Source organism: Streptomyces sp. NPDC093018 (assembly GCF_040684035.1).
GTDB lineage: Bacteria > Actinomycetota > Actinomycetes > Streptomycetales > Streptomycetaceae > Streptomyces > Streptomyces murinus.
The window spans coordinates 1-57299 of record NZ_JBFBFF010000006.1 but is presented as its reverse complement, the minus strand read 5'-3'; the positions used below and the strand labels follow the sequence as shown (position 1 = coordinate 57299).

At 73.0% G+C, this 57299-nt stretch carries 45 protein-coding genes (1 of these 45 running past the window's edge); 19 read left to right on the top strand and 26 right to left on the bottom strand.

From position 1 onward, the window contains the following. Together egtC and egtD are read left to right on the top strand one after the other, a co-directional pair. Positions 1–556, top strand: partial view of an ergothioneine biosynthesis protein EgtC gene (gene egtC, locus AB0N90_RS16185; RefSeq protein ID WP_365196854.1) — the 3' portion only. 224 nt of this gene lie to the left of the window's left edge; the window shows 556 of its 780 coding nt (coding positions 225–780); its start codon lies beyond the left edge, outside the window; the stop codon is at positions 554–556. Beyond that, complete coding sequence (egtD, locus tag AB0N90_RS16180) at positions 553–1515, top strand: L-histidine N(alpha)-methyltransferase (RefSeq protein WP_365196851.1); 963 nt, start codon at positions 553–555, stop codon at positions 1513–1515. Before egtC ends, egtD begins: the two co-directional genes overlap by 4 nt. A gap of 51 nt (positions 1516–1566) precedes the next feature. Here the strand turns inward: egtD and AB0N90_RS16175 are convergent, their stop codons facing one another. Next, complete coding sequence (locus tag AB0N90_RS16175; protein ID WP_365196849.1) at positions 1567–2823, bottom strand: extracellular solute-binding protein; 1257 nt, start codon at positions 2821–2823, stop codon at positions 1567–1569. Positions 2824–3049: 226 nt separating this feature from the next. Here AB0N90_RS16175 and AB0N90_RS16170 point away from each other — a divergent pair, with 226 nt between their 5' ends. Then, a complete protein-coding gene (locus AB0N90_RS16170; protein ID WP_085567894.1) occupies positions 3050–3265 on the top strand; it encodes a dodecin in 216 nt (71 codons plus the stop codon). A gap of 10 nt (positions 3266–3275) precedes the next feature. Here the strand turns inward: AB0N90_RS16170 and AB0N90_RS16165 are convergent, their stop codons facing one another. Then, on the bottom strand, positions 3276–3767 hold the full coding sequence (locus tag AB0N90_RS16165; protein ID WP_365196846.1) for a hypothetical protein: 492 nt from the start codon (positions 3765–3767) through the stop codon (positions 3276–3278). 74 nt (positions 3768–3841) lie between these two features. Between AB0N90_RS16165 and AB0N90_RS16160 the strand changes: the two genes are divergently transcribed. The 3 genes from AB0N90_RS16160 to AB0N90_RS16150 all read left to right on the top strand — a co-directional run bounded on the left by AB0N90_RS16160 (position 3842) and on the right by AB0N90_RS16150 (position 7494). Continuing rightward, on the top strand, positions 3842–4849 hold the full coding sequence (locus tag AB0N90_RS16160) for an LLM class flavin-dependent oxidoreductase (protein WP_365196845.1): 1008 nt from the start codon (positions 3842–3844) through the stop codon (positions 4847–4849). Positions 4850–4936: 87 nt separating this feature from the next. Continuing rightward, positions 4937–5131, top strand: coding sequence for an antitoxin (locus AB0N90_RS16155; protein ID WP_085567891.1), 195 nt, complete (start codon positions 4937–4939; stop codon positions 5129–5131). Positions 5132–5160: 29 nt separating this feature from the next. Continuing rightward, complete coding sequence (locus AB0N90_RS16150; RefSeq protein WP_365196842.1) at positions 5161–7494, top strand: excinuclease ABC subunit UvrA; 2334 nt, start codon at positions 5161–5163, stop codon at positions 7492–7494. Positions 7495–7553: 59 nt separating this feature from the next. Here AB0N90_RS16150 and AB0N90_RS16145 read toward each other — a convergent pair whose 3' ends face one another. From AB0N90_RS16145 to AB0N90_RS16125, 5 genes are all read right to left on the bottom strand, one after another. Next, positions 7554–8369: a lysophospholipid acyltransferase family protein gene (locus AB0N90_RS16145; RefSeq protein ID WP_365196840.1), complete on the bottom strand. Its 816-nt coding sequence runs from the start codon at positions 8367–8369 to the stop codon at positions 7554–7556. Then, positions 8369–9139 (bottom strand): GNAT family N-acyltransferase, encoded by a 771-nt coding sequence (locus AB0N90_RS16140; protein WP_365196837.1) that lies wholly within the window; start codon positions 9137–9139, stop codon positions 8369–8371. The genes AB0N90_RS16145 and AB0N90_RS16140 overlap by 1 nt, the downstream gene beginning before the upstream one ends. A 347-nt stretch (positions 9140–9486) precedes the next feature. Then, on the bottom strand, positions 9487–10236 hold the full coding sequence (locus AB0N90_RS16135; protein ID WP_365196835.1) for a succinate dehydrogenase/fumarate reductase iron-sulfur subunit: 750 nt from the start codon (positions 10234–10236) through the stop codon (positions 9487–9489). Continuing rightward, positions 10233–12182 (bottom strand): fumarate reductase/succinate dehydrogenase flavoprotein subunit, encoded by a 1950-nt coding sequence (locus AB0N90_RS16130; RefSeq protein WP_365196832.1) that lies wholly within the window; start codon positions 12180–12182, stop codon positions 10233–10235. Before AB0N90_RS16130 ends, AB0N90_RS16135 begins: the two co-directional genes overlap by 4 nt. Before the next feature lies 1 nt (position 12183). Then, positions 12184–12855, bottom strand: a complete 672-nt coding sequence (locus tag AB0N90_RS16125; protein WP_365197365.1) for a succinate dehydrogenase — start codon at positions 12853–12855, stop codon at positions 12184–12186. 120 nt (positions 12856–12975) lie between these two features. On the opposite strand from AB0N90_RS16125, the gene AB0N90_RS16120 reads away from it, so the two are divergent. Beyond that, a complete protein-coding gene (locus tag AB0N90_RS16120; protein WP_365196829.1) occupies positions 12976–13860 on the top strand; it encodes a LysR family transcriptional regulator in 885 nt (294 codons plus the stop codon). A gap of 123 nt (positions 13861–13983) precedes the next feature. Here AB0N90_RS16120 and AB0N90_RS16115 read toward each other — a convergent pair whose 3' ends face one another. Both AB0N90_RS16115 and AB0N90_RS16110 read right to left on the bottom strand, forming a co-directional pair. Then, a complete protein-coding gene (locus tag AB0N90_RS16115; RefSeq protein WP_365196826.1) occupies positions 13984–16125 on the bottom strand; it encodes an EAL domain-containing protein in 2142 nt (713 codons plus the stop codon). Continuing rightward, a complete protein-coding gene (locus AB0N90_RS16110) occupies positions 16122–16934 on the bottom strand; it encodes an SAM-dependent methyltransferase (RefSeq protein WP_365196823.1) in 813 nt (270 codons plus the stop codon). Before AB0N90_RS16110 ends, AB0N90_RS16115 begins: the two co-directional genes overlap by 4 nt. A gap of 412 nt (positions 16935–17346) precedes the next feature. Here AB0N90_RS16110 and AB0N90_RS16105 point away from each other — a divergent pair, with 412 nt between their 5' ends. Both AB0N90_RS16105 and AB0N90_RS16100 read left to right on the top strand, forming a co-directional pair. Beyond that, positions 17347–18105 carry a hypothetical protein gene (locus tag AB0N90_RS16105; protein ID WP_365196822.1) on the top strand — a complete coding sequence of 253 codons (759 nt, stop codon included), beginning with the start codon at positions 17347–17349 and terminating at the stop codon, positions 18103–18105. Between the two features lie 32 nt (positions 18106–18137). Then, positions 18138–18902: a hypothetical protein gene (locus AB0N90_RS16100; RefSeq protein ID WP_361673355.1), complete on the top strand. Its 765-nt coding sequence runs from the start codon at positions 18138–18140 to the stop codon at positions 18900–18902. Positions 18903–18990: 88 nt separating this feature from the next. Here AB0N90_RS16100 and AB0N90_RS16095 read toward each other — a convergent pair whose 3' ends face one another. After that, a complete protein-coding gene (locus tag AB0N90_RS16095; protein WP_365196819.1) occupies positions 18991–19941 on the bottom strand; it encodes a hypothetical protein in 951 nt (316 codons plus the stop codon). Between the two features lie 334 nt (positions 19942–20275). Between AB0N90_RS16095 and AB0N90_RS16090 the strand changes: the two genes are divergently transcribed. Further along, on the top strand, positions 20276–20968 hold the full coding sequence (locus AB0N90_RS16090) for a class F sortase (protein WP_361673729.1): 693 nt from the start codon (positions 20276–20278) through the stop codon (positions 20966–20968). A gap of 33 nt (positions 20969–21001) precedes the next feature. Here AB0N90_RS16090 and AB0N90_RS16085 read toward each other — a convergent pair whose 3' ends face one another. Further along, on the bottom strand, positions 21002–21850 hold the full coding sequence (locus tag AB0N90_RS16085; RefSeq protein ID WP_365196817.1) for a polysaccharide deacetylase family protein: 849 nt from the start codon (positions 21848–21850) through the stop codon (positions 21002–21004). 303 nt (positions 21851–22153) lie between these two features. Beyond that, the gene (gene lysX / locus AB0N90_RS16080; protein ID WP_365196814.1) at positions 22154–25423 is read right to left on the bottom strand and encodes a bifunctional lysylphosphatidylglycerol synthetase/lysine--tRNA ligase LysX; all 3270 of its coding nucleotides are present in this window, start codon (positions 25421–25423) and stop codon (positions 22154–22156) included. A 103-nt stretch (positions 25424–25526) separates the two neighbouring features. Here lysX and AB0N90_RS16075 point away from each other — a divergent pair, with 103 nt between their 5' ends. Further along, the gene (locus AB0N90_RS16075; RefSeq protein ID WP_361673366.1) at positions 25527–25997 is read left to right on the top strand and encodes a universal stress protein; all 471 of its coding nucleotides are present in this window, start codon (positions 25527–25529) and stop codon (positions 25995–25997) included. On the opposite strand, the gene AB0N90_RS16070 is transcribed toward AB0N90_RS16075, so the two are convergent. Continuing rightward, the gene (locus AB0N90_RS16070; RefSeq protein WP_365196811.1) at positions 25933–27183 is read right to left on the bottom strand and encodes an MFS transporter; all 1251 of its coding nucleotides are present in this window, start codon (positions 27181–27183) and stop codon (positions 25933–25935) included. The two genes, AB0N90_RS16075 and AB0N90_RS16070, sit on opposite strands and share 65 nt — an antisense overlap. A 121-nt stretch (positions 27184–27304) precedes the next feature. Here AB0N90_RS16070 and AB0N90_RS16065 point away from each other — a divergent pair, with 121 nt between their 5' ends. Together AB0N90_RS16065 and AB0N90_RS16060 are read left to right on the top strand one after the other, a co-directional pair. Then, positions 27305–28252 carry a LysR family transcriptional regulator gene (locus AB0N90_RS16065; RefSeq protein WP_365196809.1) on the top strand — a complete coding sequence of 316 codons (948 nt, stop codon included), beginning with the start codon at positions 27305–27307 and terminating at the stop codon, positions 28250–28252. 51 nt (positions 28253–28303) lie between these two features. Further along, positions 28304–29725, top strand: coding sequence for an amino acid permease (locus tag AB0N90_RS16060; protein WP_365196806.1), 1422 nt, complete (start codon positions 28304–28306; stop codon positions 29723–29725). Here the strand turns inward: AB0N90_RS16060 and AB0N90_RS16055 are convergent, their stop codons facing one another. After that, complete coding sequence (locus AB0N90_RS16055) at positions 29726–30853, bottom strand: CapA family protein (RefSeq protein WP_365196804.1); 1128 nt, start codon at positions 30851–30853, stop codon at positions 29726–29728. 417 nt (positions 30854–31270) lie between these two features. Between AB0N90_RS16055 and AB0N90_RS16050 the strand changes: the two genes are divergently transcribed. Continuing rightward, positions 31271–31786, top strand: a complete 516-nt coding sequence (locus AB0N90_RS16050; protein WP_161219936.1) for a hypothetical protein — start codon at positions 31271–31273, stop codon at positions 31784–31786. A gap of 347 nt (positions 31787–32133) precedes the next feature. On the opposite strand, the gene AB0N90_RS16045 is transcribed toward AB0N90_RS16050, so the two are convergent. The 3 genes from AB0N90_RS16045 to AB0N90_RS16035 form a co-directional block, all read right to left on the bottom strand. After that, the gene (locus tag AB0N90_RS16045) at positions 32134–32997 is read right to left on the bottom strand and encodes a DNA-formamidopyrimidine glycosylase family protein (RefSeq protein WP_365196801.1); all 864 of its coding nucleotides are present in this window, start codon (positions 32995–32997) and stop codon (positions 32134–32136) included. 78 nt (positions 32998–33075) lie between these two features. Continuing rightward, positions 33076–35145: a SpoIIE family protein phosphatase gene (locus AB0N90_RS16040; RefSeq protein ID WP_365196798.1), complete on the bottom strand. Its 2070-nt coding sequence runs from the start codon at positions 35143–35145 to the stop codon at positions 33076–33078. 65 nt (positions 35146–35210) lie between these two features. Continuing rightward, on the bottom strand, positions 35211–37451 hold the full coding sequence (locus tag AB0N90_RS16035; RefSeq protein WP_365196795.1) for a DUF6777 domain-containing protein: 2241 nt from the start codon (positions 37449–37451) through the stop codon (positions 35211–35213). A gap of 101 nt (positions 37452–37552) precedes the next feature. Here AB0N90_RS16035 and AB0N90_RS16030 point away from each other — a divergent pair, with 101 nt between their 5' ends. Beyond that, positions 37553–38965 (top strand): lipase maturation factor family protein, encoded by a 1413-nt coding sequence (locus tag AB0N90_RS16030; protein WP_365196793.1) that lies wholly within the window; start codon positions 37553–37555, stop codon positions 38963–38965. Positions 38966–39227: 262 nt separating this feature from the next. Here AB0N90_RS16030 and AB0N90_RS16025 read toward each other — a convergent pair whose 3' ends face one another. After that, on the bottom strand, positions 39228–42242 hold the full coding sequence (locus AB0N90_RS16025) for a glycoside hydrolase family 38 C-terminal domain-containing protein (protein WP_365196790.1): 3015 nt from the start codon (positions 42240–42242) through the stop codon (positions 39228–39230). 245 nt (positions 42243–42487) lie between these two features. Here AB0N90_RS16025 and AB0N90_RS16020 point away from each other — a divergent pair, with 245 nt between their 5' ends. After that, positions 42488–43846, top strand: coding sequence for an amidase (locus AB0N90_RS16020; RefSeq protein ID WP_365196788.1), 1359 nt, complete (start codon positions 42488–42490; stop codon positions 43844–43846). A gap of 44 nt (positions 43847–43890) precedes the next feature. On the opposite strand, the gene AB0N90_RS16015 is transcribed toward AB0N90_RS16020, so the two are convergent. From AB0N90_RS16015 to AB0N90_RS16005, 3 genes are all read right to left on the bottom strand, one after another. Then, positions 43891–44544: a tetratricopeptide repeat protein gene (locus AB0N90_RS16015; protein ID WP_365196785.1), complete on the bottom strand. Its 654-nt coding sequence runs from the start codon at positions 44542–44544 to the stop codon at positions 43891–43893. An 80-nt stretch (positions 44545–44624) separates the two neighbouring features. Beyond that, the gene (locus AB0N90_RS16010) at positions 44625–45110 is read right to left on the bottom strand and encodes a GNAT family N-acetyltransferase (RefSeq protein ID WP_365196783.1); all 486 of its coding nucleotides are present in this window, start codon (positions 45108–45110) and stop codon (positions 44625–44627) included. A gap of 53 nt (positions 45111–45163) precedes the next feature. Then, positions 45164–45337 carry a hypothetical protein gene (locus AB0N90_RS16005; protein WP_256639817.1) on the bottom strand — a complete coding sequence of 58 codons (174 nt, stop codon included), beginning with the start codon at positions 45335–45337 and terminating at the stop codon, positions 45164–45166. 462 nt (positions 45338–45799) lie between these two features. Between AB0N90_RS16005 and AB0N90_RS16000 the strand changes: the two genes are divergently transcribed. Further along, the gene (locus tag AB0N90_RS16000; protein WP_365196780.1) at positions 45800–46195 is read left to right on the top strand and encodes a hypothetical protein; all 396 of its coding nucleotides are present in this window, start codon (positions 45800–45802) and stop codon (positions 46193–46195) included. A gap of 39 nt (positions 46196–46234) precedes the next feature. On the opposite strand, the gene AB0N90_RS15995 is transcribed toward AB0N90_RS16000, so the two are convergent. The 4 genes from AB0N90_RS15995 to AB0N90_RS15980 all read right to left on the bottom strand — a co-directional run bounded on the left by AB0N90_RS15995 (position 46235) and on the right by AB0N90_RS15980 (position 53073). Further along, the gene (locus AB0N90_RS15995) at positions 46235–47749 is read right to left on the bottom strand and encodes an SDR family NAD(P)-dependent oxidoreductase (protein ID WP_365197362.1); all 1515 of its coding nucleotides are present in this window, start codon (positions 47747–47749) and stop codon (positions 46235–46237) included. A gap of 577 nt (positions 47750–48326) precedes the next feature. Then, positions 48327–49658 (bottom strand): wax ester/triacylglycerol synthase family O-acyltransferase, encoded by a 1332-nt coding sequence (locus AB0N90_RS15990; RefSeq protein WP_365196777.1) that lies wholly within the window; start codon positions 49656–49658, stop codon positions 48327–48329. Between the two features lie 144 nt (positions 49659–49802). After that, positions 49803–52124 (bottom strand): GH92 family glycosyl hydrolase, encoded by a 2322-nt coding sequence (locus tag AB0N90_RS15985; protein WP_365196775.1) that lies wholly within the window; start codon positions 52122–52124, stop codon positions 49803–49805. A gap of 163 nt (positions 52125–52287) precedes the next feature. Then, on the bottom strand, positions 52288–53073 hold the full coding sequence (locus AB0N90_RS15980; protein WP_365196773.1) for a (2Fe-2S)-binding protein: 786 nt from the start codon (positions 53071–53073) through the stop codon (positions 52288–52290). Positions 53074–53317: 244 nt separating this feature from the next. Here AB0N90_RS15980 and AB0N90_RS15975 point away from each other — a divergent pair, with 244 nt between their 5' ends. Beyond that, positions 53318–54448 (top strand): DMT family transporter, encoded by a 1131-nt coding sequence (locus AB0N90_RS15975; protein WP_365196771.1) that lies wholly within the window; start codon positions 53318–53320, stop codon positions 54446–54448. Here the strand turns inward: AB0N90_RS15975 and AB0N90_RS15970 are convergent. Further along, positions 54438–55460: a LysM peptidoglycan-binding domain-containing M23 family metallopeptidase gene (locus tag AB0N90_RS15970; RefSeq protein WP_365196768.1), complete on the bottom strand. Its 1023-nt coding sequence runs from the start codon at positions 55458–55460 to the stop codon at positions 54438–54440. The two genes, AB0N90_RS15975 and AB0N90_RS15970, sit on opposite strands and share 11 nt — an antisense overlap. A gap of 270 nt (positions 55461–55730) precedes the next feature. Between AB0N90_RS15970 and gndA the strand changes: the two genes are divergently transcribed. Beyond that, complete coding sequence (gndA, locus tag AB0N90_RS15965) at positions 55731–57170, top strand: NADP-dependent phosphogluconate dehydrogenase (RefSeq protein WP_365196765.1); 1440 nt, start codon at positions 55731–55733, stop codon at positions 57168–57170. The last annotated feature ends 129 nt before the right edge of the window (positions 57171–57299 follow it).

Here is a 57299-nt window from a genome sequence, read left to right as displayed (position 1 = left end):
GGCCCGGGTGGTGCGCTCCGGCGCGGTGCTCGCCGCCGTGCGGGACGCCACCCTCGCGGGGGCGGACGCGGAGGCCGCGGCGGCGCCGTTCGCCGCGGGGCGCTGGCTGTTCAGCCACAACGGGGCGGTCGCGGGCTGGCCGGACGCGGCGGCGCCGCTGGTGCCCACGCTGCCCCCGGTCGATCTGCTGTCGCTGCCCGCGCGCACCGACTCGGCGTTCGTCTGGGCGCTGGTGCTGCACCGGCTGCGCACCGGGGCGGGCCCGGAGCGGGCCCTGGCCCAGGCGGTGCGGGAGGTCGCGCGGGCCGCCCCCGCCTCCCGGCTGAACCTGCTGCTGACGGATGGCACCAGCATCGCCGCCACCGCCTGGGGCGACAGCCTCTGGTACCGCACGGAGGCCGGACGGGGCACGGTCGTCGCCTCCGAGCCCTACGACGACGACCCGCTGTGGCAAGAGGTACCCGACCGCACCGTGCTCACCGCGGACAGCACCGGTGTGCTGCTCGCCCCGGCGGCGCGACCGGCCGCCGTACCACCTAAGGAGCCCTGCACGTGAGCCCTCTGCACGTCACCCGCACCCTCCCCGAGGACGCGACGGAGGCCGCGCTGCGCGCCGATGTCGAACACGGCCTGACCGACGATCCCAAGTGGCTGCCGCCGAAGTGGTTCTACGACGCCCGGGGCAGCGAACTCTTCGACAAGATCACCGAGTTGCCCGAGTACTACCCCACCCGTGCCGAGCGGGAGATCCTGGCCGCCCGGTCCGGTGAGATCGCCGCGGCGAGCGGGGCCAGGACGCTGATCGAGCTGGGCTCGGGCTCCTCGGAGAAGACCCGCTATCTGCTCGACGCCCTGACCTCGCTGGCCGCGTACGTCCCGGTCGACGTCAGCGAGAGCGCCCTCACCCAGGCCGGGCGGGCGCTCGTCGCGGAGCGCCCGGACCTCGATGTGCACGCGCTGATCGCCGACTTCACCGCGCCGCTCGACCTGCCCCCGACGCCGGGCCCCCGGCTGGTGGCGTTCCTCGGCGGCACCATCGGCAATCTGCTGCCCGCCGAGCGCGCCGCGTTCCTCGCCTCGGTACGCGCCCTGCTGGAACCAGGCGACGGCCTGCTGCTCGGCACCGACCTCGTCAAGGACGAGCAGGTGCTGGTGCGGGCGTACGACGACGCGTCCGGGGTGACGGCCGCGTTCGACAGGAACGTGCTGAACGTCGTCAACCGCGAGCTGGGCGCCGACTTCGACCCGGACGCCTTCGAGCACGTGGCGCTGTGGGACGCCCGCCGGGAGTGGATCGAGATGCGTCTGCGCTCGCGGACGGCGCAGACCGTGAAGGTGCCCGCGCTGGGCCTCGCGGTCGAGTTCGCGGCGGGCGAGGAGCTGCGCACCGAGGTGTCGGCGAAGTTCCGCGAGGAGGGGGTGAGCCGGGAACTGGCCGCCGCCGGGCTGGGGTTGACCCATTGGTGGACCGATGCGCAGGACCGGTTCGCGCTGTCGCTGAGCGTGGCGCGGTGAGGCGAGGCGAGGTGGCGGCCCGGCGAGCGAGGGCATGGCACGGTGAGCTGCTCAGAGGTTCGGGGTGAGCTTCTCGGTGATCTTCTGTGACGCCCGGCGGGCCTCCGTCGCCGGGTCGGCCCCGTTCAGCACCCGGGTCATGTACTGCTTGATCGGGTTGTCGGCCTCGACGTCCGCCCACTGAGGGGTGTTGGGGGTCGCCCTGCCGTGCGCCGCGCCCGCGGCCATGGCGGCGACCCCCTCCTCGCCGGAGACGGCGGCGGCCAATGTGGTCTTGTTGGGCACGTAGTTCATGGTGCGGGCGAGTTCGGTGTCCCACTTGGCGCCGGTGAGCGCCCCGACCACGGCGGTCGCCGCGAACTGGTCCTTGGTGTTCTGCGGGACGACGAGGTCGGAGCCGCCGGTGAACACGGCGCCGGGCCGGGCGGCGGTGGGTCCGGGCACTGGGAAGTAGCCCAGTTTCCCCTTGAGTTCCGGGTTCTGCTTGACGATCGCCTGGGCGAGTCCCGGTACGGCGACGATCTGCGCCACCTTGCCGCCGGCGAACACCCCGGCCTGGGGCGGGTGTTCCTCGTCGGCGCCCCTGGGTCCGTCGCCCAGCGACTGGAGCTGCCGGTAGAAGTCCATGCCGCGCAGCGCGGCGGGGGTGTCCAGGGCGCCCTTCCACTGGTAGTCGCCGACCTTGCGGGCGAGGTCGCCGCCCTCGTCCCAGATGAAGCCGGAGAGCGTGTACCAGTCCTGTCCGGCGAGGTAGATCCCCTGGTTCGGGCCGGAGTCGAGCTTCTCGGTGTCGGCGAGCCATTCGGCGCGGGTGCGCGGCGGCCGGGCGATGCCGGCCTGCGCGAACAGGTCCTTGCGGTAGATGACGACGCGGTTGGCGGCGTACCAGGGGATGCCGTACTGCGAGCTGCCGTCCTTGCCGGGTTCGGCGAGGCCGGGCAGCCACTTGTCCTTGCCCCAGTCGCGCATCGACTCCAGGGTCAGGTCGGCGAGTCGCCCACCGTCGGCGTACAGCGGCACCTGGGTGTTGCCGACCTCGATCACGTCGGGCGCGTCGCCGGAGGTCTCCGCGAGTGCCTTGCGGACCTTGGCCACGATGCCGGTCCAGTCCTGGACGCGGATGTCCAGGCGCAGATCCGGATGGGTGTGTTCAAAGTCCTTGGTGAAGCGGTCGAGGAAGTCCGCCGAGGCGCTGTCCTTCATCAGCCACACGGTGACGGTCTCGCGCTGATGGGTGCCGGGGAGCATCCCGCAGCCGCTGACGAGGCAGCCGGTGACACAGCCGAGGGCGAGCAGACGACGTCTCACGAGGGGTCCTGTTCTGTCTGGCATGGCGCATGCGCACAGGGGTGAAGACCCGACGTGGGGGGACGAGCGCACAGGCTCGTACGGGTGTGGCTGGATTTTGGTATGGACCAATGCCGAGGTCAAGGGGTATCGGTGATTACGCGAGGTCACGGTCGCTACGCCGTGCGGAGCGGGCCGGGATGCGGCACCGTGGAGTACGACGTGTCCCCGGCCCAAGGAGCCCCCGATGACGGACCACACCTACCGGGTCACCGAGATCGTCGGCACCTCGCACGAGGGCCTCGACCAGGCCATCCGCAACGGCATCGCCCGCGCCGGCCAGACGCTGCGCAACCTGGACTGGTTCGAGGTGACGCAGGTCCGCGGCCAGATCGAGGACGGGCGGATCGAGCACTACCAGGTGGGCCTGAAGGTGGGCTTCCGCATCGAGGACGGCGACTGACCGCACCGCCTCAGGTACGGCCCTCCTTCTCCTGGGCCTCGCGCAGCGCGGCGGAGTCCTCGGCCCAGCGGGCCCGCACCACGGTGAATCCGGCGCGCTCGGCGTCGTCGCACACCACCGCGTCGTCGTCCACGAGGAAGCGCACCTCGCGGCTCCGGGCGAGCCGGCGCAGGGTCGCGAGCTTGGTGAACCGGGCGGGTCTGCGGTCCGCGTCGCCCCTCATGTACAGGTCTCCCGCGGGCAGTTCGTGCGCGGCGAGCCAGTCCAGGGTGTCGCGCCGGTACCGATCCGGACGGCCGGTCAGATAGACGATCTCGCAGTCCCGCGCGCTGCGCCGGGCCAGCTCGACACCCTCGGCGAGCGGCGGATCCGCGGGCGCGGCACCGAAGAACCCGTCCCAGTCCTTGGGCCGCCGCTCAAGGAAGTGCTGCCGGTGGGCGGTGTCCGCCAGGGTGTTGTCGAGGTCGAACACGGCGATCGGCCGCGCGTTGTCGTCGTTCACACCAAGACCTTAGCCACCTGCGGGAATCCGTGGGCGATCAGCGCGTTGAACCGTACGTGAGCAGTGGACCGTACATGAGCAGTTCAGTGATCGCCCGGACCCGGTTCTCCGTCCTCGACCGTTCGCGCGTCCGGCAGGGGCACGCGCCCGCCGAGGCGCTGCGGGACACCGTGGCGCTGGCGCGGGAGGCGGAGGCGCTCGGCTACCACCGGTTCTGGGTGTCCGAGCACCACGGTGTGCCCGGTGTCGCGGGTTCCGCGCCGACCGTGCTGGCCGCCGCCGTGGCCGCCGCCACCCGCACGATCCGGGTGGGCACCGGCGGGGTGATGCTGCCCAACCACCGGCCGCTGGTCGTCGCCGAGCAGTTCGGGGTGCTGGAGTCGCTGTTCCCGGGGCGGATCGACATGGGTCTCGGGCGTTCGGTGGGCTTCACCGACGGGGTGCGCCGGGCGCTCGGCCGGGACAAGGAGGACGCGGAGGACTTCGGGGCCCAGCTCGACGAGCTGCTCGGCTGGTTCTCCGGGGCGTCCCCTACGGGAGTGCGCGCCCGGCCCGCGGACGGTCTGCGGGTGCCGCCGTTCGTGCTGGCCCTGGGCGAGGGCGCGGCGATCGCGGCGCGGGCCGGACTGCCCCTGGTCATCGGGGACCTGCGCGGCCGGGAGCGGCTGCTGCGCGGTGTCGAGCGCTACCGCGCCGGATTCCGCCCCTCCGTCTGGGCGGCCGAGCCGTATGTGGTGATCTCCGGGACGGTCGCGGTCGCCGGCACCGAGGAGGCGGCGCGGCGGCTGCTGGTCCCCGAGGCGTGGTCGATGGCGTACGCCCGCACGCACGGCACCTTCCCACCGCTCGCCCCGGCCGAGGAGACCGAGGCCCGTGCGCTGACGCCGCGGGAACGCGAGGCGTACGACACCCAGCTCGCCGGGCAGCTCGCGGGCACGCCGGACCAGGTCGCGCACGAGCTGGAGGCGGCGCTGAAGGAGACCGGCGCGGCCGAGGTCCTGGTCACCACCAGCGGCTACGACCGTACGGCGCTGCTGGACTCCTACCGGGCGCTGGCCGCGCTCTTCGCTCCCGCGCCCTGACCCCGGGGCGGCGCGCCCCGAGATGCGAGGCGGGCCCGCGCCGGTGACCCTGGGAGGGCAAGGACGTAAGCGAGGAGGAGGACCGCCATGTCCTTCATGGACAAGCTCAAGGGCATGATCAAGGGCCACGAAAGCCAGGCCGACAAGGGCATCGACAAGGGTGGCGACTACATCGACCAGCGCACCGGCGACAAGTACCAGAAGCAGGTCGACACCGCCCAGGACAAGGCGCGGGACGAGTTCGGCACCCGGCAGGACCCGGGCAACCCTCCGCGAACCTAGCGGGCGGGGGCGGATAGGGTGTGTCTTCCATGCACCACAGCCCCCATGATCCCTACGTCCGCGTCCGCGGCGCCCGTGAGCACAATCTCCGGGGCGTCGACGTGGACGTCCCGCGTGACGTACTGGCCGTGTTCACCGGGGTGTCCGGCTCGGGGAAGTCGTCCCTGGCGTTCGGCACCATCTACGCCGAGGCCCAGCGCCGTTACTTCGAGTCGGTCGCGCCGTACGCACGCCGGCTGATCCACCAGGTCGGCGCGCCCAAGGTGGGTGAGATCACCGGGCTGCCGCCCGCGGTCTCGCTCCAGCAGCGCCGAGCGGCCCCCACCTCGCGCTCCTCGGTGGGCACGGTCACCAATCTCTCCAACTCCCTGCGGATGCTGTTCTCGCGTGCCGGGGAGTACCCGCCGGGCGCGGCGCGCCTGGATTCCGACGCGTTCTCGCCGAACACGGCGGCGGGCGCCTGCCCCCGGTGCCACGGTCTGGGGCAGGTGCACGACACCAGCGAGGAGTTGCTGGTGCCGGATGACTCGCTGTCGGTGCGCGAGGGCGCGATCGCCGCGTGGCCGGGCGCCTGGCAGGGCAAGAACCTGCGGGACGTCCTGGACGCGCTCGGCTACGACGTGGACGTCCCCTGGCGTGAGCTGCCCGCCGAACAGCGGCACTGGATCCTGTTCACGGACGAGCAGCCGGTCGTCACGGTGCATCCGGTGCGGGACGCGGACCGTATCCAACGCCCGTACCAGGGCACGTACATGAGCGCCCGCCGCTATGTGCTCAAGACGTTCGCCGACACCAAGTCGCCGACCCTGCGTACCAAGGCGGAGCGCTTTTTGACCAGCGCGCCCTGTGCGGGGTGCGGGGGCAGCCGGCTGCGGCCCGAGGCGCTGGCGGTGACCGTCGGCGGCCGCACCATCGCCGAGCTGGCGTCGCTGCCCCTGACGTCCCTCGCCCGGCTGCTGGACGGCGACTCGGAGACGGCGCGTGTGCTCACCGAGGATCTGAAGTCGCGGATCGCGCCGGTGGTCGAACTCGGCCTCGGCTATCTGAGCCTGGACCGCTCCACCCCCACCCTCTCGGCGGGCGAGCTGCAACGGCTGCGGCTGGCCACCCAGTTGCGGTCCGGACTGTTCGGTGTGGTGTACGTGCTGGACGAGCCGTCCGCGGGACTGCACCCGGCGGACACCGAGGCGCTGCTCACCGTGCTGGCCCGGCTGAAGGCGGCGGGGAACTCGGTGTTCGTGGTGGAGCACCATCTGGAGGTGGTGCGCGGCGCGGACTGGCTGGTGGACGTGGGGCCCGGCGCGGGCGAGCACGGCGGCCGGGTGCTGTACAGCGGGCCGCCCGCCGAACTGGCCTCGGTCGAGGAGTCGGCGACGGCCGCGTTCCTCTTCGACGAGGCGCCGGGTCCGCCGCGTGAAGTCCGGGAGCCGCGCGGCTGGTTGAAGGTCGGCCCGGTCACCCGGCACAACCTGCGCGAGGTGACGGCCGCGTTCCCGCTGGGCGCGTTCACCGCCGTCACCGGAGTCTCCGGATCCGGGAAGTCCACGCTGATCGGGGAGTTGACGCAGGAGCTGGCGGGCGTCGACCGGCTGGTGCGGGTCGACCAGAAGCCGATCGGCCGTACCCCGCGCTCCAATCTGGCCACGTACACCGGGCTGTTCGACGTGGTGCGCAAGGTGTTCGCGGCGACGGACGAGGCGCGGACGCGCGGGTACGGTGTGGGGCGGTTCTCCTTCAATGTCGCCGGGGGCCGCTGCGAGACCTGCCAGGGCGAGGGGTTCGTCAGCGTCGAGCTGCTGTTCCTGCCGAGCACGTACGCGCCCTGCCCGGACTGCGGCGGCGCCCGCTACAACCCCGACACGCTCAAGGTGACGTACCGGGGGCGGAACATCGCCGAGGTGCTGGACCTCACGGTGGAGGCGGCGGCGGAGTTCTTCGCGGACGTCCCGGCCGCCGCCCGGAGCCTCGGCACCCTGCTCGACGTGGGCCTCGGCTACTTGAGCCTCGGCCAGCCCGCGACCGAGCTGTCCGGCGGCGAGGCGCAGCGGATCAAGCTGGCGAGCGAGCTGCAGCGCGGTCGCCGCGGCCACACCCTGTATCTGCTGGACGAGCCGACCACCGGGCTGCACCCGGCCGACGTCGAGGTCCTGATGGACCGGCTGCACGGCCTGGTCGACGACGGGCACACGGTCGTCGTGGTCGAGCACGACATGACGGTGGTCGCCGCCGCCGACTGGGTCGTCGACCTCGGCCCGGGCGGCGGCGACCAGGGCGGCCGCATCGTCGCCGCGGGGCCGCCGCAGCGGGTGGCCCGGACGGAGGGCAGCGCGACGGCGCCGTATCTGGCCCGGGTGCTGCCGTAGGGGACACCCCCTGGGGGCTGCCCCCTCCCGGTCATCCCCTCCCGGTCATCCCCTCCTGGTCATCCCCGGTCGTTGACCAGGGCCGCGTGGGCCCAAGTCGGGGCGGGGGTGATCGGCTGGGCCGCGGTGGCGAGGGCGCGGCGGTCGGAGTGGGTGTCGGGCGGGATCAGCGGGCGCACCTGGACCTCGGCGACCAGCCCCCTGGTGCGGGCCACCCGCCACAGGGAGGCGAGCAGGGTGTCCTCGCCGACGAAGGCCGCGGCGGTGCCCGTACCGCCGTCCTTGAGCCGGTACCGCAGACAGACCGGCTGCACGGGCACGCCCGCGTCCAGCGCCGCCTGGAAGACGGCCCGGTGGAAGCGGCCGTGGGCGCGCCCGCACCAGGTGCTGCCCTCCGGGAACGCGGCCACCGCGGAACCGGTGCGCAGGGCGTCGGCGATCACCGCGACCGTGCCGGGCAGCGCCCGCAGCCGGTCCCGTTCGATGAACAGGGTCCCGCCCCGGGCGGCCAGCGCGCCCGCCACCGGCCATCGCCGTATCTCCGTCTTGCCGAGCATCCTGGCCGGCCGTACGGCGGTCAGCAGCGGGATGTCCAGCCAGGACACATGGTTGGCGACCAGCAGCAGCCCGCCGTCCGGCGCGACCGCGCCGGTGATGCTCGCCCGTACCCCGACGGCCCGTACGACCGCCCGGCACCAGCGCCCGATCCACTCGGCGGGGATCCGCCGCCCGAGCGGGGACAGGGCGATCCCGGCCAGCACCAAGGCGGCGACGGCGGCCAGCCGCAGCACGGCCCGGGGTGCGGGGACGGTGCCGGGCGCCGGTTCCACACAGGCGTCCGGGGTGCAGGGCGCGGTGGGCAGCCAGACGCTCATCAGGCCGGCACGAGGGAGAGGAAGTGCCGCAGATAGCGTGGGTTGACCCGGCGCATCGACAGCAGCACGTACAGGTCGGCGACCCCGAAGTCCGCATCGTGCGCGGGCTCCCCGCACACCCAGGCGCCGAGGCGGAGGTAGCCGCGCAGCAGGGCGGGCAGTTCGGTGCGTCCGGCGGGGGCCTCGGCGTTCGGGGTCCAGGGCGTGCGCGGTCGTACCCGGAACTCCTCGGGCGCCAGGTGCTTGGCGCGCACCCGGTCCCAGGTGGCGGTGGCGAGGGCGCCGCCGTCGGCGAGCGGGACCGAGCAGCAGCCGGCCAGCCACTCATGGCCGCGGTCGGTCATGTAGCGGGCTATGCCGGCCCAGATCAGGCCGATGACCGCGCCGTCGCGGTGCTCGGGGTGCACACAGGAGCGGCCGACCTCGACCAGGCCGGGCCGGATGGCATCGAGCGCGTCGATCGTGAACTCGCCCTCGGAGTACAGCCGTCCGGCGGCCGCGGCCCGCTCGGGCGGCAGCAGCCGGTAGGTGCCGACGACCTGCCCGGTCACGGTGTCGCGGACCAGCAGATGGTCGCAGTGGGCGTCGAAGGCGTCGATGTCGTGGCCCGGTCGCGGGGTGGCGAGTACGGCGCCCATCTCCCCGGCGAAGACGTCGTACCGCAGCCGCTGCGCGGCCCGCACATCGTCCTCGTCGCGGGCGAGCGCGACGGTGTAGCGGGCGGGTGCGGCAGGCTGCGGGGGACGGTCGAGGGTGGAAACGCCGGTCATGGCTCTCTCCTGGTCACGGGGCCGGTTCGGCGGCAGCGGCGGCGGACCGGTGGTCCACGGCCCGCCGTTCCTGTTCTTCCGACGCCGGTTGGCCGGCGCGTGACGGGTGCCGGGAGAGCGGATGTGGGGATGCTGAACGGCCGGGGCCGCCGGACGGCTGCTCGCCCGGCGACTCCTTGGTCACGCATCCGGCGAGCAGCCGTGCGGCCTCCTCGGCGGAGGGGGCCGGCCAGGGAGGTGGCCCCGCCGCCGGTCGGCGAAAAACACGAGACGGGGCCGGGTGAGCACCACCCTCCCGGCCCCGCCCGCTCGCCCCTGTCGGCGAACGGCTGTGTGTGCGAGCGGCGTTACCGCTTGCCCGCCTTGCGGGTGGCCCGCAGCCACTCCCGGTTCATGCCGGTGATGGACATCAGCGGAATGCCCTTGGGGCAGGCGGTGGCGCACTCCCCCGTCAGCGTGCAGCCGCCGAAGCCCTCCTCGTCCATCTGCGCCACCAAGTCGAGCACCCGGGTCTCCCGCTCGGGCGCGCCCTGCGGCAGCACATTCAGATGGTTGATCTTGGCCGAGGTGAACAGCATCGCCGCGCCGTTGGGGCACGCCGCCACGCAGGCCCCGCAGCCGATGCACTCGGCATGCTCGAACGCGAAGTCGGCGTCGGCCTTCGGCACCGGCGTGGCATGCGCCTCGGGCGCGGATCCGGTGGGCGCGGTGACATAGCCGCCGGCCTGGATGATCCGGTCGAACGCGGACCGGTCGACCACGAGGTCCTTGATCACCGGGAACGCGGCGGCCCGCCAGGGCTCGATGTCGATCGTGTCGCCGTCCTCGAAGGACCGCATGTGCAGCTGGCAGGTGGTGGTCCGCTCGGGTCCGTGCGCATCGCCGTTGATCACCAGGGAACAGGCACCGCAGATGCCCTCGCGGCAGTCGTGGTCGAAGGCGACCGGGTCCTCGCCGGAGAGGATGAGCCGCTCGTTGAGGAGGTCCAGCATCTCCAGGAAGGACATGTCGGACGAGATGCCGTCCACCTCGTAGGTGGACATCGTGCCGTCGGCGTCGGCGTTCTGCTGCCGCCAGACGCGCAGGGTGAGCTTCATGCGTAGCTCCGCTGAGTGGGGTGGACGTACTCGAAGACCAGGTCTTCCTTGTGCAGGACGGGAGCGGAGCCCGTACCGGCGAACTCCCAGGCGGCCGCGTAGGCGAACTCCTCGTCCCTGCGGGCGGCTTCGCCGTCCGGGGTCTGGGACTCCTCACGGAAGTGGCCACCGCAGGACTCGGCGCGGTGCAGTGCGTCGAGGCACATGAGTTCGGCGAGTTCGAGGTAGTCGACGATGCGGTTGGCCTTCTCCAGCGACTGGTTGAACTCCTCGCCGGTACCGGGGACCTTGATGCGCCGCCAGAACTCCTCGCGGATCTGCGGGATGCGCTCCAGGGCCTTGCGCAGCCCCTCGTCGGTGCGGGCCATGCCGCAGAACTCCCACATGATCTCGCCGAGTTCACGGTGGAAGGAGTCCGGGGTGCGGTCGCCGTCGACGGCGAGCAGCAGGTTCAGCCGGTCCTCGGTCTCCGCCAGCACCTCCTGTACGGCGGGGTGTTCGGGGGTGACCGGGTCCTGGTGGGGGTTGCGGGCCAGGTAGTCGTTGATGGTGGCCGGGAGCACGAAGTAGCCGTCGGCCAGGCCCTGCATCAGGGCGGAGGCGCCGAGCCGGTTCGCGCCGTGGTCGGAGAAGTTGGCCTCGCCGACGGCGAACAGGCCGGGGACGGTGGTCTGGAGGTCGTAGTCGACCCACAGTCCGCCCATCGTGTAGTGCACGGCCGGGTAGATCCGCATCGGCACCTCGTACGGATCCTCGTCGGTGATCCGCTGGTACATGTCGAAGAGGTTGCCGTACTTGGCCTCCACCGCTTTCCGGCCCATCCGCTGGATCGCGTCGGCGAAGTCCAGGTAGACGCCCTGGCCGCCGGGGCCGACCCCTCGGCCCTCGTCGCAGACGTTCTTCGCGGCGCGGGAGGCGATGTCGCGCGGGACCAGGTTGCCGAAGGAGGGGTAGATGCGCTCCAGGTAGTAGTCGCGCTCGTCCTCGGGGATCCGGTTCGGCGGGCGGTCGTCGCCCTTGGCCCTGGGCACCCAGATCCGGCCGTCGTTGCGCAGCGACTCGCTCATCAGGGTGAGCTTGGACTGGTGGTCGCCGGTGCGCGGGATGCACGTCGGGTGGATCTGGGTGAAGCAGGGGTTGGCGAAGTAGGCGCCGCGCCGGTGCGCCCGCCAGATCGCGGTCGCGTTGGAGTTCATGGCGTTCGTCGACAGGTAGAAGACATTGCCGTAGCCGCCGGAGGCGAGGACGACCGCGTCCGCGAAGTAGGTGTCGATACGGCCCGTGACCAGGTCCCGGGCCACGATGCCGCGCGCCCGCCCGTCCACCACGATCAGGTCCAGCATCTCGGTGCGCGGATGCATCTCCACGTTCCCGGCGGCGATCTGCCGCGACAGCGCCTGGTAGGCGCCGAGGAGCAGCTGCTGGCCGGTCTGGCCGCGGGCGTAGAAGGTGCGGGAGACCTGGACGCCGCCGAAGGAGCGGGTGTCGAGCAGGCCGCCGTACTCACGGGCGAAGGGCACGCCCTGGGCCACGCACTGGTCGATGATCTCCACCGAGATCTGCGCCAGGCGGGCGACGTTGGACTCGCGGGCCCGGAAGTCGCCGCCCTTGACGGTGTCGTAGAACAGCCGGTGGATCGAGTCGCCGTCGTTGCGGTAGTTCTTCGCCGCGTTGATGCCGCCCTGCGCGGCGATGGAGTGGGCGCGGCGCGGGGAGTCCTGGTAGCAGAACTGGACGACGTGGTAGCCCTGTTCGGCCAGGGTGGCGCCCGCGGAGCCGCCGGCGAGTCCGGTGCCGACCACGATGACGGTGTGCTTGCGCCGGTTGGCCGGGTTGACCAGTTTGGCCTCGAAGCGGCGGGTGTCCCAGCGCTCGTGGATCGGGCCCCCGGGGGCCTTGGTGTCGGCGACGGGTTCGCCGGTCGAGTAGTTCACGTAGTCGGTCATGTCAGCTCACCACTCCGGTCATGACGCCCACGGGTACGGCGATGAAACCGGCCGTGAGCAGCAGCGCGAGTACGTTCGCGGTGGTCTTCAGGGCGCGGTCGCGGGCGCGGCTGCCGACGCCGAGGGTCTGCGCGGCGCTCCAGAAGCCGTGCCGGACGTGCAGGCCGAGCGCGAGCATCGCGACGATGTAGATCACGTCGCCGTACCAGGTGGAGAAGGTGTCCACGACGTTCTGGTACGGATGGCCGGGCTGGAAGCCGCCGGAGTGCACGGTGCCGGTGGTCAGGTCCAGGATGTGCCAGACGATGAACAGGCCGAGGATGATCCCGCCCCAGCGCATGGTGCGCGTGGCGTAGCTCGCCCGGGGCCTGCTGTGGACGTACTTGCTGGGCCGTGCCCTGATGTCGCGGCGGCTGAGCTGGTACGCGGACGTGGCGTGGGCGACCACGGCGACGACGAGGACGATCCGGACGATCCAGAGCGTCCACTCGTAGTGCATGAAGGGTTCGCCGACGGTGCGCAGCCAGTGGGCGTAGTGGTTGTACTCACCCGCCCCGAAGTAGATCTTCAGGTTTCCGATCATGTGCACCACCAGGTAGAGCAGCATGATCAGACCGCTGACGGCCATCACCGTCTTCTTGCCGACGGAGGAGTCCCACATCGTGCGCGCCATGGACGGCCGTCGGTCCGTCCGCGTTGCCAGAGCCATGGAACAGCACGCTAGGGCCGAACGTCCCGATCGGTCCAAGACATGGTGCGGCTCGTTTCCATAGGCTGGGGCTATCGTTGCTGTATGCAGCTACAGCAGCTCCAGTATTTCGTGGCCGTCGCCAAGACCCGGCACTTCACCCATGCCGCCGAGCTGGTGCATGTGGCCCAGCCGTCGCTGTCGCAGCAGATCAAGGCGCTGGAGCGGGAGCTGGGCGCGGATCTGTTCCTGCGCGCGCGGGGCAACATCACGCTCACCGACGCGGGCGAGGCGCTGCTGCCGCTGGCCCGGCGGATCCTCGCCGACGCGGACACCGCCCGGCAGGAGGTGCAGGAGCTGGTGCAGCTGCGCCGCGGCCGGGTGCGGCTCGGGGCGACGCCGAGCCTGTGCACGGGACTGCTGCCGGATGTGCTGCGCGCCTTCCACGACCGCTATCCGGGCATCCGGCTCATGATCGAGGAGGGCGGCTCCCACGACCTGGTGCGGGAGCTGGCCCGGGGCGCGCTGGACCTCGCGCTGATCGTGCTGCCGCTGCCGACGCCGTCGCCCGCGCTGACCACGCGGGAGGTGCTGCGCGAGGACCTGGTCGTCGTCTCCTCCCCGGAATCGCCGGCGCCCGGCCGGGGCGGGCGGATCGTGCACATCACCGACCTGGAGCGGGAGCGCCTGGTGATGTTCCGGCACGGGTACGACCTGCGGGAGCTGACCGTCGCGGCGTGTCGCTCCGCCGGGTTCGAGCCGGAGTTCGCGGTCGAGGGGGGTGAGATGGACGCGGTGCTGGGGTTCGTGCGGGCGGGGCTCGGGGTGGCGGTCGTACCCCGGATGGTCGCGACCAGGGCGGGGCTGGACCTGCGGGTCACTCCGCTCGCCCGGCCGGGGTTGGACCGGGTGATCGCGTTGGCGCATCGCAGCGATGTGGCTCCGCCGCGGGCTGCGCGGGAGCTGCAGCGGATGTTGTTGGAGCGGTGAGGGGGCTTTTGCACGGAAACGCGTCTGCCGTATTGATCGCCGTTGCCGAGTGCGGGTGCGTGGTGGCTGGTCGCGCAGTTCCCCGCGCCCCTGTGGGGGGCTGCGCCCCCCACACCCCCGCGATCACCCCTTCGCGTCCGCCAACGCCAGGTCATGCAGCCGCTCCGGGGGGCCTGGGCGGGCGTAGTACCAGCCCTGGGCCGTGTCGCAGCCCAGGACGCGGAGTTGTTCGGCCTGGGCGCCGGTCTCCACGCCCTCGACGGTGACGGCGAGGTCGAGGCTGTGGGCGAGGGTGACGATGCCCTCGACGATCTTCAGGTCCACGGGGTCGGCGGGGAACTGCTGCATGCCCTGGGTGAAGGACCGATCCAGTTTGAGGACGCTGACCGGCAGGCGGCGCAGGTTGGCCAGGTTCGAGTAGCCGGTACCGAAGTCGTCCAGGGCGATGTCCACGCCCATCTCGGCGAGTCTGCGCAGGGGTTTGAGCAGATCGTCGTCGGCGCCGATGAGCGCGGACTCGGTGACCTCCAGGCACAGCGCGTCGGGGGTGACCCCCGCGCGTTCGAGGATGTCCACCGTGTCCTGGACCAGGCCCGGGTGGCTGAGCTGGCACGGGGACAGGTTGACGTTGATCCGCAGCGGCCCAGCGTCCTGGCCGCCGTGCCGCACCCGCCACGCGCGGGCCTGCCGGATCGACTCCTCCAGGACCCAGCGGCCGAGCGGGACGATCAGCCCGGTGTGCTCGGCGAGCGGGATGAAGCGGTCGGGTCCGAGCACTCCGTGCTGCGGGTGCAGCCAGCGCACCAGCGCCTCCGCGCCGCGCACGCTGCCGTCGCCGAGGTGCACCAGCGGCTGGTACTCGATGAAGAACTCGCCGCGTTCCAGGGCGGTGGGCAGGGCCGTGGTCAGGCCGTGCCGGGTGATGGCGCGGGCGTCCGCCTCCGGGTCGGCCAGCTCGGAGCGGTTGCCGCCCGCCGACTTGGCCCGGTACATGGTGATGTCCGCGCTGCGCAGCACCTCGGCGGCCGTACGCTCGCTCGCCGGGCCCTCCACGATGCCGAGGCTGCCGCGCACCAGCAGGTCCCGGCCGTCGATGCTGATCGGGGTGACCAGCGCGTTCATGATGCGCTCGGCCAGCTCGTCCACGGTGCGGTCGGTGCCGGGGCCGGTGGTCAGCGCCACGAACTCGTCGCCGCCGAGCCGGGCGACCATCTCGCCGGGCGCGGTCGCACAGGACTGGAGGCGGTCGGCGACCTCCACCAGGAGCCGGTCGCCGGCCGCGTGGCCGAGGCTGTCGTTGATGGTCTTGAAGCCGTCCAGGTCGAGGTAGCACAGCCCGAAGCGCTGGCCGTCCCCGGCGGCGAGGACCTTCTCCAACCGCTCGAAGAACAGCGTGCGGTTGGGCAGTCCGGTGAGCGCGTCGTGCGTCGCCTCGTACCGCAGCCGCAGATTGAGCAGCCTGCGCTCGGTGGTGTCCTCCATGAGCGCGAGCTGGTACTGCGGTCTGCCGTCGGCGTCGCGCAGCAGGGAGACCGTCAGATTGGTCCACAGCACCGTGCCGTCGGGCCGGTTGAAGGCCTTCTCCAGGTGGTAGTGCTCGCGCTCGCCGCGGACCAGTTCGTCGTAGAGCCGCCAGGTCTGCGGGGCGTCGTCGGGGTGGGTCCAGTCCTGCACCCGGCGGCCGCGCAGCGACTGCTGGGGCTGCCCGAACATGCGCAGCAGCGCCTCGTTGACCTGGAGGATGTGGCCGTCGAGGTCGGCGATGCCGATCCCTATGGCGGCGCCCTCGAAGACCGCGCGGAACCGGGCCTCGCTCGCGTGCAGCGCCTGCGCCACCACGCCCTGGGCCCGCAACGCGGCCTGGGCGATGGCCTCTTGCTCGGCGAGGGTGCGCCGGCGCAGCGCGTGCGCGTAGCCCGCGGCCATCGCGTGCTGCAACCGCGAGGAACGCATGCGCAGTTCGTCCTGCGGGCCGTCCCCGCCGCAGTAGAGCACCAGGTAGGCGTCCACGCAGTCCAGGGTGCGCGAGAGCGCCTCGGGGTCGGTGCAGTGCGCCTCGACCAGGGCGGCGCCGACCGCCTTCGCGGCGTCCGCGTCGAAGCTGCGGGCCCGCAGCAGCTCGCTCAACCGGCGCCCGAGCGGAAGGAGTTGTTCCTCGAACTCGGCGCGGGTGAGCGACGTGGAGGTCACCGGGTACAGCGCCCGGCTCCAGATCGTCGTCAGCCGGCGCAGTCTGTCCTCCGGCCCGTCCGGTTCCGCGCTCACGCCGTACGCCCCACGCCGGCGTATCCGGCGAAGGCGAACGGATCCTCGTCCGCCGGCGCGGATTCCGGGCGCCAGAGCGGCATCGGCACCAGTCCGGGTTCCACCATGTCGTACCCCTCGAAGAACCGCGCGACCTCGTCGCGCGAGCGCATGATCAGCGGGTTGCGAATGTCCCTGTATACGTCCACCGCGCCCTCGGCCCGCTCCGCGGACACGGGGATTCCCTCGTACGAGGCATGGGTGAGGATCAGCATGCTGCCGGGCGCGAGCGCCTCGCGCAGCTCGGCCACCGCCCCGTAGGGGTCGTCCGCGTCTTCCACGAAGTGCAGTATGGCAACGAGGAGGAGGGCGACTGGCCGGTTCAGGTCGATCAGCCGGCCCACTTCGGGGCTGGCGAGGATCTCCTGCGGCTTGCGCAGGTCCGCCGCGGCCACGTCCGCGGTGTCGTTGCCCGCGAGCACGGCCTGGCTGTGCGCGACGGCGACGGGGTCGTGATCGACGTAGACGACATGCGCGCCGGGGACGGCGGCCTGGGCTATCTCGTGGACATTGCCGTACGTCGGGATGCCGGAGCCGATGTCCAGGAACTGGGTGATGCCCTCCTGTCCGGCGAAGCGCACGGCCCGGCGCAGGAAAGCCCGGTTGGCCTGCATCGTCTTGGGCAGCCCCGGCATGAAGTCCATGGCCTTGCGGGCGGCTTCCCGGTCGACCTCGAAGTTGTGCGAACCGCCCAGGTAGTAGTCGTAGATGCGCGAGACGCTCGGCACCGAGATGTCGATGCTGCGTGGGGCCCAGGCGGGACGCTCCATTATCTCTCCAAGGCGGGGACGTGGACGTAGGCGATCCGGTGTTCGAGCAGAGGCTACTGATCGCCCGCCAAAGGAGCGACCCGAACCGGAAATTGACCATCCGTTCCCGGTCACTGCCTGCGGGAAGTGCCCGGCCGACCCCGCTCGGTGACGTCCGGGGCCGGGGACCGCGTCGACCGCCGTCCACCGCACGCCATCGGGACGAGTGACGCCTCGCGGGGCCCTGTGTTTGACGATCCGGTGACTTCGTCGCGCGGATCAAGGGTCGAACTGAGGTGCCTTTTCGGCCATGTCGGACTCATCCGATCGTCAAACCGCTGATCGGCTTTATCCCTCCTTCGGACCAATACCGCCGCAGTCCGGGTTACGGCCGCCCCGCGCGTCCCATGATCTTCGGGTGCATGGACTCCACGTGACCCGACGCGCGCCCGCCCCAAGGGTGTTGGCCCTGCTGGCGCTGGCCTGCGCGCTGACGGGCTGCCCGGTCGGCCGGGCGTCGGCCGACGCCTGCGCGTACGCCTCCACGGGGCCGGACGGCACGGTGGCGGTGGCCTCGGCGGGCGATGTCTCGGTCGTGGCCTCGGGGGGTGGCGGCTCGGCCTTCGCGGGTGGTGCCTGGGCCTTCGCGGGTGCCGACTCGGCCTCCGCCGACGGCCCGTCGGTTACGGCGGGCGGTGCCTCGGTCTTCACGGGGGACGCCTCGGTGACCCTCTCCGGCGGCCGGCACCACCGGCCCGTTCCCCCGTACCGCCACCACCGGCCGCCGCACCGGCACTGCCCACCGCCGCCGCCCCCGCCGACATGCCCGCCCACGCCGACCCCGACTCCGACCCCGACGCCGACTCCCACGCCGACCCCGACCCCCACGCCGCCGCCCGCGCCGAAGCCGACGCCCCGGCAGCCGCCCACGCCGAAGCCCGCGCCGCCCGTCCGGGCGCCCCGGCCTACCCCCACCCCGACTCCCCCGCCCGCGCCGAAGCCCGCAGCGGCCCCGAAGCCCGCGCCCAGGCCCGAACCCACGCCACGGCCTTCACTGACGCCGGTGAGTTTCCCGGCCTACCACCCGCATCCGGCCAACCGGCCCGCCCCGGGCCACACCGCGCCCGTCACCTACGTCCTGCTCATCGCCGTACCCGCGATCGTCGCCGTCGTGGCCCTGCGCCCGCGCTGACCCGTCGGGCAGTTCACCTCTGGAGGTATCCGTTGTCGGATTGGCTTGTTCTCGTCCTCGGGATGCTGGGCGCCTGTGTCGTGGTGGTCCTCGTGACCTTCGTACGGCACCGGCGGGCACCCGAGGACGAGGACCCCAATGAGACCCCGGACGTCATCGAGTACATGACGATGTGGATCGGCGTCGTGTACGCGATCGTCCTGGGTCTGGCCATCGCGGGCGTGTGGGAGGCGCGTGACTCCGCCCAGAACTATGTGCAGTCCGAGGCGCAGGCGCTGCACGAGATCTCGGAGCGGGTACGGGTGTATCCGCCTCAGACCCGAGACCTCATCCGGGCCGATGTCAACTCCTATGTCAGCTATGTCGTGCACTCCGAGTGGCCCACGATGGCCCGCCAGGAACGCATCACCGACCATGGGACCGCGCTGCTCCAGAAGGTCCGTGAGGACGTCACCGACTACCAGCCGAAGAACGACTTCGAGGCGCAGGCGTACCAGCCGCTGCTGGATCAGATGGCCGCCGCGGACCAGGCCCGCAACGCGCGGGGCGATTCGACGGGCGCCACCATGCCCTCGGTGGTGTGGTGGGGGCTGCTGACCGGGGCGGTGGTCACCGTCGGGATGGTATTCGCGCTCCAGATCCGGCGCACCAAGCGGGAGTTGCTCCTGGCCGGGCTGTTCTCCGCGACCATCGCCTTCATGCTGTTCCTGATCTGGGACCTGGACGCCCCCTACAGCCGGGGCATCGCGGTGACCGCCGAACCGTTCCTCAATCTGTTCCCGGGCATCAAGAGCTGACCGGACCGGACAGCCCGACGGCCGAAGTCCCGGACCGGCGGCCCGCGCACAGTGGCCGCCGGTCCGGGCGTTTCCCGGGTTCCCCCCCTCAGGCCCGCCGCTCGCCCCTGCGGCGCAGCCAGTAGGCCCCGCCGCCGATCAGGGCCACGCCGACCAGAGCGCCGCCGATGGCCATGTCCGTGATCGTCGCTCCGCTGGTGCTGCTGCCGCCGAGCCCGCCGTTGACCCCGCCGATCACCGTGAAGGCCCGGGGCCGGGTGATGGTGCGGCCGTCGCAGCGCACGGAGATGTCGTACCGGCCCGCGCGGGCGTTGCGGTTGACGTAGACGACTCCGCGCGAGGTGTCGTCCCGGAAGGGGGTCAGCGGGGCGGTGCGGAAGGCGCGGGAGGCCATCTCGCCGCCGCGCCGGCAGCCCTGCACGGTGACCGTCAGCCGGCCCCCGGCCGCGACCACGCTCGGCGAGACGACGATGTTGCGCAGTCCGTTGTCGCCGCCGGGCCCATTGCCGAAGTCACCGCCGAGGCCGCCCCCGCCGGGTCCGAAGTTGTCGCCCCGGCCATTTCCGAAGTCGTCGCCCCGGCCGTTGCTGCTGATACGGCCGTTGCCGCTGATGGTGCCGTTGAAGTGGCCCTCGAAACGGCCGTTCCCGTTGAAGCCGCCGTTGCCGTTGAAATTCCCGTTGCCGTTCCCGAAGTTGCCGTTCCCGTTGCCGAAGTTGCCGCCTCCGTTCCCGATCCCGTTGCCGTTGCCGAAGTTGCCGCCCCCGCCTCCGCCGCCCCCACCGCCGTTGCCGAAGTTCCCGCCTCCGCCACCCCCGCCTCCGCCACCGAGATTTCCGCCCCCGCCACCGATTCCGACATTGCCGTTCCCGAAGTTGCCGACACCGGTACCGGGACCGACGATGGTCCCCGAGCCGGTGCCCGTGCCTCCCGTGGTGCCGCCCCCGTTGCCCATGCCGTCCGCGACGGCCACGGGGGCGGCGAGCCCGAGCACGGCCACCGCGGTGCACGCGGCCGCCAGGGCGCGTTGGTTTCGCATGTGATCCTCCGCGGAAGGCACCCCGGGGCCCGTCCCCGGTCGATCGGCGAGAAAGCACCTCCCAGCAAAGACCCTCGGGCGCACGGAACACGCCCGCATGTCGAGAATGGTCCGTCCTGGTGATCCGACACACCGCACGACAACCTGACAATCGGATATAGCCGCAGGTCACGGACCGTCAGAAAATTCCTGGGAACGGCAACTCGGATGGCGCACCACACGGGTGACGGGCCACCCGTTCGCCACTCGGCCCGTCGCCGGGTGCCCGCGCGGGACTTAGCTTTTTCCCATGCGCAACGCAGGGGACGACCGACGCTTCGAGACGGGACGGCGCATGTCCGCGCCCCGGCTGTACCAGCCGGCCCGGCTCGCCGAGGAGGACGAGGACGACGCCGTACGGCGCCGGCGGCGCGCCCCGTGGGGTGTGATGGCGCTGCTGCTGCTCTCCGGTCTGGCACTCCTCCGCAACGGCTCGGGCGAGTTCGACGTCGGCCCGCCGCAGCCCGCCTCGGCGGCGGCCCCGGACACCCGCGCCCCGCAGAGCCCGGGGCCCACCGGACCCGTACCGCTGACGTTCTCCGCGGCGGACCGGGTGCGGATCCCGGCGATCCATGTGGACGCGCCGGTCACCCCCGTGGGCCTGGACCCGACCGGCGCGGTGAGCGCGCCGCCGCCCGAAGACCCCGATCTGGCGGGCTGGTTCACCGGCGCGGTCTCCCCCGGCGAGAAGGGCACCTCGGTCATCGTCGGCCATGTCGACAACCAGCAGGGCCCCGCCGTGTTCTACGGACTCGGGGCCCTGAAGAAGGGAAACCGCGTCGAGGTCCTGCGCAAGGACGGCAGGACGGCGGTGTTCGAGATCTACGGCGTGGAGGTCTTCTCCAAGGCCGGCTTCCCCGGCGACCGGGTGTACGGCTCGAAGGGCACCCCGGAGCTGCGGGTCATCACCTGCGGCGGCGGTTTCTCCAAGCAGAACGGCTACGACGGCAATGTCGTCGTCTTCGCCCGCCTGGTCGCGGTCGCCTGAACCACCGCGGCCCGGCGGGCGGTCGGGCGAGGTTCAGACGCGCCGGCTGGGCACCGTGAGGTGGTATCCGCTGTCGAGCAGATGGGGCAGCCACTCCTGGATGGCCTCCACGGTCTGCGAACGGTCGCCCCCGGCGTCGTGCGAGAGGATCACCACGCCCGGCGCGGCGCCGCTCTCCACCCGGTCGATGATGACGTCGGTGCCGGGCGTGTCCCAGTCGGTGGTGTCGATCGTCCAGGCCATCGGCTCCATGCCCATCTCGGCGCCGAGCTGGAAGGTGGCCTTGTTCCAGGCGCCGTAGGGGGCGCGGAACCATTGCGGGAGGTCGCCGTAGAACTTCTCGATGATGTGACTGGTGCGTTCCATCTCGGACTTGATCTCCGAGCGGTCGAGGGTGGTCAGCAGGGGATGCGTCCAGGTGTGGTTGCCCACGACATGGCCGTCCTCCGCCATCCGGGCCACCAGGTGCGGGTTGACCTCGACGCACTCGCCGCACAGGAAGAACATCGCCCGTACGTCGTGCTTGGCGAGGGTGTCCAGGATGTGCGGGGTGTAATCGGGATTGGGGCCGTCGTCGAAGGTGAGCATCATCTGCCGGCCGTGCTCGGGGATCCGGAAGATGGGTTCGGTGCGCACCTTCAGCTTGCGCGGCGCGGAGTGCGGCGGGGCGCCTCCGGTGAGCGGCTGGAGCCGGAAGGCGGAGGACTTCAGGGGGGCCTGGCGGGCCTGGGGGCCGGGGGCGGGCGCGGGGGCATGGGCGGCGATCCGGGCGCCCTCCTCGTCGCTGCCCGCCACGATGAGTCCGGCGGTGCCGGCCGCGCCCAGGGCGGCGGCACCGGCGAGGAGCATGCGACGGCGTGTGAACAACTGATCTTTCTGCATGACTCATCAGTCGCCCCACAAGGGGTCGCCGCACCGGAACGGCGCGGCGTGCGGGCGGTATTTCCACCCGGTCGGACCAGCGGGGGCGCCCCCATGGAACCTCCGGGGCAGCTCTGGGGGTCCCGGTCGGCGCGGACCTCGTCATGGCAACGGTCAGGGCGGCGAGCCGAGTTGGCGCCGCCGGGGGAACGGGCGGGCGCGGTGGTGCCGTGCCGCGGGGTCCAGGCGCGTCCGGGCGGCCGGGTGCGGCGGTGTCGCCGGCCCTCACCGGGATCACCGTGGCCCCCGAGCCGGAACCCGGGCTCAGCGGCGGCGCACCAGCGGGAACGGCAGGGTCTCCCGGATCGTGAGGCCGGTGAGGAACATGACGAGCCGGTCGACGCCGAGGCCGAGGCCGCCGGTCGGGGGCATCGCGTAGTCCAGGGCCTGGAGGAAGTCCTCGTCCAGTTCCATGGCCTCCGGGTCGCCGCCCGCAGCCCGCAGCGACTGCTCGGTGAGCCTGCGGCGCTGTTCGACGGGGTCGGTCAACTCGGAGTAGGCGGTGCCGAGTTCGGTGCCGAAGGCGACGAGGTCCCAGCGTTCGGCGAGCCGGGGGTCGGTGCGGTGCTGCCGGGTCAGCGGGGAGACGGCGGTCGGGAAGTCCTTGTAGAAGGTGGGCCGTTGGGTGCGCTCCTCGACCAGCCGCTCGTACATCTCCAGGACGACGTCGGCGGGTTGGTCGTCCGCCGTGTACGGCACCTTGGCGCGGTCGCACAGCCGGTGCAGCCGCAGCAGCTCGGTGCCGGGGCCGATCTCCTCGCCGAGGGCCTCGGACAGGGCGCCGTACACCGTCTTCACCGGCCAGGGCCCGGAGATGTCGTACTCCTCGGTGCCTCTGCGGGCGACCGGGGCGCCGTGGGCGGCGGTGGCGGCGCCCTGGATCAGCTCGCGGGCGAGGTCGAGCATCACGTCGTAGTCGGCGTACACCTGATACGCCTCCAGCATGGTGAACTCGGGGTTGTGCTTGGGTGACACGCCCTCGTTGCGGAAGGTGCGGCCGAGTTCGAAGACCTTCTCCAGGCCGCCGACGCACAGCCGTTTGAGGTACAGCTCGGGGGCGATGCGCAGATACAGGTCGAGGTCGTAGGCGTTGCTGTGGGTGGTGAAGGGGCGGGCGTTGGCGCCGCCGTGGATCTGCTGGAGGACCGGGGTCTCGACCTCGACGTAGCCGCGGCTCAGCAGTCCCTGGCGCAGGGCCCCCACGGCGGCGGAGCGGGCGCGGAGCACGGTGCGGGCGGCGGGCCGGGTGACCAGGTCGAGGTGGCGCAGCCGGACCCTCGCCTCGGGGTCGGTCAGGCCCCGGCGCTTGTCGGGCAGCGGGCGCAGACACTTGCCGGTGAGCTGCCAGTCGGCGGCGAAGACGGTGGGCTCGCCCCGGTCGCTGAGGCCGCTCGTCCCGGTGACGGTGATGTGGTCGCCGATGTCGGCGTCGGCGGTGAAGCGGCGCAGGGCGGCGCCGCTGCCCTCGCGGGTGAGGGCGATCTGGTGGTCGCCCGACCAGTCGCGGAGCACGGCGAAGACGATCCCGCCGAGGTCGCGGACCAGCATGATCCGCCCGGCGACGGTGACCCGCTCGCCGGGCGGGACGTCGGCGAGGGCGTGGGTCGGGGGGCGGACGCCCACGGGATAGGGGTCGGTGCCGTCGGCGCGCAGCCGGCCGAGCTTGCGGTGGCGGACGCGGACCTGGTCGGGCAGTCCCGCGTCCGGGGCGGCGGGCGCGGCGCCGGTGTCCGGGGCGGGCGCGGTGGTGAGCGGTGGGGCGAGGGGCGCGGGGGGCCGGTCGGCCACGCGGTGCCCCTTGCCCCACAGGGTGCGCAGGGACGGTACGGGGACGAAGCCCTCGGCGATGCCGGAGGCCAGGCCGATCCGGGCGAGGGAGGCGGTCTCGCCGTAGCAGATGAAGCGCGGGTACCACTCGGGGTGGTACTTGGCGTTGGAGCGGTACAGGGCCTCCAGCTGCCACCAGCGGGAGAAGAACAGCAGCAGGCGGCGCCAGAGCCGCAGGACGGGCCCGGCGCCGATCCGGGCGCCCTCCTCGAAGACCGAGCGGAACACGGCGAAGTTCAGGGAGATCCTGCGGATGCCCAGCTTCGGGGCGGCGGCGCACAGTTCGGTGACCATGAACTCCATCACGCCGTTGGGCGCGGCGCGGTCGCGGCGCATCAGGTCCAGGGAGACGCCGTCGGTGCCCCAGGGCACGAAGGAGAGCAGCGCGAGCAGCCGGCGGTCCTCGCCGCAGGCCTCCACGAGCAGGCAGTCGCCGTCGGCGGGATCGCCGAGCCGGTCCAGGGCCATGGAGAAGCCGCGCTCGGTCTCGGTGTCGCGCCAGGCGTCGGCCCGGTCGACGATCTCCTCCATCTCCCGTTCGCCGAGCGCGGCATGGCGGCGGACGCGGCAGGTGGCGCCGCTGCGGCGGACCCGGTGCACGGCCTGCCGGGTGACGCGCATGTCCCGGCCGTCCAGATCGAACCCGGCGACGTGCAGGATCGCCTCGTCGCCGAGCTGGAGGGCGCCGAGGCCCGCGCGGGCGTAGGCGCGGGCGCCGTCCTCGGAGGCGCCCATCACGGCGGGCACCCAGGCGTAGCGGCGGGCCAGGTCCAGCCAGGCGGCGATGGCGTGCGGCCAGGCCTCCGGGTCGCCGACCGGGTCACCGCTGGCCAGGCACACCCCGACCTCGACCCGGTAGGTGACGGCGGCCTTGCCGCTGGGCGAGAAGACGACGGCCTTGTCGCGGCGGGTGGCGAAGTAGCCGAGGGAGTCGCGGTCGCCGTAACGCGCGAGCAGGGCGCGGATGCGGGCCTCCTCGTCGCCGTGCAGGGCGGCCTCCAGGCGCTGTGAACGGAACAGCGCGGCGGCGGCGTTGAGCAGGGCGAGGGCGCCGAGCAGGCCGAGCACGAAGGTGACCTCGCGGGGCGGGTGCCCGGCGAAGGAGCTGCTGGAGACGAGGCCGCCGCAGACCCGGTCGGCGGCCCAGGCCAGATGCTCGTCGGCCGGAAGGGTGCCCGGGAACAGCAGGACCAGGCCCCAGCCGAGCAGGATCGCGACGGCGAGCCCGCCGAGCAGCACGGCGAGGGCGCGCCACACCGCGCCGCGGCGGGAGGCGGCGTAGAACTCGCCCCGGGCCGTCAGCAGCAGGGCCAGCAGCAGGCCGCACAGGATCAGGGAGGGCAGCGACTGGGCGTACAGGCCGAGGGCGAGGCCGAGCGCGTCGCTGAGGACGAGCAGGCCCAGATAGACGACGACCAGCCACCAGGCGACCTTCTTGCGGGCGGCGGTGGCCCCGGCCAGCAGGAACAGGAAGACCGCGTAGGCGAGGTTGGCGCTGATGGGGACCAGCAGCAGATCGATGCCCCGCACGAGCGGGCGCAGCACCCGGCGCAGGGGCTCCACCAGGGCGATCGCCGCGCACAGCAGCCCCAGCCCGGCGAACAGCCCCCCGAACGCCCCGGGCACCCGGCCGAGCCGCCCGCCGCCGGCCGGGGGCTCCTCCCCCGCGCCGTCCTTGCGCGCGGCGGGCTCCGCGGTGGCGGTCATGGTTCCGACTGTAGGGAGGGGGGCGGGGGATGCGCGCGTCGAGGCGTGATCTCGGTGCGCCCTGGCGGTCCACGGGAAGCAACGGTTCCGATAGCCTCGGGACGTGACGGAGCAGCACGAAGAGCATGCACAGCAGTTCGAGCGGGGCACGGACGGGCCGAAGGTGATCCTGGTCGGCGTGGACGGCTCCGAGTCCTCGATGCGCGCCGCCGCGTACGCGGGCGGTCTGGCCCGGCGGCAGCATGCGCTGCTCGCGGTGGTGTACGTGCAGCCGGTACTGGCCGCCGGGGCGGCGCTCGGGGCGCCGGTGCTGGAGACGACCGACGAGATCGCCGATGACCTGGTGGCGCAGATCCGGGACGCGGCCGAGCGGGTCCGCGGGATATTCGAGGTGCGCTGGGAGTTCCACACCTTCCGCGGCGACCCCTACGCCGGACTGGTGACGGCCGCCGAGGAGCTGAAGGCGGACGCGGTGGTGGTGGGCGCCTCGGAGCAGGCCGGGCACCGGATCATCGGGTCGGTGGCGGTGCGGCTGGTGAAGGCGGGACGGTGGCCGGTGACGGTCGTTCCGTAGCGGCCGGGCGCGGCCACAGCAGCAGCGGTGTGGCGAGCAGCAGCACCCCGGCGAGGCCGAGCGCGGTGCGCGCGCCGAGGAGGGCGGCGAGCAGCCCCCACAGCGCGGTGAGCGCGGCCGTGACCGCCTTGCCGGTGACCGACCAGGCGGCCAGGACACGGGCCACCCGGTCGTTCGGGGTCATCTCCAGGCGCTCGGTCGCGAGGAGCGGGTTGAAGATGCCGCAGCAGGTGATCAGTCCGGCCTCGACGACCATCACCGCCAGCAGTCCGCTCCAGCCGGGCCCGACGAAGGCGAGGCCGACCGGCCAGCAGGCGCGCAGGACGCCCGAGGCGCGCAGCACCCGCTGCCTGCCGTACCGGGCGGCGAGCGGGCGGGCCAGCCGGGAGCCGAGCAGTCCGCCGAGGCAGGGCACGGCGAAGGCGAGGCCGTACTGCCAGGGCGTGAAGCCGAGACGGCCGAGCAGGAGGACCGCGAGGATCGGCGAGCCGGCCATGATCAGCGCGTTGTTCAGCAGCACGTTGAAGAACAGCGGGCGCAGGGCGCGGCTGGTGAGCAGGTGCCGCCAGCCGTCGAGCAGTTCTCCGGCGCGGGGTGCGCCGGTGCGCTCGGGGACGGTCTCCTCGTGGCCGATGGCGCGGATGCCGAACGCGGAGAGCAGATAGCTGACGGCGTCCGCGGCGACCGTGGTCACCGGTCCGAGCAGGCCGACGAGGGCGCCGCCGACCGGGGGGCCGAGGACGCTGGCGGTCCAGGTGGTGGACTCGAATCTGCCGGCGGCTCTCAGCAGGCCGTCGGGCGGCACGAGCGCCTTGAGGTGGGCGCCGGAGGCGGCGGTGAAGGTGATGTCGGCGGCCGCGACGACCACGGAGACCACGAGGAGCTGCCCGAAGCCGAGCGCCCCGAGCGCGTAGGCGGCGGGCAGGGTGAGCAGCGCGGCCCCGCGCACCAGGTCCGCGGTGATCATCACCGGCCGTTTGCGGCGGAACTCGATCCAGGGCCCGAGCGGTACGGCGGCCACCGCGCCGACGGCCACGCCGATGGAGGCGAGCAGCGAGACCTGGGCGGCGCCCGCGTGCAGCACGATGACCGCGATCAGCGCCAGCGCGTCGAACGCGAGCCAGGTACCGAAGGTACTGACCGTGTACGCGGCCCACAGCCATCCGAACTGCCGACCCAGCTTCATCCACAACCTCCCGTTGACCCGGGACATGAAAACCACCAGGTGGGGTGCGTATCAAACAACCGGGACGACCACAGCCACAACCACAGGTTGTACAGCGAGGGACGGTGGCTACGATGACGGCGTGGATCTCAAGGCCGTACGCACCTTCGTCGCCGTGGCCGACACCGGGCAGTTCCAGGAGGCGTCGGCCGTCCTCGGCATCACCCAGCAGGCCGTCTCCAAGCGGATCGCGGCGCTGGAGAAGGAGCTGGCGGTACGGCTGTTCACGCGGACCGCGCGCGGCGCGCGGCCGACCATCGACGGGCAGGCGTTCCTGCCGCACGCCCGCGAGCTGCTGCTGGCCGAGGAGCGCGCCGCGGCCTCGGTGCGGCCGGGCCGGCGGGCGCTGCGCGTCGATGTGGTCGGGGCCCGGCTCGGCCCGGCGGGGCTGCTGCGCGACTTCCACCGGGCGCATCCGGAGACCGCCCTGGACGTGGTGACCCTGTTCGACGCGGACACGGCCGTCGCCGCCGTACGCGCGGGCACCATCGACGCGACCTTCCGCGCGGTGGGCACCCGGCTGCCCGCGGGGCTGCGGGCGGCCCGGGTCTTCGACGAGCCGGTGCAGCTGCTGACCGGCCCCCGGCATCCGCTCGCCGGGGCCCGCTCGGTGACCCCTGCGCAGCTGGCCGGGCACCGGATCTGGATGCCGGGCCTGGTGGCCGGCACCGAGTGGGCCGCCTACTACGCGGCGCTGGCCGCCGAGTTCGGGCTCACCATCGACTCGGTGGGCCCCGACTTCGGCTCGGAGGCGCTGCTCGACACGGTCGCGGACTCCGCGACGCTCGCCACCCTGGTCGCCGAGGGCATCCGGCTGGTGTGGCCGCAGGGGCACGATCTGCGGCGGATCCCGCTCAGCGACCCGACGCCGGTCTATCCGCACTCCCTGGTGTGGGACGCGGCGAACACGCATCCGGGGCTCGCCGCGCTGCGCGCCCATCTCGCCGAGCGGCCCCTCGCCCGCCCGTCCTCGCGTGCGTGGACCCCGGCCTGGGCCGTGCGTGGCGCCTTCCCTGCGCGCCGCCCCTGAGCCATCATGATCCGCCGTCAGCCGTTTGCCGTCGGCGAAGAGGTGAGGCGTATGGCAAGACTCCGCGCGGGTGAGGGCATTCTCCGCCGCAAACCCATCGAACACATCGAGGAGACGGAGGTCGGCGAGGGGCCCCGCCTTGAGCGGTCCCTCGGGCTGTGGCAGCTCACCGCGATCGGCGTCGGCGGCATCATCGGCGCCGGTATCTTCACCCTCGCCGGTACGGTCGCCAACGGCACGGCCGGGCCCGCGGTGCTGGTGTCCTTCCTGATCGCCGGCGCGGCGAGCGCGTGCGCGGCGCTGTCGTACGCCGAGTTCGCGGGGCTCATCCCGAAGGCGGGTTCGGCGTACACCTACGGCTACGCGGTGCTCGGCGAGTTCGCGGGCTGGTTCATCGGCTGGGACCTGCTGCTGGAGTACACGGCGATCGTGGCGGTGGTCGCGATCGGCATCTCCGGCTACTTCGGCTTCCTGGTCGAGCAGATGGGCGCGAAGCTGCCGCCCTGGATGATGGGCGCGCCCGGCACCGGCGCCGGGCACCGGGTGGACCTGTTCGCGGTGCTGCTCTGCCTGCTGATCGCCTGGCTGCTCACCCTCGGCATCCGCAGCGCGGCCCGCTTCGAGACGATCGTGGTCGGGGTGAAGGTGCTGGTGGTGCTGCTGGTCATCGGGGTCGGCATGTTCCATATCGACAGCGCGAACTACCACCCGTTCTTCCCCTACGGGATCAGCGGCGCGTTCACGGGCGCGGCGACGGTGTTCTTCGCGGTGTTCGGCTACGACGCGATGTCGACCGCCGCCGAGGAGTCCAAGGACGCGCAGCGGCACATGCCGAGGGCGATCATCTACTCGCTGGTGATCGCCATGGTGCTGTACGTGGCGGCCTGTCTGGTGCTGACCGGTATGCAGAACTACAAGGACATCGACAAGGAGAGCGGGTTCAGTACGGCCTTCAAGTCGGTCGGGCTCAACGCGCTCGCGGACGTGATCGCGGTGGGCGCCATCATCGGCATCCTCACGGTCATGTTCACGTTCATGCTGGGAGTGACCCGGGTCTGGTTCTCCATGTCCCGGGACGGGCTGCTGCCCCGCTGGTTCGCCAAGACGCACCCGACGCGGCATGTGCCGACCCGGGTGACCTGGATCGTCGGGGCGGCGTCCGCGCTGATCGCCGGGTTCCTGCCGATCGGGGAGGCGGCCGAGCTGACCAACATCGGCATCCTGCTGGCGTTCGTGGTGGTCTGCGTGGCGGTGATCGTGCTGCGCCGGCGGCGCCCGGACCTGCCGCGCGCCTTCCGTACGCCGGGGGTGCCGTTCGTGCCCGCGCTGGGTGTCGTCTTCTCGATCTGGCTGATCACGTTCCTGCAGTGGCAGACCTGGGTGCGGTTCGCGGTGTGGTTCGTGATCGGCTGCGTCGTCTACTTCACCTACTCCTACCGGCGTTCGGCGCTGGCCGAGCGAACCACCGACTGATCACTCCCCCATGACCAGGCCGTCCTGGGCGGCGCCCCGGCTGAGCACCACGTCCCGGATCCGGTCCCGGACCCCGGCGAGGTCGGCGCCGCCGGCGACGGCCCGGTCCACGTCGACCACGCGCCCGGCGTCGAGGTCGTACAGCTGCGGCACGAACTCGGCCCGCGTCACCCGCCAGCGCTCGCCGGTCCGCGCGGGCGGGGCGAAGGTGAAGCGGGCGAGGGTGGACTCGTTGCCGCGCGGGTCCCGGGAGCCGTCGCCGTCGTCCAGTTCGTCGGAGATCTGGTCGCCGAGCCCGTAGACCACCCAGGTGCCGTTGACCTTCTCGTACGGCTGCGGGACATGGGTGTGGGCGCCGAGGATCAGGTCGATGTCCGGGCGGTGTCCGTCGGCGGCCGCGGTCAGTTTGCGGGCGAGGGCGGCCTGGTCCTCGGTGGGGGCGTCGTCGGCGCCCGTGCCCCAGTGCAGACAGAGGACGACCACATCGGCGCCGGCCTTGCGGGCGGCGCGGGCGTCGGCGGTGATCCGGTCGGCGTCGATGGGACCGAGCGCCCAGGGCTGCCCGTCCGGCAGCGGCTGCTCGGTGTCGAAGGTGTACGACAGCTGCGCGACCGTGGCGGAACCGGCGCGGTAGCGGGCCGGGCGCCGGGACTCGTCCGCGCTGCGGGCGGTGCCGACGTGCTTGAGGCCCGCAGCGTCCAGGGTGTCGAGGGTCCCCCGGATGCCGTCGGCGCCGTTGTCCAGGGCGTGTTCGGAGGCGGTGGCGCAGCCGTCGTAGCCGGTCATGGCGAGGTCCTGGGCGAGCTGCGGCGGGGACAGCGGGGCCGCGCCCCCGGCGCCGTCCTCCAGGTGGCACAGCGCCAGATCGGCGCCGTGGACGAGGGGTTCGACGCCCGAGAGCATGGGCCGGAAGTCGTAGCCGCCGCCGGAGGCGTCGGAGGAGGCGCGTTCGAGGACGGCGGGGTGGGTGAGGATGTCGCCGGTGGCGACGAGGGTGAAGCCGCGGCCCCCGGGTGGCCCGGCGGCGCCGCTGCGGCCGGAGTCCTGGCGGACCTGCTGGGAGCAGGCGGCCGCCGCCGTGAGGACAACGGTCAGGGCCAGGGCCACCTGGTGTCTGCGTCCGATCATCGGCTCACCCCTCGGGATCTGCGTCAGCACGTCAGCACGGCTGTCGTATTTACCGACCTTGCCGTGACGGGCATATGGGTATGAAGCCGACTCTCCGTCCAAACGGGCCGGGTCCTCTCATTGACCCATCCGGTGCCTCCACAAGGGGCCGCCGGGTGGCTGTGAAGACTCTCACGCCGCGGCGCCGTGACGCGTTTGTGCTCGTGTACGCCCGCGGGGCCGGTGGGACGGAAGCGCCGCGCACCCTCGCCGTTCCGCCCGGTACCGTGATGAAACCGGGGGTCAGGTCAAACCTTGGCAAAGCGCCTTGCTGTGGGCCCCGTTGGGGCAATGGGCTGTCCTCATCCGCGTTCCGGGCGAGGGCGGGTCCCCGGGGATCGGGCGACCCGTACGCACCGGAGGAAGGGCAGGAAGGAAATGCCGCACACAGGTCACGAGAGCACCGACGGCGCGGACGGCGTCGGTGGTGAACTGGTCGTCCCCATGGCGTGGTTGTACGCCGAGTACATCGCCGACGAGCTGCTGCGCACCGGCGATCTGATGCCCCCGACGTCCTTCGAGTTCCGGGCGGGCCGGGACGCGCTGGCGCTGACCGTCTTCCTGTCCGACACCGAGGGGGAGCTGTCCGGCATCCGGGTCGTCTCCCAGCTGGAGAACTGGCTGTCGCTGACCGCCTGCGACCATCCGTGGCAGGACTGGGTCCGCACCCGGATGGCCGATCTGACCGCCCGCGCCGCCGGGTCCCCCTCGCCCGATCTGGCCCTCGCCCAGGACGCCTGGCGCTGGCTGGAGGAAACCGAACTCCTGGCCACCGACCTGGACGCGGTACCGGGCGCCGGCACCCCGGCCGACGAGGACGACGGCCCGAAGGTGTGGACCCCGGCCTGGCAACTGGGTCTGCCGCTGGGGCATTTGGCGATCCATCTGTTCTGAGGCCGGGGCCCGCTCGACCACTCCGGGGGCCACGCGGATTGGCGCTCGGTGGGGGCGGGTCCGACCGGCCCGAGGGCGGGTCCTCGCCGGGTGCGCGGGCAGCCGATTGCGGGCCCCGGAGGCGGGCGCCTCGGCCGTGGTCGCCTGCCTCGGGGGGCCACGACGACCGTCGGGAGCGGGCCTGGCGCCGCCGTTCGCCTCACCGGGCCGCGGCCGCGAGCGCCGCGGAGACAGGAGGCGAGGCCCGGCCCGTGTCGCGGGGCCCATCGGTGTCGTCGTCTGTCACGTGTCACGCCGCCGGTTCGGCCCGAGGGCACCCGCGCGCCCCTGGGCCACCGCCCGGCCCCTCACTTCAGCAGGCGGGACATTCTTCGGTCCGCCAGGGGTTTGCCGCCCGTCTGGCAGGTGGGGCAGTACTGGAGGGAGGAGTCGCTGAAGGAGACCTCGCGGATGGTGTCGCCGCAGACCGGGCAGGGTTCGCCGGTGCGGCCATGGACGCGCAGGCCGCTCTTCTTCTCGGACTTCAGGCGGCCCGCGGCCACGCCCCGGGAGCGTGCGACCGCCTCGGTCAGCGTGCCGCGCAGCGCCTCGTAGAGGTGGTGGGTCTCCTCCGGGGTGAGGGAGGCGGCGAGTTTGAAGGGGGACATCTTCGCGGCGTGCAGGATCTCGTCGCTGTACGCGTTGCCGACCCCCGCGATCAGCGACTGGTCCCGCAGGGCCCCCTTGAGCTGCCGTCGCTCGCCCGCGAGGAGGGCCGCGAAGCGGGGCTCGTCGAAGTCGGCGGCCAGTGGGTCGGGACCGAGGCGGGCGATCCCCGGCACCTGCGCCGGATCGCGGACCACGTACACCGCGAGGCGCTTTTGCGTGCCCGCCTCGGTGAGGTCGAAGCCCTCGCCGGTCTCCAGCGCCACCCGCAGCGCGAGCGGGCCCTTGCCCGGCTTGGGCGGTCCGTCCGGCAGCCGGTCCCGCCACTGGAGCCAGCCGGCGCGGGCCAGATGCGTCACCAGGTGCAGCCCGCTGTCCGCCGCGAGGTCCAGGAACTTGCCGTGCCGGCGCACCTCGGTCACCCGGGCGCCCTCAAGGGCGGTGACGGGAGGGTCGTACGTCTTCAGCACACTGACGGCGACCGGCAGCACCCGCGCCACCCGGGAGCCGACCAGGTGCTCGGTGAGGAAATCCGTCAGCGCTTCCACCTCGGGCAGTTCCGGCATACGTCCAGAGTGCCACCCGGCACCGACAACACCCCCCGGCCCACCCGGTCGGCCCGCACTCCGTCGGCCGTCACCCGTTCAGCCGTCGCCCAGCCGGAACTCGCACCACACCGCCTTGCCGCTGCCCCGCGCCTCCACGCCCCAGTCGTCGGCCAGCATCTCCACCAGCAGCAGCCCCCGCCCGGACACGCCCTCCTCGCCCGCGTCCCGGCGCCGGGGCAGGGCGCTGGAGGAGTCCTCCACCTCGATCCGCAGCCGGTGCCCGGCGCCGACGAGGGACCGCAGGGTGACGATCGCCGCGCCCTCGGTGTGCACCAGGACATTGGTCATCAGCTCGTCCGCGGCCAGCTCGATCTCGTCCGCCCGCTCACCCGCGCCCCACGCCCGCACCGCCGATCCGATCATGTGCCGGGCCTGGGTGAGGGCCTCCGGATCGCCGGGCGCCACATGCTGCTGGAGCCGGCCGCAGGACCGCGCGGTCTCCGGCTCCCGGCGGCGCAGCAGAAGCAGGGCCACGTCGTCCTCGCCGCCGCGCTCCTCGGCCAGCCGGATCAGCCCGTCGGCGAGGTCGTCGACGTCCTCGGGCCCGGCGCAGACCTGCTCCGCGAGCCCCCGCATGCCGTCGTCCAGGTCGGCGCCGGGCTGTTCGACCAGCCCGTCGGTGCACAGCAACAGGGTCTCGCCCGGGTCGAGTTCGAGGGTGGAGACGGGATACTCCAGACCGCCGAACTCCGCCGAGAGGCCGAGCGGCAGTCCGCCCTCCACCTGGACCCGCCGGCATCCGTCGGGCCCGCGCGTCAGCGGGTCGATGTGGCCGGCGCGCACCATCTGCACCACGCCCGTGGACAGGTCGGCCTCCGCGTACAGACAGGTGGCGAAGCGGTCGGTGTCCAGTTCGTGCAGGAAGACGGAGGCGCGGGCCATCACGGCGGCCGGGGTGTGCCCCTCGGCGGCGTAGGCGCGCAGCACGATCCGCAGCTGGCCCATCACGGCCGCCGCGTGGGTGTCATGGCCCTGGACGTCGCCGATGACCGCGCCGACCCGGCCGCCGGGCAGCGGGATCACGTCGTACCAGTCGCCGCCGATGTCCCGGCCGAGCGCGGCCGAACGGTAGCGCACGGCGATGTCGGCGCCCGGCACGTTCGGGATGGTGCGCGGCAGCATGGCCTGCTGGAGGCCCTGGGCCAGGTCCTTCTGCTGCTCGTAGAACATGGCCCGCTGAAGGCTCTGCGCGATGCTGCTGCCGAGCGCGACGAGGACGCCGCGCTCCTCGTCGGAGAAGCCGCGCCGGTCGCTGTAGAGCAGGCCCATCGCGCCGATCGGGCGGCCCTGGGCGATCAGTGGCAGATAGGCGGCCGAGGCGATGCCCAGATGGGTGATCTGCGGCCACAGGAGCGGGTACTCCTCGGCGAACTCCTCCGGCGTCTCGACGAACCGGGGGCTCAGGGTGCGTACGACCTCGCTCATGGGGTACGGCTCGTCGATCCGGTTCACCTGGCTGGCGGGTACGAAGCTGCCGGGCGGCGCCTCCGCGACGAGCCGGATCCGCCCGGCCTCCACCAGGGCCATCACAAAGCTGGCCGCGCCCAGGCGACGGATGCCGTGGGTGTCCTTGAGCACGTCGATGACGTCCTGCACGGTACGGGCGTGCGCGAGGGCCGCGGAGACGACCTGGACGATGTTGGTCTGCTGGCGGAAGGCCAGTTCCTGCGCCGCGCGCATGCTGCGGGAGGTGCTGTCGGCCAACTCCTCGGTGGCGTCCCGCACGATGCCGACGACCCGGCGGGGCCGCCCGGAGTCGTCGCGGCGGATGTAGCCCTGGGTGTGGGTCCAGCGCGGGGTGCCGTCGCGGCAGCGGATGCGGAAGTAGGCGCCGTAGTTCTCGCCGCCCTCCTTGATGACCTGGGCGATGAGGGCGTCGAGCCGGGCCGCCTCGGGCTGCGGCACCCGCAGGACCAGGGATCCGGGGCGTCCGTCGAACTCCTCGGGCAGCAGGTCGAAGACCTCGTGCGCCTCGGCGTCCATGTGGAACTGGCCCTTGTCCAGGTCCCAGTCGAAGGTGCCCATGTGGTTGAGCGCCAGAATCGGGTCCGGGTGGGCGGGCCAGTCCTCCGGGAGTGACAGGGCACTCGCTCCCCGATCAGCCATGGGGCCACCTTGCCAGGATTCGCCGGATTCTTCGACCGGTCCCGGGGCCACGGCCCGGCCCGCGGTCAGCCGCCGAGCGCGTCGGCGGCGCCGGGTCCGGGCTGGTCACCGGGAACCACCGTCGCGTCGGTGCCGCGGGGGTCGGGCATGGCGGGCGTGTCCGTGACGTTGGGCGGACCGATCTCGTCGGGGTCCTGGGGCGTGAGCGAATCACCGAAGGGGGCCGGGTCGTAGAGGGAGGTGCCGGGGGGAAAGGCGAGGGGGTCGAGGAGGGAGGGGGCGGCGGAGGGGGTGGAATCGGGGGCAGCCGGTGGGGCCGAGGGGGTCGCCGGGAGGGCAGGGGCGGGGAGTACGGCGCGTGCCTCGGCGGAGGTGGCGGGCGCGGGCGTGCCCCGGCCGGGGGCGTCGGCCATCGGGTTGCTCTGGGCGGTCGTGGCAGGGGGCCTGGACGTATCGGCCGTGCGGGTGCTGTGGCCGGTCGCGGCCGGCGCACTGGACGCGTCGGCCGTCCGAGCGCCGTGGCCGGTCGTATCCGAAGCGGCGGACGCACCGGCTGCCCGAGCCGCATCGCCGGTCGTGGCCGGAGCACCGGTCACGGCCGGAGTGCCGGACGCGTCGGGGGTCCGCGTCGCGTCTCCGGTCGTACCCGAAGTACCGGACGCGTCGGCTACCCGCGTCGCGTCACCGGCCGCGGCAGGAACGCTGGACGCGGCGGGGGCGCCGGTCGCGGCAGGGGCGCTGGACGCGGCGGCCGTCCGAGTACCGTGACCGGTCGCGGCCGGAGCACCGGACGCATCGGGCATCCGGGCCCCGTCGCCCGTCGTAGCCGGAACGCGGGACCCATCGGCCGTCCGTGTCCCGTCCCCGCCCGTGCCCGAAGTGCCGCGCGGGTCCGGCGCAGGAGTCACCCGCTCGTCCGCCGCGTGTGTGCCGTGTCCATCGGCGGAGGCAGTGCCGTGCGAACTGGTATCCGACTTCCCCTCGGCGGCGTGCGTCCGGGTGTTCGCCGTGCCTTCGGCGGTCTGCGTCCGGGAGTCCGTCGCCCCTCCGGGAGTCTGCGTCCCGGTGGCCGTCATGCCCTCGGTGCCATCGCCCCCGGTGCCCGTCGTCTCTCCGGGGGTGTGCGTCCCGGTGTCCACCCGCCCCTCGGGGGTGTGCCTGCCGGTGGCCGTCATGCCCTCGGTGCCATCGCCCCCGGTGTCCGTCCGCCCCTCGGCGCTGTGCGTTCCCGTGTTCGGCCTGCCGTCCCCCCGATTCACGGCCCGTGTGCTCCGCTCCCGCTCGCCTGTGCCGGTTCCGGCCGCCCGGGTACGGCGATCGTCCGCGCGCTCGCCACGGCCCTCACCCCTCCCCGGTGTCACCCGGCCGGTGTCGATCACCGCTCCCCCGATCTCGCCCGTCGCCGAGTTCGACTTGCTCTCCCGGGGGCTCGGTTGGCCGGTGTCCGGCCGGGACGGGTGGGGGAAGCCGGTCAGTCCCGGGTCCGGGGGCGCGGTGTCGGCGACGGCCGGCGGGGCCACGAGGTGGTCGTTGCGGACGTCGGGGCCGATCCGGCGCTCGATCCAGGTGTTCGTTCCCGCGTCCAGCAGCGTGAGGCTGCCGACGGCCTGGGGCGCCGGGGTCACCACGATGACCTGGTTCGGCCGGTAGCCCGACCAGGCGGTGCCGCGCGCGCCGACCCCGCCGCGGGCCTCCTCGGGCGGTCCCAGCGGGTTGCCGCAGGCGCAGCGCACCCGCGGCACGCCCCGGTTGTCGACCAGCACGGCGGTGCCGGCCTGGAGCACGGCCTGGTAACCGGCGGTCTGCCCGTCGCGGTAGCCGTGGTTGGTGACGCGGGTGTCCGCACGCAGCAGGACCGGGGTCAGGGCGCGCAGATAGCCGGGCAGATCCGTAGGGGAGACACCGGCCACATGGGCGAACGCGTCCCCCCGCGCGGGGTCCGCCGTCAGCCCGCCGACCTGCCGCTCGACATCGCAGCCGGCGACGCGGACGCTGCCGCTGTAGAGCCCCGGGGTGCCGCCGGACAGGGCACGGGCCGCCGCCAGCGGGGCGACGGCGAGACCGGCGGGCGGCGCGCTGACGTCGGCGGTGCGGCCGGTGCCGGCCGGCCGGGGCGTGCCGGTGCGGGCGGGGCCGGTCGCCATGGAGGCGGTGAAGGGGTTGGGCCCCCGCTCAGCGGCGGGCTGGAGGAAGACCTCCTCGCCCAGCTGGGCCTCCTTGACGGAGGCGCCCGCACACCCGGTGAGGAGCAGCCCCACCGACAGCAGCACGCAGGCCATGACCATGGATCCGGTGGGTATGCGCACCGTGCACTCCGCATCACTGTGGGTGAATTATCACTATTATTTGCTTTGCTCCCGTTTCACTGGCAACTCGGGGGGATCGGCACGAGGGAGGCGAGGCGGCCGTGGACTGGTTCACCGCACCCGACTACTGGCTGAGCCGACTGGTCCTCCAGCGGGCGCTCGCCGCCGTGTACCTCGTGGCGTTCCTGTCCGCCGCCCTCCAGTTCCGGGCGCTGCTGGGTGAACGCGGCATGCTGCCGATCCCGCACTATGTGGCGCGGATCCGGTTCCGGCGGGCGCCGAGCCTGTTCCATCTGCACTACTCGGACCGGTTCTTCGCGGCCACGGCATGGCTCGGGTGCGCGGTGTCGGTGGCGCTGCTCGCCGGGGCGGACGCGCTGCTGCCGCTGTGGGCGGCGATCGTGCTGTGGCTGGTGCCGTGGGCGCTGTATCTGTCGATCGTGAACGTGGGCCAGACCTGGTACGCGTTCGGCTGGGAGTCGCTGCTGCTGGAGACCGGATTTTTGGCCGCGTTCCTCGGCAACGACAAGGTGGCGCCGCCGGTGCCGGTGCTCTTCCTGCTCCGCTGGATCCTGTTCCGGGTGGAGTTCGGCGCCGGGCTGATCAAGCTGCGCGGCGACGCGTGCTGGCGCGAGCTGACCTGCCTCTACTACCACCATGAGACCCAGCCGATGCCGGGCCCGCTGAGCTGGTTCTTCCACCATCTGCCGAGGCCGCTGCACCGGGTGGAGGTCGCCGCGAACCATGTCACCCAACTCGTGGTGCCGTTCCTGCTGTTCACGCCCCAGCCGATCGCCTCGGCCGCCGCCGCGCTGATGATCGTGACCCAGCTGTGGCTGGTGCTCTCCGGCAACTTCTCCTGGCTGAACTGGATCACCGTCGTGCTGGCGGTCTCCGCGCTGCGGCTCCCGGCGACGGCGCCGTCCCTGCCGTCCGCGCCCCTCTGGTACGAGTTCGTGGTGCTGGCCCTCGCCGCGCTGCTGCTGTTCCTCAGCTACCACCCCGTGGTGAACATGGTCTCCCGGCGCCAGGTGATGAACCGCTCCTTCGACCCGCTCCATCTGGTCAACACCTACGGCGCGTTCGGCAGCGTCAGCCGGGTGCGCTACGAGGTGGTCGTGGAGGGCACCTTGGACGAGGTGGCCAGGGCGGACTCCGACTGGCGGGAGTACGAGTTCAAGGGCAAACCGGGCCGACCGCGCCACTGGCCACGCCAGTTCGCGCCGTACCATCTGCGCCTGGACTGGCTGATGTGGTTCGCCGCGCTGTCGCCCGCGTACGCCGGGGAGTGGTTCGGCGGACTGATGGAGCGCCTCCTGGAGAACGACCGCGCCACGCTGCGGCTGCTGCGCCGCTCCCCCTTCCCGCCGGACACCCCGCCGCGCTACGTCCGCGCCCGCCTCTTCCGCTACCGCTACACCTCCTGGCGGGAGTTGCGGGAGACGGGGGCGTGCTGGGACCGGACGTACGTGCGCGAGTACCTGCCGCCGACCCGGCTGGCGGGGGCGGCCTAGGGCCTCCCGTTTGGATCATGCCGGGCTCGCGGGCCCTGGCACCGCGCCTCGCGGCGTTGTCGTCGGTTGCCATGGCTCCGCCATGTCGCCCTCCTCCGCCTTGCGATGCACGGCACCAGACCCCGCTCCCTGACCCGACCTGATCCAAACGAAAGACCCTAGCGGCCGTAGCCCCGCTCACGCGCGGACACGGGGCACCGGTCCCGGTCGGGTACGGGCCGCAGCTGTACGACCCCGGCCCTGGCGCCGCCGGAGGGCTGATTCAGGGCCTGCGCAGCCGCAGCGTCATCAGCTCGAACGGACGCAGCCGTACGGTGATCCGCTCGCCCTCGCAAACCGGTTGCGGGGCCTGGGCGAGCGGGCGTTCCAGCAGGTCGGTCGCCGTGAGAGCGCTGAACGGGAAATCGGCCACGAGGGTGGGCCGGGCCCGGCCGCCGTGGGCCTCATGGAAGCGGATCACCACATCGCCGCTGCCGTCATCGGCGAGCTTGACCGCCGTGACGACGACCGCGTCGTCGTCCACGGTGACCAGCGGGGCCACGTCCCGGGCGCCGGTCGTACGGCGTTCGGGCAGATTGATCCGCCAGCCCTCGCGGACCGCGTCGGCGATCGCGGCGCCGGGGACGAGGGCGTGCCGGAAGCGGTGGGTGCCCTGGTCGGTCTCGGGGTCGGGGAAGCGCGGGGCGCGCAGCAGGGAGGCCCGGACCGTGGTGGTCGTACCCCGGTCGCCGTCGGTCCGTACGGTGCGGGTGACGTCGTGCCCGTACGTCGCGTCGTTGACGAGGGCCACGCCCCAGCCGGGTTCCGCCAGGTGGACGAAGCGGTGGTTGCAGGCCTCGAACTTGGCGGCCTCCCATGAGGTGTTGGTGTGGGTGGGGCGGAAGACATGCCCGAACTGGGTCTCGGACGCGTACCGTTCGGCGTGCAGGTCGAGCGGGAAGGCCAGTTTCAGGATCTTCTCCGTCTCGTGCCAGTCGACCTCCGTGTCGACGATCAGCCGCCGCTGCCCCGGGGGCAGCGAGAACACCTGGGTGGCACGGGAGTCGCCGAAGGAGCGGACGATCCGTACCGAGGTCCCGTCCGCGCCGACGCCGATCCCGTCGGTGTCCGTGAGGTCGGTGACGGTGTTGCGGTAGAAGGAGTCGACGTCCCAGGCGTCCCACATGTTCGGGAAGTCCTGGTGGAGTTGGAGGAGTCCGGCCGCCGCGCCGGGGGCGACGGCCTCGCGGTCGGCGGTGAGGTCGCGGGCGGAGACGACCAGTCCCCGGGCGTCGATCTCGATGTGCAGCAGTCCGTTGTCGAGCACGTACCCGCCCGCCGCGCGCGGCTCCAACGCCGTGCCCGCCGCCGCCCCTGAGGACGGCCGGGCGCCCGCCGCCGGTACCCCGTCGTGCGCGTACGGCGCCGAGTTGAAGACCAGCTCCCGGTCCCCCTCCCCCGCCAGTGCCCGCTGCGCCCCGGCAATGATCGCCTCCAGTTCTCCCGCGACCCTCGCGTAGGTCGCCCGCGCCTCCCGGTGCACCCAGGCGATGGAGGAGCCGGGCAGGATGTCATGGAACTGGTGCAGCAGGACCGTCTTCCAGATGCGGTCCAACTCCGCGTAGGGGTAGGGGTGTCCGGTGCGCACGGCGGCGGTCGCGGCCCACAGCTCGGCCTCCCTGAGCAGGTGTTCGCTGTGCCGGTTGCCCCGCTTGGTCCCGGCCTGGCTGGTGAGGGTGGCGCGGTGCAGTTCCAGGTACAACTCCCCCACCCACACGGGGGCGTCGGGGTATTCGGCCGCCGCCTTCTCGAAGAAGGCGCCCGGTGTCTCCCAGACGACGGTGGGCGAGCCCTCCAGATCGCGCAGCCGGGCCGCCCTGCCGACCATCTCCCGGGTGGTGCCGCCGCCCCCGTCGCCGTAGCCGGTGGGCGCGAGGGAGTGCCGGGCGCGGCCCTTCTCCCGGAAGTTGCGTGCGGCGTGGGCGAGTTCGGAGCCGTGCAGGGCGCAGTTGTAGGTGTCGACGGGCGGGAAGTGGGTGAGGACGCGGGTGCCGTCGATGCCCTCCCAGTGGAAGGTGTGGTGCGGGAAGCTGTTCGTCCTCGACCAGGAGATCTTCTGCGTCAGCAGCCACTTGGCGCCCGCCGCCCGGATGATCTGCGGCAGCCCGGCGGCGAAACCGAAGGTGTCGGGCAGCCACACCTCCTCGTTCTCCAGGCCGAACTCCTCCAGGAAGAACCGTTTGCCGTGCACGAACTGCCGGGCCATCGCCTCCGACCCTGGCATGTTGGTGTCCGACTCCACCCACATCCCGCCGGCCGGCACGAACCGCCCCGTCGCCACCGCCTGGCGCACCCGCGCCCAGACCTCGGGCCGGTGCTCCTTCACCCAGGCCCACTGCTGCGCCTGGGACATGGCGAACACGAACTCCGGCCGGTCCTCGATCAGGGCGGTCATGCTGGCCGCCGTCCGGGCCACCTTGCGCACCGTCTCGCGCAGCGGCCACAGCCAGGCGGAGTCGATGTGCGCGTGCCCGACGGCGCTGATCCGGTGCGCGGAGGGGGCGGCGGGCGCGGACAGCACACCGGCCAGCTGTTCGCGGGCGCGGGCCGCCGTGCCGTTCACGTCCTGGAGGTCGACGGCGTCCAGGGAGCGTTCGACGGCGCGCAGGATGTCGTACCGGCGCGCGGCGTCGACCGGCAGCTCGGCCATCAGTTCGCCGAGCACCTCCAGATCGAGGACCAGCTGCCACACGGTCTCGTCGAAGACGGCGAGGTCCATGCGGCCGAGCGTGTACTGCGGCGCGCTCCCTGCGGTCTCCTTCTCGCCGAGGGGGGTGGGCCCCGGCCCGAAGACCAGCGGATTGGCGGCGGCCTCGATATGCAGGCACACCGGCTCGCCGCCCGCGGCGGGGGCCCCGATCCGCACCCACTGGTTGCGCGGGTTCAGGCCCTTCACCGGGGTGCCGTCGGGCCGGTGGACCAGCCCCTCGCACTGGAATCCGGGCAGGTCCTGCTCGAAGCCCAGGTCGAGCAGGGCCTCGACGGTCCGGCCCGCCCACGCCTCGGGCACGGTCCCGGTCACCCGGAACCAGCTGGTGCCCCAGGGGGCGCCCCACGGGGTGCCCACCTCGATCGGCCGGTGCTCGGCGGCGAGCCCCTCGGCGACCGGCACGGGCTCGCCGGGCGCATGCCACACCGCGACCTGGAGCGGCACGGACTCGGGGTACACGGCCGGGCGGATGCGCTCGGTCAGGACGCGGCGCAGGCGGTCCTCCACCAGAGTGCGGTCGTCATGCATACGGGATGCTCCCTGCTGGGTTCCGGTCGTTCACGGGCCGGGCTCGCCCAGGACATGCGCCGGGCTCGTCAAGGCCGTGCGCCGGGCTCGCCGAGGACACGCGTCGGGCTCGCTGCGGATTCACTGAGGAACGCATTCCCCTCCGACGGCCGCCGGACCCTCGACGTACCGTGCTCGACGGGGCACAGTTCTCCCTGCGCCCCTGTGCGTACCGGCGAGTAGCCGACGACTGACCGAGGAGTGCCGTGGGGAACTGGGCCGGGCGGAGCGCCGCCGACATAGCCGCCGCCGTGCGGGAGAAGCGGGTGACGCCACGGGAGGTGGTGGCGGAGCACCTGGCGCGGATCGAGCGGTACGACGGGCGGATCGAGGCGTTCCGCACCGTACGGGCGCGGGCGGCGCTCGCCGAGGCGGACGAGGTGGGCGCGCGCGCCGATCTGGCCGAACTGCCGCTCGCGGGCGTGCCGGTGGCGGTGAAGGACAACCTGGCGGTGCGCGGCGAGTCCCACCGCGACGGCTCCGCCGCGACCCCGGACACCCCGGCGGCCGAGGACCATGTCACGGTGGCGCGGCTGCGGGCGGCGGGCGCGGTGGTCGTGGGCCTGACGAACGTGCCCGAGCTGTGTGTCTTCGGTACGACCGAGGGGCCGTACGGCGTCTCGCGCAACCCCTGGGACACCACGCGCACGGCGGGCGGGTCCTCCGGGGGCAGTGCCGCCGCCGTGGCCGCCGGGTTCGTGCCGATCGCGCTCGGCAACGACGGCATGGGCTCCCTGCGCATCCCGGCGGCGAACTGCGGACTCGTCACCCTGAAACCGGGGTTCGGGGTGGTCCCGGCGGGGATCGGCCACGGCGACTGGTTCGGCATGTCGGAGAACGGTCCGCTGGCCACCACGGTCGAGGATCTGCGGCTGACGCTGGGCGTGCTGGCCGGTGCGGACTTCCCCGCCGCCGAGCCGGCCGCCGAGGAGCCCGCGCGGCGCACGATCGCCGTGGCCCTGCGCAATCCGCTCCCCGTGGCGGGCGTCGGCCGCCCGTACGCGAGCGCGGTCCGGCAGGCCGCTGGGGCGCTGGCGCGGGCGGGCCACCGGGTGCGCCGCGCGGAGCCGCCGTACCCCCTGACCATGGGGGTGAGCGCGCTCAAGCACTGGACGGCGGGGACGGCGGTGGACGCCGAGGGCCTGGACCCGGCGCGGCTGGCCCGGCGCACCCGGGTGCACGCGGCGATCGGGCGGCGCTTCGTCGGCCCGGTCCGCACCGGCACCGAACGCGAGCGCCTGCGCGCCCGGCTGACCCCGTTCCTCACCGAGCACGACGTACTGCTCACCCCGGCCCTGGCCCGCCGCTCCCCCGCCGCCGGGCCCTGGCACGAACGCGGCTGGCTGCGCAACGTCCTCGCCAACTCGGCCTACTCGCCCTTCACCCCGCCCTGGAACCTGACCGGCTGGCCCGCGATGTCCGTCCCCGTCGGCACCCTGCCCTCGGGCGCCCCCGCCGCCGTCCAACTGGTGGGCCGCCCCGGCACGGAGGCCGTCCTGCTGGACCTGGCGGCGGAGCTGGAGCGCTCGCTCCCCTGGCGTCGTACGGCGCCGCCGGGCGACTGACGCGGGCGGCGCCCAGGCGCGCCGCCCGCACCTCTTTGCCGCTCTCAGTCCTGTTCCCCGATGAGCCGCCGGGCCTCCTCGACCCACCCCGAGACCGTCTCGGCGCCGCAGCTCTCGGCGACCTTCCGGGCCTCGTCGAGGTGTCCGGACGCGGTCGCCGGGTCCCCGGTCTCGGCGGCGAGGTAGCCGAGCGCCACCAGCCCGGCCGCCTCGCCCTCCGGGAAGCCGATCTCCCGGCGCAGCGCCACCGATTCGGTCAGCCGCTCCCGGGCCCGCTCGAAGCGCCCGGCGTCCTTGTCGGCGAAGCCGAGATGCCGCACGGCGTACGACATCGTCCTGCGGTCGCCGATCTCACGCGCCAGCGCGTACGACCGCTCGAAGTACGGCACCCCGGCCGGGCCGTCCCCCTTCACCACCTGGTGGCAGCAGCCGATCCAGAACAGCGCGTCCGCCTCCCCGGGACCGTCCCCGAGGCGCCGGTACAGCTCGGCGGCCCGTTCGAACAGCGCCAGTTCCTCGGGCCGCTCCTCGCGGTCGCCAAGGAAGCGCAGGTGCAGCACCTTGCCCCGGGCGAGCGCGAGCGGCGCCTCGACCGCGTCCAGCACATCGTCCGACCGCTCCAGCGCGCCCGCGTCCCCCCGGAACATCGCCGCCTCGAACAGCTCCCCCGCCTGCCCGATCCAGTCCAGCTCCCGCATGTCCCGCCCCTCCCCGTCGATGTGAACAGCGCCGAGGCTATCCGCCCGCGCCGGGCGCGGTCCGGGGATTTCCGCAAGGGTCAGACGAGCGACCTGTGCATGACGTGCAGACCGACCGGGCCGTGCCGGGGGTGTTCGAACGCCTCGGGGATGGTGGCCAGGACCGTGAAGCCGAGTGAGGTCCACAGGCGTACGGCGGGGTTGGTCTCGACGACGGCGTTGAAGACCATCGCGCGGTAGCCGTGGCGGACGGCCTCGGTGAGGACGTGCTCGGCGAGGGCGCGGCCGACGCCCCGGCCGGTGTGGGCGGGATCGACCATGAATCCGGCGTTGGCGACATGGGCGGCGGGCCCGCCGTAGTTGGCCGTGAGGTAGGCGGAGCCGGTCAGGGTGCCCGTGGGGTCCTCGGCGACGTACACGCGCTTGGCCGGGCTCATCCACAGGGCGCGGGCGGCGGGCTCGTCGGTGCCGGGGTCCCAGGCGTACGTCTCGGCGGCGGCGACGATCCGGTGCCAGAACGGCCAGATCCGCGGCCAGTCCTCGGGTACGGCTTCTCTGATCGGCATGGGCGTGATTCTCGCAGCACGCCCATGCGCGGCGGCGATCGTGACCGAGGAGGTCAGTCCACGCTCGGCAGGATATGGGGCTCGGCGAGGTCTTCCTCGTAGCCCGCGAGGCGGATGGGGGCGGACCGGGCCCACACGTCGAGGCTGCCGAGTTCTCCGGGCCGGCGGCTCGGACGCTCCGGGTACTCTTCGGGGCTTTGCTCGCGTTTCGTCTTCTCCGGTGTCACCGCGCACTCCTTATGTGTCGGGTCACCCTCGGGGCGTACCGGACAATCTGCGCTCCGGCGCTCGCCGCCCGCTCGGGTCTGGATGGAAGGCCAGTTCGGGCGCGGTGGCGCCGGTACTTCGGGCGGAGCGGGCCGGTGATCTGCGGCACGCTCCCGGACGGACGAAATGGGTGGGGGTGGGACCCCTTTTCGCTGTCCGTCCACTCCAGATTAACCAAATGAGCGGGCTGCCGCTCGATAGGGAGTGCAAACAAGGGGTAACTATCGCGTTTCGAACGGCAACCCAATACCGTCCAATATGGAGCTATACATAACAAAGCGCATCGCGGGCGCGACGGTCCGTATCACCCGTTCGGCCTACGTCACGCGGTTCGCGCCGCAGTTCAGGTGCCGTTGGCCGGGCCGCAAGCTCACCATGGTCTGCTGGCGCCCGACACGGCCCTCTTGCGGAAGGACGGACGCATGGAGCTGCGCAGCGTCGAGGAGCTGATGGACCTGCTGCACGCGGGGCGGCCCCAGCACGCGCTGCGGACCGCCGCGCTGCTGCGCCGCGGCCGCCCCGCCGACAAGGAGCTCCAGGTGGCGGGGCTGGTCCAGGGCATCGGGCCGCTGCTGGCCCCGGGCGACGAGGCGGACTCGGCCCGCCGCGCCGCCGCCGCGGTACGGCCGCTGCTCGGGGAACGGGTGTTCCGGCTGGTGCGCGGGGACACGGGCGCCGCCGCCGATGACGTCCTGCGGCTGCGGCTGGCCCGGGAGGAGGGCCGTACGGCGGGCTTCGACGCCGGGGTGCTGGAGGACTGGCGCACAGTCCTGGAACTGGTCGCCGCCCGCCGCTGCCGGCTCGACGCGGTCGACTGACCCCCGGGGCGGGCCCCGGAGATCAGTGCGCGGCGCTTCCTACCACTTGCCGGGCGCGTAGTCCTTGAGGAAGACGCCGTACACGTCGTCGCCGTCCTCGCCGCGCACGATCGGGTCGTAGACGCGGGCCGCGCCGTCGACCAGGTCCAGGGGCGCGTGGAAACCGGCCTCGGCGAGGCGCAGCTTGTCGTAGTGCGGGCGCTCGTCGGTGATCCAGCCGGTGTCGACGGAGGTCATGAGGATGCCGTCGGTGTCGAACATCTCCTGGGCGCTGGTCCGCGTCACCATGTTCATGGCCGCCTTGGCCGCGTTGGTGTTCGGATGCCCGGCGCCCTTGTAGCCGCGGTTGAACACCCCTTCCATCGCCGAGACGTTGACGACGTACGACCGTCCGCGCGCCGCCTTGCGGGCCGCGTCGGCCATCGCCGGGCGGAGCATGCTGATCAGGATGAACGGCGCCGTGTAGTTGCACAGCTGGGTCTCCAGCAGCTCCACCGGGGAGATCTGCTCGATGGACTGCACCCAGGTGTTGGAGTCCACGACGTCCGGGACGAGGCCGCCCGCGTCGATCGCGGTCCCGTCCAGGTGCCGGGCGACGCTGGCGTTGCCCGCGACCAGCGCGAGGTCGGCGACCTGCTGCGCGTCCAGGCCACCGGCCCGCGCCTCCAGGGCGCCGGTGCCGAGGGGCAGCGCGGCGATGCCGTCGACGGCGCCCGAGTTGAAGGCGCCGATCACCTGGTGGGCGGGGAGTTCACCGGCGGGCAGCGGGGCGCTCTCGCCCTCGACCAGCGCGGCGTACGCCGAGGGCAGCCGGCGTACGGTCTGCGTCGCGTTGTTGATCAGGATGTCGAGCGGCCCGGCCTCGGTGACCCGCTCGGCCAGGGACACGGCCTGCGCCGGGTCGCGCAGGTCGATGCCGACGACCTCCAGGCGGTGCAGCCAGTGCGCCGAGTCCTCCATCGCCTTGAAGCGGCGGATGGCGTCCTTGGGGAACCGGGTGGTGATCGTGGTGTGCGCGCCGTCGCGCAGCAGCCGCAGCGCGATGTACATGCCGATCTTGGCGCGGCCACCGGTGAGCAGGGCGCGCTTGCCGCCGAGGTCGGCGCGGGCGTCCCGCTTGGCGCGGTTCAGATCGGCGCACCGGGGACAGAGCTGGTGGTAGAAGTAGTCGACCTCGACGTAGCGGGTCTTGCAGGTGTAGCAGGAGCGCGGGCGCTGGAGTATGCCCGCGATGCGGCCCTCCTCGACCTTCGAGGAGGGCAGGATGCCCTCGGTCTCGTCGTCGATGCGCTCGGCGGAGCCGGTGGCCGTGGCCTCGGTGACCGCGCGGTCGTGCGCGGTCTTGGCGGCCCGGCGCTCCTGGCGGCGGCGCTGCTTGACCGTCCGGTAGAGGGACGAGGTGGCCCGGCGCACCAGGATCGCGTCGGGGTGGTCGACGTCGATCGTGTCGAGTTCCTCCAGCACGCCGAGGCAGACGGCCAGCCGCTCGGGGTCGATCCCCGGGCCGTGGACGACCTCTTCCGCGGCCTTGGGGTCCGTGGCCGTGGAGTCCATGTCCATGGGGTCCGTGGGCATGGACTCCGTGGCCATGGAGCCGTCTTCTGTCACCGTCATCGCGCTGCCGTTTCCCTGATCCCGCGCAGCGCTCCGACTCACGCCCGCTATCGAACGCGAAATTCTAACGGAGCGCGGGCGGCGGAAGCGAAACCCGATCGGAGCGGGGACGGAACCGGTGGGGAGGCGGGGACGGAACGGAGTCGGCGGGGAGCCGGGGCGGAGCGCAGCCGGGCGGGGAACCAGGGCGCGCGGAGCCGGGCGGGGAACCAGGGTGGAGCGCAGCCGGGCGGGGAACCAGGGCGAAACGGAGCCAGGCGGGGAACCAGGGCGAAGCGCAGCCGAGCGGGGAACCAGGGCGAAACGGAGCCAGGCGGGGAACCAGGGCGAAGCGCAGCCGGGCGGGGAACCAGGGCGAAACGGAGCCGGGCGGGGAACCAGGGCGGAGCGCAGCCAGGCGGGGAGCTGAGGCGGAGCGCGGCCAGGCGGGGAGCTGAGGCGGAGCGCGGCCAGGCGGGGAGCTGAGGCGGAGCGCGGCCGGGCGGGGAACGGGGCGGCTCCGGCCGGGCCCCGTCCCTCAGCAGTCGCACGCCGCCAGCAGCGTCGCCACCTCCGTCGACACCGCGTGCGCGAACCGGTCCAGGTCCGGTACCGCCGCCGCGTCCGCGACCAGGCCGTAGTGCACCCGCCCGCGGTACGTCGAGATCGCGACGGCGAGCGACTGGCCGGGCGCGAGCGGGGCCAGCGGGTAGACCTCGGTCAGCTGGTGGCCGCCGAGCCGCAGTCCCACGCCGGGCAGCGGCACGCTCGTGACCAGGATGTCGAACCACAGCCGCGCGGCCTGGCCGACGAGCGGGCCGCCGAGCCGGTGGCCGAGCGCCGGCACATGGTCGGCGAGCAGCGCGACCGCGCCGGCGCCCCGGTCGGGGCCCGCGTCCTTGTTGCGGACCATCGCGGTGCGCACGGCGGCGAGCCGGCCGAGCGGGTCGGGCTCGTCCACGGGGAGCCGTATCAGATAGCCGGAGAGCCGGTTGCCGGGTGGCTGGGCGGTGCGCGGACGGCGCCGGGAGACGGGGATCAGGGCGCGCGGCGCCACCCCCGTGCTGCCGTCGCCGCGTTCGTCGAGCCAGCGGCGCAGCGCACCGGCGACGACCGCGATCAGGACATCGTTGACGGTGCCGCCCGCCGTCTTGCGCACCCGGTGCACATCGTCGATGTCCAGGACGACACCGGCGGTGCGGCGGGTGCCGCTGGGCCGGGAGGCGAGCGCGGTGCTCGGGCGCATGCGCAGGGTGGACAGGGCAAGGGAGGCGCCGATGTCCAGGGCCCGCCCCGCATCGCACAGGGTGCCCCTGACCAGGCCGGGGAGCATGCCGGGCAGCTCACGCACATCCGGCAGCACCCGGCGCGGCGGCTCCGCGGGGCGGGCCGGCCGCTCGGGCATGTCCATCGGATCGAGGACGCCCGCGGCGAGCTTGAGCGCGCGCAGCCCGTCGGCGAGGGCGTGATGGAACTTGAAGAGCACGGCGAAGGAGACCCCGTCCTCGCCGGGCAGGACATGCGCCTCCCAGGGCGGGCGGCCGCGCTCCAGGGGACGCTCCATCAGCCGTCCGGCGGCCGCGTGGAAATCACCGGTCGGTGCGTGCAGCCGTACATGGTTCAGCGGATCGAAGTCCGGGTCCGCCTCGCGGGTGGCACCGCCGAAGGCGAGCGGCCCCCAGACGTCGCGGATGCGCAGGCGGAGCCCGGGGACGGCGGCGGCGCGGGCGGCGAGCAGGTCGGCGGCGTGGGCGCCCGCGGTGGGCGAGTGCGCGCCGAAGACACCGAGTGCGCCCAGGTGCATCGGGTGCCGGTCGGACTCGATGTTCCAGAAGGCCAGGTCGAGGGGAGCGAGCAAATCGGAGGTCACGGGCTTGCCTCGCGCGTCGACGGAAGGGAACTTCAGTCAATCCCCGACAGTCGATTACGGTCAAGTGTGATCGATATACGCTCAGTTAACAACGCATAAAGTCCCGCCCCGCCGAACGGGGCGGGACTCAGGAGACGCCTGAGGTCACTTCAGTACCGGGGGCGCCGCCTGGGCCGACGTACCCCACCCTGACGGGCGCGGGCCGACCGTGAACGCCAGCGAGCGCAGGGAGCGCAGCGCACGCGTCGTCAGATACGTCCGCCCGTGGGCCGAACCGTCGACGCGCACGCCCTGGACGTAGCGGTCGGCGGCCGAGGTGCCGGGCGCGGTGACGGTCAGTCCCCCGCTCGGCCAGTAGCGGCGGTCCAGGGCGAGGTCGACGCGGTCGAAGACCGGGGTGGACAGGCCCCAGGTGTCGTAGCCGGGCTGGATCGGGAACAGCCCGATGGAGGACAGCACGTTCCAGGCGGACATGGTGCCGAGGTCGTCGTTGCCGGTCATGCCGGTGGGGCCGTCGGTGAACAGGGTCAGGGCCGCGTGCACGACGTCGGTGGTCTTCCACGGCTGGCCGGTGGCGAGGTAGGTGTAGGGCGCGATCAGATCGGGCTCGTTCATCGGGTTGTAGACGGCCGCGTTGTAGTAGGCGTACGCGTCGCCGTGCACCCAGACCTCACGGGCCGTCCGCGCCGGGTCGGCGAGCAGCCGGTCGTAGGCGAAGAAGGAGTCCAGGCGGTCGTTGGCGGCGCGCTTGCCGCCGATCAGTTCGACCATGCCGGTCAGGTCCTGCGGGACCAGCCACTGGTACTGCCAGGCCGTGCCCTCGTGGAAGCCGGTGCCGAGCGCCGGGTCGGGGGAGCCGGTGAAGGCGCCGGAGGCGTCACGGGCCCGGAAGAAGCCGGTCGAGGGGTCGAAGATGGTGCGGTAGTGGCGCGAGCGGGCCGCGTACCGCGCCGCGTCGGCGTCATGCCCGAGGCCCCGGGCCATCTGGGCGAGCATGGCGTCGGCGAGGGCGTACTCCAGGGTGACGGAGGCACCGTGGTGGTAGTCGGAGTCGCCCATCTTGGCCAGTGGCCGGTCCTTGTCGAACGGGGCGAAGCCGTCCCTGATGTACTCGGCGTTGGCCTCCCGCCCGATGCCCGGGTTGGCGGCGGGCGGCACCCCGTCCGCGTTCTTGCGCAGCGCCCGGTAGGCCCGCTCCTCGAACCCCTTCAGCAGGCCCGTCTGATAGGCCGTGGTCAGGAACGGGGTGACCGGGTCGCCGCTCATCACGTTCGTCTCGACCGGGCCGTAGCCCCACTTGGGCAGCCAGCCGCCGTCCTCGTCGATCGCCACCACCGAGCGGGCCATGTCCCGCGCCTCACGCGGCGCGAGCAGGGCGAGCAGCTGGGCCTGGGTGCGGTAGGTGTCCCAAAGCGACCAGTTCTGGTAGTACGTGAACCCCTGCGCGCGGTGGATACGCCGGTCCCAGCCGAAGTAGCGGCCGTCGGCGTCGCCGCCGACGTTGGGCGCGAGGTACGAGCGGTACAGCGAGGAGTAGAACGTACGGCGCAGGGTGTCGGTGCCGCCCCGGACCCGCACCCCCGCGAGCCGCGTCTCCCACTGCGCGCGGGCCGCCCGGCGCACCGCGTCGAACGACCGGCCGCCCTCGGCCCGCAGATTGCCCGCGGCGCCCGCCGGGCCGACGTACGACAGCGCGGTGGTCGCCTCGACCGTACGGTCCCCGGTGGTGTCGAAGCGGACATAGGCGCCGCCCCGTCCGGCGCGCGAGCCCGCGGTGACGGTGGCGCCGTCCCAGGTGCCGTACGCGGTGAAGGGGCGGCTGAAACGGGTGATCGTGTAGACCGTGTACGGACCGGTGTCCCGGCAGAAGCCGTGCCCGGTGATCTCGGTGCGCACCGTGCGGTCGTCCAGGATCTCCACCTTGCTGCCGCTCGCCTTGTGCAGCGACTGGGCCGCGTTCAGCAGGACGTTGGCCTTGGTGGTGGCGGGGAAGGTGTAGCGCTGCACGCCGGTGCGGGCGGAGGCGGTCAACTCGGCGCGGATACCGGAGGCGAGGCCGACGCGGTAGTAGCCGGGGCTCGCCGTCTCGTCGCCGTGCGCGAAGGCGGCCGCGTACTTGGCGTCGTCGGTCTGCGTGACGTCGCCGGTGGTGGGCAGCACGGGCAGGTCGCCGCCGATCCGGCAGCCCACGCCCGAGAGATGGACCAGTGAGAAGCCGCGGATCCGGCTCTGGGTGTAGTCGTAGCCGGTGTTGTGCCCGGTGTCGGGCGAGAGCTGCACCATGCCGAAGGGCACGGCGGCGCCGGGGAAGGTGTTGCCCTCGTCCTGGCTCCCGATGAAGGGGTTCACCAGGTCGGTGAGGTGGCCGTCGGTCCGCTCGGCGGCTCCTGCCGCGGGGGTGGCGATCAGCGCGGACGCTGCCATCACCCAGGCCAGGCACAGCCGTGTGCGCCGGGTCCCTCTCATCTCGGATGACCTCCGGAGGTTCGACATCGTTGCCTGCATCGTGGCGGGCGAATGCCGTGAAACCGGGCATTGCGCGGCGGGGCGGGTAAACGCGTCGCGGGCGAGGGTGATTTGACGGACCGTGAGAGGAACGCGCCCGGCCGCATTCCTCTCGTACGGGCTTTCAGCCGGTCGGCCCATCTCCCTTGTCCGGTACGGCGGTTGAGGTACGGGTGCCCGGTGCCGTCGGGGGCCGGGAGAAGCAGCAGTCGCCGCACACGCCGCCGCCTGGGACCCGGTAGTACAGGCAGCAGCTGCGGCGGCGGAAGGAGGTGGTGGTGGTGCCGGTGCGGGTTCCTGTGGTCCGCAGCAGGGGGTGGGCGAAGAGTTCACCGGCGAGGGCGCGGGTGCGGGCCGCCGTGTCCGTACGGCCCTCGGCGCGCGCCCAGCGCTCCAGTTCCCGGGCGGCTCCGGCGAGCGCGGAGCCCGCGTTGCCCCACAGCAGCCCCGACGCGATCCCGTAATGGGCTCTCAGGGTCTCCCCCAGGGGCTCCAGATGGCCGTGCAGCACGGCGTCGGCGAGAGCGGTGGCGGTGGCGGCGAAATCCCCGGGCGCCGGGGACACCTCGGTGAGCCACAGGTCGTCGGGCGCGGTAGCGGCGATGTCCCAGCGCAGCAGGCTCGGGCGCAGCTCGGGCAGCCGGCCGTACAGGACGGCGCAGCCGAGCGCGACCGACCAGAGCCGGGCGGCCAGGCCCTGCTGGGCGAGGGAGGCGGCGACCCGGGGTTCGGGGGTGCGCAGGCGGTGGGCGACGAGACGCACCCGGGCGGTCAGGGGGTCGTCGGGGCCGTCCGGGGCGTAGGCCGCCGCGAGGGTCGGGAGCCCCGCCGGGTTCCCGTACGGGTCCGTGCGCAGGGCGAAGAAGGGGCCCGGCGGGCGGAGGGCGGCGAGTTCGGGGTCGAGATCCACGGGGACACTCGTACCAGGCCCGTTCGCGCACCGGTTGTCGGGGGGCTCCCCCTGGGTAACCCACCTGAGGGATGATCACCGAACCGGTGTACTCCATCGGGAGTAGGACGCATTGCGTGCTCAGGGACGACGACGGGAAGAGCGCGGGCGGGCAGAGTGTTGACCATGGAAGCCGACCGTAGGCCGCGCCGGGCCCAGGCCCCCCGCCGCACGCACAGGAGACGCCGATGAGCGGGAGAGGCCGATGAGCGCCCTCGCGCTGTCCGTGCTGCTGTCGCTCGTGTCCGCCCTCGGCTACGCGGGCGGCGCGATCGTGCAGGAGCGCGTCGCCGTGTCCTCTCCCGGCAGCGCGTATCTCCCGCTGCGCAGGCCCGGTTGGTGGGGCGCGCTCGCGCTCAACGGCCTCGGCGGGCTGCTGCACGTGGTGGCACTGGCGTACGGTCCGCTGAGCATCGTCCAGCCGCTCGGCGCGCTGACCATCGTCTTCGCCCTGCCCCTGGCCACCCTGTGCGTCGGCCGCCGGGCCGGGGCGACCGCCTGGCGGGGCGCCGTGATGGCCACCGTCGGGCTCGCCGGGCTGCTCTCCCTGGTCGGCTCCTCCCAGGACCACGCGCTGGACGCGGCCCAGCGGCTGGCGGCCGCGATCGTCACCGGCGGCGCGGTGGTGGCGCTGATGTGCGCGGGCCGGGCCGCGCACCGGCACCCCGCGGTGCGCAGCGTGCTGCTCGCGACGGCGGCCGGCATAGCGTTCGGCATGTCCTCGGTGTTCACCAAGTCCGTCACCGTCGGCTGGGACGGCGGTCTCGACTCCTCCGGCACCCTGTTCTCACTGGCGCTGATCGCCGTGTTCTCGGTGGCCGGCGTGCTGCTGTCCCAGGCCTCCTACGGGGGCGGCGGCCTGGCCGCGCCGCTCGCCACCCTGACCGTGGTCAACCCGGTCCTGGCCGCCGTCGTCGGCATCCTCATGTTCGGCGAGACCTTCCGCTACGGCACGACGGGCACCCTGCTCGCCCTGGGGTGCGGGGTGCTGGCGGCGGGCGGGCTGATCATGCTGACCACGGAGCGGATGGAGGAGACGGACACGGCGGCCCCCGAACCTTCGGACGCCGGGGCGCGGATCACCGGCACGGTGCTCTCCTCGGTGCCGAGGCAGCGGGTCGACGGGGAGGACGTACGAGGCCCCGCACACACCGACGAACCGCCCATGGAACAGGGGCTGGGGCCGGGTCCGGGGCTGCGCGAACTCCTCGGTCCGGCGGCCGACACCGCCCCGGGGGACGCGGGCGAGCCCGCACCGCCCGGGGAGCGCGCACCGGCGGCGCCGTACGGCCGCCGGACGATCCCGCACCGACGGCGGCCGCGGGTCAGATCCTGACGCCGTGGGCCCGAAGATAGGCGAGCGGATCGATGTCCGAGCCGAAGTCGGGCCCCGTACGCACCTCGAAGTGCAGATGGGGGCCGGTGACATTGCCGGTCGCCCCGGAGCGGGCGATACGGCCGCCGGCGGCGACGCGTTGGCCGACCCGTACGGAGATGGCCGACAGATGGCCGTACTGGGTGTAGTGCCCGTCGGCGTGCCGGATCACCACCTGGTACCCGTAGGAGCCGCCCCAGCCCGCGGCCACCACCTCCCCGGCCTCGGCGGCGTGCACGGCGGTGCCGGTCGGCACGAGGAAGTCGACGCCGGTGTGGTAGCCCTTCGACCAGTAGGGGCCGGCCACGCGGTAGCCGGTGCCGATGGCCGCGTGGACCGGGGCGACGACGCTCTTGCCCTGGTCGTGGACCTTCGGCTTCGCCTGGTGTGAAGTCGGCTTCTTCTCTGCGGACTTGGTGGCCTCGGTGGACTTGATGGTCTCGGTGGCCTTGGCAGGTGCCTTCGTGGCCTTGGCGGGTGCCTTCCTGGCCTTGACGGGTGCTTTCGTGGCCTCGGCGGGTCCGGCGGGGGCCTTCGCGGGGTGCAGGCCGAGCCGCTCGCCCGGCAGGATCAGGTCGGGGTCGGCGCCGACGGTGGCACGGTTGGCCGCGTAGAGCCGCTGCCAGCCGCCCGGCACGTGATGCTCGTCGGCGATGCCGGAGAGGGTGTCGCCGCCGACCACCGTGTACATCGTGGTGCGACCGGCCCGGGACTGGGGCGTGGTCTGGGGGCGCACGTCGTGGGCGGAGGCGTCGAGGGCCCGGCCGGACACGGCGTCCCCGGTGTCGGCCCGCGGGCCGACGGGCGAACCGGCCTCGGTGCCGGTGCGGGCGTCCGCCCCGGTGGCCGTGCCCGCCGCCGTTCCCGCGGCGATCAGCGGAAGCGCGAGGCCCGCGCCGCCCGCCGTGACCGTGAGCGAGGCGCGGTTGATCCTGTTCGGCTGATACCGGCGGTGCCGGCCGCTTAGGGCCATGCGCGAGGTCCCCTCATGCGTCAGGAGGGGCAAAGCTATGTGCCGCGCACATGCCACGACAAGACGGCGTTTCGGCCTTACATGGGCGCCAACTGGCCATGATCGTACGGCTGTTGACGGAGCGCTCCCCGGTCCGCCACGGTCGGCGCCCACGCTCCGCTCCCGGGAATGGCCGGTCTGATGTGCGCTCGCCCTGGGGTCACGTCAGGATGGGCGGGGACCCGTACCACACGGGGGCCGTACTCACGAGGCGATCAGGGAGCAGGCGGTATGAGCACTTCAGCGCAGATCGGCGTCACCGGCCTCGCGGTCATGGGCCGCAACCTCGCCCGGAACTTCGCGCGCAACGGCTACACGGTCGCCCTGCACAACCGCACGGCGTCGCGGACGCACGATCTGGTGAAGGAGTTCGGGCAGGAGGGCGACTTCATCGCGACCGAGACCGCCGAGGAGTTCGTGGCCGCCCTGGAGCGCCCGCGCCGACTGATGATCATGGTCAAGGCCGGTGACCCCACCGACGCGGTGATCAAGGAGTTCGCACCGCTCCTGGAGCCCGGCGACATGATCATCGACGGGGGCAACGCGCACTTCGCGGACACCCGGCGCCGCGAACGCGAGCTGCGCGAGCAGGGCATCCACTTCGTCGGCACCGGGATCTCCGGCGGCGAGGAGGGCGCGCTGCACGGGCCGAGCATCATGCCGGGCGGATCGAAGGAGTCGTACGCCTCGCTGGGCCCGATGCTGGAGAAGATCTCCGCGAAGGCGAAGGACGGCGCGCCCTGTGTGACCCATGTGGGTGCGGACGGCGCCGGGCATTTCGTGAAGATGGTGCACAACGGCATCGAGTACGCCGACATGCAGCTCATCGGCGAGGCGTACCAGCTGCTGCGCGATGTGGCGGGCTACTCACCGGCGCAGATCGCGGACATCTTCCGCACCTGGAACACCGGGCGGCTCGACTCCTATCTGATCGAGATCACCGCCGAGGTGCTGTCCCATGTGGACGCGGCGACCGGCAAGCCGTTCGTGGACGTGGTGGTGGACCAGGCCGAGCAGAAGGGCACCGGCCGCTGGACCGTCCAGATCGCGCTCGACCTCGGCGTCCCGGTCTCCGGCATCGCGGAGGCCGTCTTCGCCCGCTCCCTGTCCGGCCACGCCGCGCTGCGGGCGGCCTCCCGCCATCTCGCCGGTCCCCGGCCGACGCCGCTGAGCGGGGCGGAGGCGGCGGCCTTCGCGGACCGGGTGGAGCAGGCGCTGTACGCGTCCAAGATCGTGTCGTACACCCAGGGCTTCCACGAGATCGCGGCGGGCGGCGAGGAGTACGGCTGGGACATCGACCAGGGCGCCGTCTCTGCGATCTGGCGCGCCGGCTGCATCATCCGCGCGGCCTTCCTCGACCGGATCCGCGCCGCGTACGACGCCCGCCCCGATCTGCCGAGCCTGCTGTCCGACGAGACGTTCGCCCGGGAGATCGCGGCGGCCCAGGACGACTGGCGCGAGGTGCTGGCCGCGGCGGTACGGCAGGGTGTGCCGACGCCGGGCTTCGCGGCGGCCCTGTCCTACTACGACGGGCTGCGCGCCCCCCGGCTGCCCGCGGCGCTCACCCAGGGGCAGCGGGACTTCTTCGGGGCGCACACGTATCGCAGGGTGGACCGGGAGGGGGCGTTCCACACGTTGTGGGGCGGGGATCGGAGCGAGGTGTCGGCGTAGCGCTGCGGCGTGGGCGGGGGCGGGGGCGGGGGGCGCCCTAGTACTGCAACGGTGTTTGCCGTGACTGATGGCCAGGTTGGTCGTTGGTGTGGTTATGGGTGGGGACCTTGCTGATGTCAGGTTGTGGGC

Bases quoted from the DNA above. Each gene is read 5' to 3' on its own strand.
- AB0N90_RS15975 (WP_365196771.1), top strand. From the start codon at position 53,318: ATGAGCGCCCTCGCGCTGTCCGTGCTGCTGTCGCTCGTGTCCGCCCTC.
- AB0N90_RS16025 (WP_365196790.1), bottom strand. From the start codon at position 42,242: ATGCATGACGACCGCACTCTGGTGGAGGACCGCCTGCGCCGCGTCCTG.
- AB0N90_RS16070 (WP_365196811.1), bottom strand. From the start codon at position 27,183: ATGAAGCTGGGTCGGCAGTTCGGATGGCTGTGGGCCGCGTACACGGTC.
- AB0N90_RS16170 (WP_085567894.1), top strand. From the start codon at position 3,050: ATGACGGACCACACCTACCGGGTCACCGAGATCGTCGGCACCTCGCAC.
- AB0N90_RS16135 (WP_365196835.1), bottom strand. From the start codon at position 10,236: ATGAAGCTCACCCTGCGCGTCTGGCGGCAGCAGAACGCCGACGCCGAC.
- AB0N90_RS15970 (WP_365196768.1), bottom strand. From the start codon at position 55,460: ATGGCCCTAAGCGGCCGGCACCGCCGGTATCAGCCGAACAGGATCAAC.
- AB0N90_RS16000 (WP_365196780.1), top strand. From the start codon at position 45,800: ATGGAGCTGCGCAGCGTCGAGGAGCTGATGGACCTGCTGCACGCGGGG.
- gndA (WP_365196765.1), top strand. From the start codon at position 55,731: ATGAGCACTTCAGCGCAGATCGGCGTCACCGGCCTCGCGGTCATGGGC.
- AB0N90_RS16010 (WP_365196783.1), bottom strand. From the start codon at position 45,110: ATGCCGATCAGAGAAGCCGTACCCGAGGACTGGCCGCGGATCTGGCCG.
- AB0N90_RS16060 (WP_365196806.1), top strand. From the start codon at position 28,304: ATGGCAAGACTCCGCGCGGGTGAGGGCATTCTCCGCCGCAAACCCATC.
- AB0N90_RS16140 (WP_365196837.1), bottom strand. From the start codon at position 9,139: ATGACCGGCGTTTCCACCCTCGACCGTCCCCCGCAGCCTGCCGCACCC.
- AB0N90_RS16145 (WP_365196840.1), bottom strand. From the start codon at position 8,369: ATGAGCGTCTGGCTGCCCACCGCGCCCTGCACCCCGGACGCCTGTGTG.
- AB0N90_RS15985 (WP_365196775.1), bottom strand. From the start codon at position 52,124: ATGAGAGGGACCCGGCGCACACGGCTGTGCCTGGCCTGGGTGATGGCA.
- AB0N90_RS16120 (WP_365196829.1), top strand. From the start codon at position 12,976: ATGCAGCTACAGCAGCTCCAGTATTTCGTGGCCGTCGCCAAGACCCGG.
- AB0N90_RS16110 (WP_365196823.1), bottom strand. From the start codon at position 16,934: ATGGAGCGTCCCGCCTGGGCCCCACGCAGCATCGACATCTCGGTGCCG.
- AB0N90_RS16040 (WP_365196798.1), bottom strand. From the start codon at position 35,145: ATGGCTGATCGGGGAGCGAGTGCCCTGTCACTCCCGGAGGACTGGCCC.
- AB0N90_RS16090 (WP_361673729.1), top strand. From the start codon at position 20,276: ATGTCCGCGCCCCGGCTGTACCAGCCGGCCCGGCTCGCCGAGGAGGAC.
- AB0N90_RS16125 (WP_365197365.1), bottom strand. From the start codon at position 12,855: ATGGCGCGCACGATGTGGGACTCCTCCGTCGGCAAGAAGACGGTGATG.
- AB0N90_RS16055 (WP_365196804.1), bottom strand. From the start codon at position 30,853: ATGATCGGACGCAGACACCAGGTGGCCCTGGCCCTGACCGTTGTCCTC.
- AB0N90_RS16045 (WP_365196801.1), bottom strand. From the start codon at position 32,997: ATGCCGGAACTGCCCGAGGTGGAAGCGCTGACGGATTTCCTCACCGAG.
- AB0N90_RS16160 (WP_365196845.1), top strand. From the start codon at position 3,842: ATGAGCAGTTCAGTGATCGCCCGGACCCGGTTCTCCGTCCTCGACCGT.
- AB0N90_RS16085 (WP_365196817.1), bottom strand. From the start codon at position 21,850: ATGCAGAAAGATCAGTTGTTCACACGCCGTCGCATGCTCCTCGCCGGT.
- AB0N90_RS16095 (WP_365196819.1), bottom strand. From the start codon at position 19,941: ATGCGAAACCAACGCGCCCTGGCGGCCGCGTGCACCGCGGTGGCCGTG.
- lysX (WP_365196814.1), bottom strand. From the start codon at position 25,423: ATGACCGCCACCGCGGAGCCCGCCGCGCGCAAGGACGGCGCGGGGGAG.
- AB0N90_RS16050 (WP_161219936.1), top strand. From the start codon at position 31,271: ATGCCGCACACAGGTCACGAGAGCACCGACGGCGCGGACGGCGTCGGT.
- AB0N90_RS15995 (WP_365197362.1), bottom strand. From the start codon at position 47,749: ATGGACTCCACGGCCACGGACCCCAAGGCCGCGGAAGAGGTCGTCCAC.
- AB0N90_RS16130 (WP_365196832.1), bottom strand. From the start codon at position 12,182: ATGACCGACTACGTGAACTACTCGACCGGCGAACCCGTCGCCGACACC.
- AB0N90_RS16015 (WP_365196785.1), bottom strand. From the start codon at position 44,544: ATGCGGGAGCTGGACTGGATCGGGCAGGCGGGGGAGCTGTTCGAGGCG.
- AB0N90_RS16155 (WP_085567891.1), top strand. From the start codon at position 4,937: ATGTCCTTCATGGACAAGCTCAAGGGCATGATCAAGGGCCACGAAAGC.
- AB0N90_RS16150 (WP_365196842.1), top strand. From the start codon at position 5,161: ATGCACCACAGCCCCCATGATCCCTACGTCCGCGTCCGCGGCGCCCGT.